Raw genomic sequence first — 53,718 nt, 5'->3', positions numbered from 1 at the left:
CGGGCCGAGGCACGAAAGCCAGCCCCTCCGGCGTTTGAGGAGCGGGGGTTCGGGGGCCGGCCCCCGACCGTGGCCCGCACCGTGCGGGACCTTGTGGCACAGGGTCCGTCCTCGAACTCCCCCGGAGGCGGCTGGGACCGGCCCGGGCCCCCGTCCGCGCACGGGGCCGTCCTCGGCCCCCAAGAGGCTCCGGAAGCATCCCCACTGCCCTCGGCGCCCCAGGGCGCCGGCCCCGGCCGCGAGGGCCCGGAACACCCCCTCAGCGCCCGACCGTGACCAGGGCCGCCATGGGCGGGCCCGCCCGGGAGCGAACCTCCGGGGCGTAGGGGCCGAACCGGACCCGAGCGGTCACCTCGGCGATCTCCCCCACCAGCACACACCTCACCACCTCCGCCCCCTGAGCCCGCGCCACCTCCCCCGCCTTCGCGCAAGCGACATCCCGGCCCGGCAGAGCATGATCAGCCGCGGCCAGCGCCGCGAGGTCCGCCGACGCCCCCGCCCGGTGACGGGTCGCCACCGCCTGGCCGAGGGCCAGCACCACGGCGAACACCGCGCAGAGCGCCGCCACCCCCACCACCACCCACACGGTCGCCGAGCCCTCATCGGACCCGGGGGCTCGCCCGGTCACCACGCGTCCTCCGCGAACGCCGCCGCCTCGGCGCTCAGGGTCAGGGAGAGCGCCCCCGGCCCGGGAGCCGGTGCCGCCACCCGGACCCGCCAGAGGTCACCCGCGCGCCGCAGCGCCACCTCGGCACCGGGCGGCGCGGCCGAGCGGGCGGCGGCGACGACCACGTCACGGGATTCGGATCTGGCCGCCGCCCGGGCCCCGGCCCGGGCCGCGTCCACGCACTGGATCTGGGCCGCGGCCGCCATCAGCGCCCACACCAGCGCCAGTGTGAACACCACCAGCGCGGGCAGCGCCACCGCCGCCTCCGCGGTGACCGAACCCCGGTCACTCCGACGGCCCCGAACGGCCAGAACGGCCCGCACGGGCGCCCGGTCGTCAGAACTGCGCATCGAGCGCCCTTCCGACCAGCGACTCCAGCGCGCCCGCGACCGCCCCACTGGTCACGATCTTGTACAGCACCGCCGCGAAGGCGCACGCGGCCAGCGTCGCCATCGCGTACTCGGACGTCGCCATGCCCGCGTCCCCGCCCCGCCGCACCCGCGACAGCCGCGCCCGCACCCACGCCCGCACCGGATTCCCCATGTCAGCCTCCTGAGAGTTCTTGTCAGTCACCGTTCAACCACCGTTCAACAGCCCTCGCGCGAGACCGATCAGCACCGGCGCCACCCCGACCGCCAGGAACGCGGGCAGAAAGCACAGCCCCACCGGCGCGGTGATCAGCACCTGTGCCCTGCGCCCCCGGGCCGTGGCCGCACGGGCCCGGTCCGCACGCAGCCGCTCCGCCAGCCGGGCCACCGGCCTCGCGGCCGGGGCGCCCGTGGAGTCGGCCCGCTCCAGGGCGCGGGCCAGCTCCGCCGCACCGGGGAGCAGACCGAAGGAGCCCCAGGCCCGCGCCGGTTCACCGCCGAGCCGCAGCTCGGCCGCCACCTGGGTCAGCCGCTCCCCCGCCGGGCCGCCCAGGGCCTCACCGACCGCCTCGGCCGCCTCGCGCGGCGCCGCCCCGGCCGAGACACAGGCCGCCAGCAGATCGGCCGCCAGCGGCAGACCGGGCTCCACCGCCGGGCCGGACTCACCGGCCCCCGCCGACCGGGCCCGCCGACGGCGCCATGTCCCCCAGCCCGCGGCGAGCCCCACCGCCAGGCCGGGCACCCCCTCGACCAGGACCCAGCAGACGATCACCACACCCAGCGGCGCACCCCACCCCCGGGCCCACACCCCGGCCGCCGGCCACCGGCGCCGACGGCCCGCCCGCACCGGCCCGAGCAGCGCCTCGCCCCGCCCGCGCGCCCTGCGCCCGCCCCGGTAAGCGGCTGCCACGAGCACCAGGCAGACCAGCGCGGCGAGCAGCGCGACCACCACCGCCGGCCCTCGGACCGCCTCCCCCGTCACCGTTCCTCCCCGCCGCGCACGATCCGCGCGGCCCAGCACAGCCCCGCCGCCTCCAGCACGGCTCCGGCCAGCAGGCACACCAGGCCCTCGGGGGTGTGGAACAGCACCCTCAGCGGGTCGGCCCCCAGGGCCCACCCGATCGCCAGCGCGGCCACGGGGAGCAGGGCCAGCAGCCCGACGGTGGACCGCGCGCCCGCCAACTGGGCTCTCAGCTCATCCCGCTGGTCCCGCTCCGCCCGCAGCGCGGCCTCCAGCCGGTCGAGCCCCGCCGCCAGACCCGCGCCGCTCTCCACGGCCACCCGCCAGCAGGCCGCCACCCCCGCCAGCCCGGCGGCGCCCGGTTCCCCGGCCGCCTCCCGCAGCGCCCGCGGCACATCGCCGCCGAACCGGGCCGCCGCCGTCACCGCCGTGCGCGCCCCGCCCAGGCCACCGGTGGCCCCGGCGGCGGACACCAGCGCCGGCCCCGGCTGGAGCCCCGCCCTCAGCTCACCGGCGACCGCGCCGCACAGCGCGATGACCGCGTGGGCCCGCCGCTCGCGCTCCCGCCGCCGCTCCCCGGCCCGGAGCCGGCGCCGCACCAGCGGCACCGCCCCGGCCCCGGCGATCAGTGGCAGCACCGACTCCGCGAGACCCGCGAGGACCAGCGCCACCGGCAGGCACAGCCACTCCCGCCGCAGCCGCGCGGCCGGCCGCAGCCTCTCCGGGGCCCACCAGGGGGCCTGCCGCACCGTGCCGCCGCCCGCCAGCAGCAGCCGCGCCCGCGCCGCGCCCCGGTCCCGGCCGGCCACCAGCAGGGCCGCGGCTCCCGCGCACACCACCGCCATGTGCGGCGAATCCGCCGCGATCACAGCGCACCTCCCGCCAGCCGCCGCAGCCGCTCCCAGCCCCGCTCACGGATGAACGCCTCCGCGCCCCACCGCAGCGCCGGCACCGTGCGCACCAGCCCCGCCGCGTCCCGCTCCAGGACGTGCACCTCGGCGAGCCGCCGCCGGCCGTCCCGGTCCCGCGCGAGATGGATCACGACCGAGAGGGCCGCCGCCAGCTGGCTGTGGAGCGCGGCCCGGTCCAGACCCGCGGCCGTCCCGAGCGCCTCCAGCCGCGCCGGGACATCCGCCGCCGCGTTGGCGTGGACCGTGCCCGAGCCCCCTTCGTGGCCGGTGTTGAGAGCCGCCAGCAACTCGGTGACCTCCGCGCCCCGGACCTCCCCGACGACCAGCCGGTCCGGCCGCATCCGCAGCGCCTGGCGCACCAGGTCCCGCAGGGTGACCCGGCCCGCGCCCTCCTGGTTCGCCGGCCGCGACTCCAGCCGCACCACATGGGGATGCCCGGGGCGCAGCTCCGCCGAGTCCTCCGCGAGCACGATCCGCTCCCGCTCGCCGACGAGCCCGAGCAGCGCCGCGAGCAGGGTGGTCTTCCCGCTTCCCGTGCCACCGCTGATCAGATACGACAGCCGGGCGTCCACCAGGGCCCGCAGCACCCGGTCCCCTCCCGGCGGCACCGTGCCCGCCGCCACCAGCTCCGCCATCGAGAACGCCCGGGGGCGCACCACCCGCAGCGACAGACAGGTGGAGCCGACGGCCACCGGAGGGACGACGGCGTGCATCCGGGTCCCGTCGGGCAGCCGGGCGTCCACCCAGGGCCGGGCGTCGTCGAGCCGCCGTCCGGCCACGGCGGCGAGCCGCTGGGCCAGCCTGCGCACCGCCGCCGCGTCCGCGAAGCGCACCCCTGTGGGCTCCAGGCCGTGCCCCCGGTCCACCCACACCCGGTCGGGCGCGGAGACCAGCACATCCGTGACCTCCGGGTCGGCGAGCAGCGGCTCCAGCGGCCCGGTCCCCACCAGTTCGCACCGGAGCCGTTCGGTGCCGCCGAGGACCTCGGCGTCGCCCAGCAGCCGGCCCTGCGCGCGGAGGGCCGCGGCGACCCGCGCCGGAGTGGGCTCGGCGCCGCTCTCCGCGAGCCGCTGCCGCACGGCGTCCAGCAGACCGGCGCTCACGACCCGGCTCCCTCGGCCAGGGCCCGGTCCCAGAAGGCGGTGCAGAACCTCGCCAGCGGGCCCGCGCCCGCGCCGGGCGGGCGCCCCTCCCCGAGGGCGGCGGTCAACTGGGGCTCCCAGGGCAGTTCGCCGACGAGCGGCAGGCCGAGCGAGGCGGCGACCCAGCCGTCGTCGAGACCCGAGGTGTACGGGCCGCGCGCCACCACCCGCAGATCCCGCAGCACCGGGCTCGCCGCCGCGGCCACCCGGCCGGCCGCGGCGACCGCCCTCAGCTCGCCCGGCACCACCAGCAGCCCGAGGTCGGTCTGGGCCAGCGCCTCCGCCACCGCGTCGTCCACCCGGCGCGGCAGATCGACCACGACCACCCCGCCCCGCCTGCGGGCCGCCGCCAGCACCGAGCGCATCGCCTCGGGCGGTACCACCACCGCGTCGCCCCGGTCCCAGCTCAGCACCCGCAACTGATGCAGTTCGGGCAGCGACTCCTCCAGGGCGCCGCCCGCCACCCGCCCCTTGGAAGCGGCGAAATCCGGCCATCTCCTGCCCTCGGCGTGCTCCCCGCCGAGCAGGACGTCGATGCCTCCGCCGAGCGGATCGGCGTCGACCAGCATGGTGCGCCGGCCGCCGCGCGCGGCCGTCACCGCGAGCGCGCAGGCCAGGGTGGAGGCCCCGGCCCCGCCCCTGCCCCCGATCACCGCGACCGTGAGCGCGCTCTCTCCCGCGCCCTCCGCCGCGTCGGCGATCCGGTCGACCAGCCAGGGCTCCGCCTCGGGCAGCCGCAGCACGGTGTCGGCCCCGATTTCCACGGCGAGCCGCCAGACATCCGGGTCGTCCCGGTCCCGGCCGACGAGCAGCACACCGCTTCGGCGGGCGGCTCCCCGGCAGCGGGCGGCGGCATCGTCCCCGACGAGCACCAGCGGGGCGGCCTCCCAGCTCCCCCGGGACTCCGGCACCGCGTGGTGGACTTCCGGCTCGACCCCGGCGGCGGCGCACAGCCGCAGCAGATCGTCCAGCAGATCCAGATCCTCGGTGACGATCAGAGGCCCCGCCCGCCGCTCCTCCGCGGGCGGCGCCCCCTTCGATGTGATGGTTCCAGCCACGATCTCCACCCCCTGCTTACCGCGATCCCGCCGCGAAACGAGATCCCTGATTCCCGGGCCCCGCGAACTGCGCGGCCGGAATCACGGTGCGATGCACTCGAAAATGGTGTGGATCTTGCCGAAAAACTGTGGACAACCGGCCGCCTGTGAATATCCCGGTAGCCCATACCGGTGACTCCCAGCCGCACCTCTTCCGCTACGCACAGTGACGATGCAGGGTGAGGGAAGAGCGGTGCCGACCAGGGCGCCAGAAGCGGGGAGGGGCCGAAGTGGATCTCGTACGGAGCAGTGAAACGCATCCGGACATGCGACGACCCCCGCCGGGGGGGAGAGCGGGGGTCGTCTCTCCGGCCGGCTCGGGGGGGGGAGGAGCCGGACCGGGTTAGCACGGTCGCGAACGATCCGTGACTTCCATGGTGTACCCGAGAGCCTTCTCAGGCAAACCCACACGCCCGGAGGCTACGCCGAATGGCGGGCACCTATGCTCTGCTCGTGGAAAACCACTCCTTGCCTCGCGCAGCCGCGTTCTTTGACCTGGACAAGACGGTCATTGCGAAGTCATCGACGCTGACCTTCAGCAAGTCCTTCTACCAAGGCGGCCTGATCAACCGGCGGGCCGTACTGCGCACCGCCTATGTGCAGTTCGTTTTTCTCGCGGGCGGTGCCGACCACGACCAGATGGAGCGGATGCGGGAGTACCTCTCCGCCCTCTGCAAGGGCTGGAACGTCCAGCAGGTGAAGGAGCTCGTCGCCGAGACCCTGCACGATCTGATCGACCCGATCATTTACGACGAGGCCGCCTCGCTCATCGAGGAGCACCACACCGCGGGCCGCGATGTGGTCATTGTCTCCACCTCGGGAGCCGAGGTCGTCGAGCCCATCGGCGAGCTGCTCGGCGCCGACCGGGTGGTCGCCACCCGCATGGTGGTGGGTGATGACGGCTGCTTCACCGGCGAAGTGGAGTACTACGCGTACGGACCGACCAAAGCGGAGGCCATCAGGGAACTGGCCGAGTCCGAGGGATACGACCTCTCCCGCTGTTATGCCTACAGCGACTCCGCCACCGATGTGCCGATGCTGGAATCCGTGGGCCATCCGTACGCGGTGAATCCGGACCGGGCGCTGCGCCGCGAGGCGAGCGCCCGGGAGTGGCCGATTCTCGTCTTCAACCGCCCGGTGCGGCTGAAGCAGCGGCTGCCCGCCTTCGCCATGCCTCCCCGGCCGGCCCTGGTGGCAGCCGCGGCCGTGGGCGCGGCTGCGGCCACCGCCGGGCTGGTCTGGTACGCCAGCCGCCGGCGCGGCGCGGCGGCCCGGACGGCCGCCTCGGCCCTGGATGATCTCGCCAACCGATTCGCCCGTATTTGAACCTGAAAGTAAAGAAGTGCGGTAAAGGGTTCCGCTTCTCCGGGCGCTGGAGTACAAAGGAGTCAACGGCCCGCGAGACCAAGGACATCCGAGAGGATCACCTATCACGCAGTAAGGCCCCACGGACCGATGCATGGAAGCCGGGCACCCACGCGACGTCGACCCGTCGAATACGGGCCAGCCGCACCAGGTATACGGACAGAAGTTTCCGGCCTGATGGGCGCAGCACATCGAGGACGCTTGGTAACCCGGCCCACATGCCAGCGGCGGTACCGCGATCGGTACCGCCGCAACCCTGTCCGGAGGGCTCCCGGGCCGGCCCGGGAGCACGGCCACGATCCCTCCCGGAGCCCCCGTCCGGCTCCGGCGGCCGGGGTCCGGACCGGTTCACCTCAGGCCGCGCCGCGCTGAAGCGCCTCGCAGACCGCCGTCGACTCCCGGGCACCCAGCTGCACCGCGCGCCCGCAGTGCGCGATCCAGCCCGCCACGCCCTCCGGCGTCCCGGTCAGATATCCGTCGAGAGCCGCCGCATACGCCGCCCGCCCCTGCTCCGCGTGGCCGACCTCGGCCGGGCAGATCGACTTCGGGTCGAGTCCGCTGCCGATCAGGACCACCCGTTCGGCGGCCCGCGCCACCAGTCCGTTGTGCGAGCCGAAGGGGCGCAGGGCCAGCAGTTCGCCGTGGACCACGGCGGCCAGCACCAGCGCCGGGGCGGAGCTGCCCGCGAGGATCAGCCCGGCCAGGCCGTCCAGCCGGCCGCTCACCTCCGCCGCGCCGGGGAGCGGGGCCTCGATCAGCGGCTCGTCGACCGGCTCACCCGCCAGCCGAGGCCGGCCCGCGCTCTCGTCGTCGCCGGACCCGCCCGCCGCGAGCAGATGCAGTCTGGCCAGCACCCGCAGCGGTGACTGCCGCCAGACGGAGAGCAGTTGACCGGACTCGGCGGTCAGCCGCAGCGCCGCCCCGACCGTCCGGGACTCGGGCTCGCCGCTGAAGTCGGTCCTTCTGCGGACCTCCTCCAGCGCCCAGTCCGCGCCGGACAGCGCGGCGGACCCCCGGGCCCCGCGCAGGGCCGCTTCCGCGGTGATCTCGTTGCTCCGCCGACGCATCACCCGGTGCCCGTAGACCCGGTCGACCGCCGTGCGCACCGCGTCGACGGAGCCGGCCACTCCCGGCAGCGAGCCGAGAACGGCCAGCGGGTCGGACGACGGAACCGATGAGGAGGACGACGTATTCGCGCTCATGGTCAGCGAGGCTACGCGCCGCCCCCGCGCGCCCCACCCCGGAGGTCTTTCTTCCGCCTATTCGCCCACACCGGGCGATCGAACCACTACCCTAGGTGAACATGAAGATCGCTTTCGTAGGGAAGGGCGGCAGCGGCAAGACCACGCTGTCCTCGCTCTTCATCCGTCATCTGGCCGCCAACGAGGCATCGGTTGTCGCGGTCGACGCAGACATCAACCAGCACCTGGGGACCGCGCTCGGTCTCGACGAGGAGCAGGCCGCCGCGCTGCCCGCGATGGGCTCCCAGCTTCCGCTGATCAAGGAGTATCTGCGGGGTTCCAACCCCCGGATCGCGTCCGCCGAGACCATGATCAAGACAACGCCCCCGGGTACGGGCTCCCGGCTGCTGCGGGTGCGCGAGGAGAACCCGGTCTACGACGCCTGCGCGCGCACGGTCCACCTCGACGACGGGGACATCCGGCTGATGGCGACCGGCCCCTTCACCGAGTCGGATCTCGGCGTGGCCTGCTACCACTCCAAGGTCGGCGCGGTGGAGCTGTGCCTCAACCACCTGGTCGACGGGGACGACGAGTACGTGGTGGTCGACATGACCGCCGGGTCGGACTCCTTCGCGTCCGGGATGTTCACCCGCTTCGACATGACCTTCCTGGTGGCCGAGCCGACCCTCAAGGGAGTCTCCGTCTACCGCCAGTACAAGGAGTACGCGCGGGACTTCGGCATCGCGCTGAAGGTCGTCGGGAACAAGGTGCAGGGCCGGGACGATGTGGAGTTCCTGCGCACGGAGGTCGGTGAGGACCTGCTGGTCACGATCGGGCACTCCAACTGGGTGCGGGCGATGGAGAAGGGCCGGCCCCAGCACTTCGAGCTGCTGGAGGCGGAGAACCGCATGTCGCTCCAGACCCTCCAGAACGCGGCCGAGGACTCCTACGGGCAGCGCGACTGGGAGCGCTACACCCGCCAGATGGTGCACTTCCATCTGAAGAACGCGGAGAGCTGGGGAAACGCGAGGACAGGGGCCGACCTGGCGGCGCAGGTCGACCCCTCCTTCGTCCTCCGTGAGGAGATCGCCGGCGTCAATGACCCGCTGCCGGCCTGACCACCGGTGAGGCGGCCGTGACCCGCTTGGCGGGCTTCCCCGGCTGACCGGCCGGGGCCGGGGGCTGGGCGGCGAGGAAGGCCGCCCAGCCGTCCTTGGGCGCCTGGCCGACCTCCAGTGTGCGCAGCTTCGCCAGCACCCGCGGGTCCTGGGCGTCGAGCCAGTCGGCGAGCTGCTTGAAGGAGACGCAGCGCACGTCCTTCCGCACGCACACCGAGGCGATCGACTCCTCGATGGCGCGCATATAGGTGCCGCCGTTCCAGGACTCGAAGTGGTTGCCGATGATCAGCGGCGCCCGGTTGCCGTCGTACGCCCGCTCGAAGGCCTGGATGAGACCGTCCCGCATCTGGTCGCCCCAGTACTCGTGCGACGCGGGGTCGCCCTGGGACGTGCCCGACTGGTTGACCATGAAGTTGTAGTCCATCGAGAGCGTCTCGAAGTCGCGGCCGGGGAACGGGACCAACTGGAGCGAGAGGTCCCACAGACCCTCGTCCTTCTCCGGCCAGATCTGGTCGTTGACGCCGCTGGTGTCGTAGCGGAAGCCCAGTTCGCCCGCCGCGCGGACGAAGTTGGCGCGCCCCTCCAGGCAGGGGGTGCGCGCCCCGACGAGTTCCTTGTCGTAGTCGAAGGGCAGGGGCTCCTCCTTCGTCAGGCCGGAGTTCGACTTCCAGTTCTTCACAAAGGACTTGGCCTGGCTGATCTCGCTCTTCCACTCGTCGACCGACCAGGTGCCCACTCCGCCCTCCGGACCGCAGAAGTGGCCATTGAAGTGGGTTCCCACCTCATTGCCCTCCTGCCAGGCCCCGCGCAGTTCGCGGACGGTGTTCCGGATGCCCTCGGAATCATTGAATCCGATATCGGATCGCCCGGCGGAGTGCTGCGGCGGCAGATACAGGGACGACTTCTCCTCGGGGAGGAGATAGACGCCGCTGAGGAAGTAGGTCATGGTGGCGCCGTACTTGGTGCCCACCTTGCGGAAGTGGGAGAAGAGCCGCTGGCTGTCCTCCCCCGCGCCGTCCCAGGAGTAGACGACGAACTGCGGCGGCCGCTCGCCGGGCTTCAGCCGCTCGGGCCGCAGCTGCCGGGGCTGGGCCCCGGTGAAAGCGGTGGAGCCGTCGCCGATCAGCCTCGGCGCCGCCTTGGGGGCGGGGGCGGCCTTCTTCGCTCCCGGCGCGCCCCCTTCCCGGGCATCCCCGCCGGAGTCGGCGCATCCCCCGAGTCCTGCGATCACGGCCGTGGCTGCCACACCCACGGCGACCCTCTTCGCGGCGGCCTTCATCCGCCCACCCACTTTCATATGACTTTGTGCTTTTCGGACTGGCGTCGCCGGAGCCAAAGTCACATCGGGTGGTCAAAGGGGGTGTTCGACGAGCCGCATTAAGCGCACTAATCACTGAATCGAGTGAAACACTGCCCCATTTGCCCGGAAAATCTAGCCAAGGTCTTTACTCTGCATTACGATCAATTTACTGAAAACTGAAAGTTGAGTATCCCGCCGCTGCAAGCCGTGCCCCACGGCCGCGCCCCACTTTCCGCGACCGCGCCGCCCCGGAGGAGACGGGAAACCATGTCCGCCTGCGTCCCCACCCGCACCGACGATCCCTCGGACCAGCCCCGGAAGCCCGGCCCGGCCGGCGCCGACGGCGCTCCCCCGTCCGGCGGAGCCCCCCACCGATTCCGTATCGCGGGCTCCGATCTGTCCGCGTCCATCTCCGTTTTCCTGATCGCGCTGCCGCTCTCCCTGGGCATCGCACTCGCCACCGGCGCCCCGCTTCAGGCGGGGCTGGTGGCGGCGGCCGTCGGCGGCATCGTCGTCGGCCGGTTCGGCGGGGCTCCGCTCCAGGTCAGCGGCCCCGCTGCCGGGCTGACCGTCGTCACCGCCGATCTGATCCAGCAGTACGGCTGGCGCGTCACCTGCGCCATCACCGTGCTCGCCGGCTTCGCCCAACTGGGCCTCGCCGCCCTGCGGGTGGCCCGCTCGGCGCTCGCCGTCAGCCCGGCGATCGTCCACGGCATGCTCGCCGGCATCGGCGTCACCATCGCGCTGGCACAGCTCCACATCGTGCTCGGCGGCACCCCGCAGAGCTCGGCCGTCGAGAATGTCCGGGCGCTGCCCGCCCAGTTGGCCGCCCTGCACCCCGCCGCCATCTCGGTCAGCGCGCTGACCATCGCCGTCCTGCTGGCCTGGCCCCGGATTCCGGGGCGCACGGGCCGGCTGATGCGGAAGATGCCGGCCGCGCTCGCCGCCGTGGCGGGAGCCACCACGGCCGCCGCGCTCGCCTCGCTCCATCTGCCCCGGGTCGACCTGCCCTCCTGGAGCAGCCACGCCCTGCCCGCGATGCCCGACGGGCCCGTGCTCGGACTGATCGCCGCCGTGCTGACCATCACCCTCGTCGGCAGTGTGGAGTCCCTGCTGTCGGCGGTGGCCGTGGACAAACTGGCGGCGGCCCGCAAGACACCCTCCGTCCGGGTGCCGCGCGCCGACCTCGACCGGGAGCTGGCCGGGCAGGGAGCGGCCAATGTGGTCTCCGGCGCCCTCGGCGGGCTGCCCATCACCGGAGTGGCCGTGCGCAGCTCGGCGAATGTCGCGGCCGGAGCAGTGAGCCGCAACTCCACGATGCTCCACGGCCTGTGGGTGGTGCTCGCCGCGCTGCTGCTGGTTCCCGTCCTCGACCTGATCCCGCTGGCCGCGCTGGCCGCGCTGGTGATGGTCGTCGGCGTCCAGATGGTCAACATCACCCATCTGCGCAGCGTCCGGCGGAACCGCGAAATGCTGGTGTACGCGGTGACCCTGGCCTCCGTGGTCGCCACCGGGGTGCTGGAGGGGGTGGTGATCGGGATCGCGGTGGCGGTCGCGGTCGCGCTCCACCGGCTGACCCGCACCCGGATCACCGAGGAGGAGCAGGACGGGCGCCGCCGGGTGCGGGTCCGCGGCCAGCTGACCTTCCTCGCGGTGCCCCGGCTGAGCCGGGCGCTGAACCAGGTGCCCACGGGCAGCGACTGCGTGGTCGAGCTGGACGGCTCCTTCATGGACCACGCGGCGCACGAGGCGCTGCACGACTGGCAGACCGCCCATGTGGCCCAGGGCGGGACGGTGGAGTTCACCGGCCGCTCCGGCTCGCGGATCAGCGAACCCGCGTCGGAGACCCACGGCTGCTGCCGCCCCTGGACCCCCTGGCGCAACCACCACTGCGACGGCCGGCCCGACCGGGCCACCGCGCACCCGCTGGCCGACGGCGTCAGCTCCTTCCAGCGCGACACGGCCCCGCTGGTCCGCGACGAACTGGCCCGGCTGGAGCGGGAGGGCCAGCGCCCCTCCCAGCTCTTCCTCACCTGCGCCGACTCCCGGGTGGTCACCAGCATGATCACGGCCAGCGGTCCCGGGGATCTCTTCACCGTGCGCAATATGGGCAATCTGGTGCCCCTGCCCGGCGCGGAGAGCGGCGACGACTCGGTGGCGGCGGCGATCGAGTACGCCGTGGAGGTGCTCCAGGTCGGCTCGATCACCGTCTGCGGACACTCCGGCTGCGGTGCGATGCAGGCGCTGCTCTCCGCTCCCCCGATCGGTGCCCACACCCCGCTGCGGCGCTGGCTGCGGCACGGGCGGCCCAGCCTGGAGCGCATGCGGAGCCGGAACCGCTCCTGGGTCCGGATCTCCGGCCGGCTGCCGATCGACGCCGTGGAGCAGTTGTCCCTGACCAATGTGGTGCAGCAGATGGAGCATCTGCGGGCCCATGAAGCGGTGGCACGGCGGCTCGCCGAGGGCACGCTGAAGCTGTACGGAATGTACTTCCACGTCGGCGAGGCCCAGGCCTATCTGCTCGCGAGCGGCGACGAACACCCCTATGACGTCGTCTTCGACCGGGTCGCCCCCGCCTCCTCATCCCTGGCGAAGACCCGCACCTGACCCCGCACCTGCCCCCCCGTACCCACACCGGCCCGTATCCCGCCCGGCCCGTATCCGATCCGTGGCCACGGCCCCGCCCGCCCCCGGCCGTTCATCCGTCCAGGGGAGATCTGAACCGGCCGGCCGCCCCCGCCGTGGGTAGGGGTGGGCCCCTCCTTCTCGCCGCCCGGGAAGGAGGGGCCCATCCACATGGCACCATCGGCACCGTCCGCCCCGATGCGCCCTCCGGGGTCCGGCCATCCCTTCGACGACCTCAATAGGTCTAAACCAATTATCGGAAGGCTCTTGTCACCCGGCCCTCCGGCTGGTGAGCTATGGCCTCGGACACATACGCACAGAGGACGCCCTGGGAAAGGGAGATGTCGTGAGCAACGAAAGCCTGGCCAACCTGCTCAAGGAAGAGCGCCGCTTCGCGCCGCCGACCGAGCTGGCCGCGAACGCCAATGTGACGGCGGACGCGTACGAGCAGGCCAAGGCGGACAGGCTTGGCTTCTGGGCCGAGCAGGCGCGGAGGCTCACCTGGGCCACCGAGCCCACCGAGACCCTCGACTGGAGCAACCCGCCCTTCGCGAAGTGGTTCGCGGACGGCAAGCTGAATGTCGCGTACAACTGTGTGGACCGCCATGTCGAGGCCGGAAACGGCGACCGGGTGGCGATCCACTTCGAGGGCGAGCCCGGGGACAGCCGGGCCGTGACCTACGCCCAGCTCAAGGACGAGGTCTCGCGCGCCGCGAACGCCCTGACCGAGCTGGGGGTCCGCAAGGGCGACCGGGTCGCCGTCTATCTGCCGATGATCCCCGAGGCCGCCGTGGCGATGCTGGCCTGTGCCCGTATCGGCGCCGCGCACTCGGTGGTCTTCGGCGGCTTCTCGGCCGACGCCGTCGCCTCCCGTATCCAGGACGCGGACGCCAAGCTCGTCATCACCGCCGACGGCGGCTACCGCCGCGGCAAGCCGAGCGCGCTCAAGCCCGCGATCGACGAGGCCGTCGCCAAGTGCCCGCAGATCGAGCATGTGCTGGTGGTCCGGCGCACCGGCGAGGACACCGCCTTCACCGAGGGCCGTGACGTGTGGTGGCACGACATCGTGGACCGCCAGTCCACCGAGCACACCCCGGAGGCCTTCGAGGCGGAGCACCCGCTCTTCATCCTCTACACCTCGGGAACCACCGGGAAGCCCAAGGGCATCCTGCACACCTCCGGCGGCTACCTCACCCAGGCGGCCTACACCCACCACGCCGTCTTCGACCTCAAGCCCGAGTCGGACGTCTACTGGTGTACGGCGGACATCGGCTGGGTGACCGGCCACTCCTACATCGTGTACGGGCCGCTGGCCAACGGCGCCACCCAGGTGATGTACGAGGGCACGCCCGACACCCCGCACCAGGGCCGGTTCTGGGAGATCGTCCAGAAGTACGGGGTCACCATCCTGTACACGGCGCCCACCGCGATCCGCACGTTCATGAAGTGGGGCGACGACATCCCCGCCAAGTTCGACCTGTCGAGCCTGCGAGTGCTCGGCTCGGTCGGCGAGCCGATCAACCCCGAGGCCTGGATCTGGTACCGCGAGCACATCGGCGCGGGGAAGACCCCGATCGTGGACACCTGGTGGCAGACCGAGACCGGCGCGATGATGATCTCGCCGCTGCCCGGCGTCACCGAGACCAAGCCCGGATCGGCGCAGCGGGCACTGCCCGGTATCGCGGCGACCGTCGTGGACGACGAGGCCAACGAGGTGCCCAACGGCGGGGGCGGCTATCTCGTCCTCACCGAGCCGTGGCCGTCGATGCTGCGCACCATCTGGGGTGACGATCAGCGGTTCATCGACACCTACTGGTCCCGCTTCGAGGGCAAGTACTTCGCGGGCGACGGCGCCAAGAAGGACGAGGACGGCGACATCTGGCTGCTGGGCCGGGTCGACGACGTGATGCTGGTCTCCGGCCACAACATCTCGACGACCGAGGTCGAGTCGGCGCTCGTCTCGCACCCCAAGGTCGCCGAGGCGGCGGTCGTCGGCGCGGCCGACGAGACGACCGGCCAGGCGATCGTCGCCTTTGTCATCCTGCGCGGCACGGCCACCGAGGACGAGGGCCTGGTGGCCGAGCTGCGCAACCACGTCGGGGCCACGCTGGGCCCGATCGCCAAGCCCAAGCGGGTACTGCCGGTGGCGGAGCTGCCGAAGACCCGTTCCGGCAAGATCATGCGCCGGCTGCTGCGCGATGTCGCGGAGAACCGGCAGCTGGGTGATGTCACCACGCTGACCGACTCCTCCGTGATGGATCTGATCCAGACGCGGCTGCCGAGCGCCGCCTCCGAGGACTGATCCCCCGAGCGCCCCCCGGGACCGCGAGGGCGCTCCCTACCGGCGCGGGGACCGGCACACGGACAACAGCGGAGACGACGGGCCCCCGGCGGACCACGCCGGGGGCCCGTCGTGCTGCCCACCGCCCCACCACCCCATCGCCCGTCTGTCCCACCGCCCCACCGCTCCTCTGCCTCTCTGCCTCTCTGCCTCTCTGTCCCAGCGCTCCTCTGTCCCACCGTTCCTCTGCCTCACCGCCCCCGGCCTGGGGCTTCGGGTTGAGGTGCCGGGCCCCGGGCACTTGGGTATGGTGAGGACTGCGTCAAAATCGCGACAAGAAGATCTGGGTGCGCCGGGAAGTCTGGTCGGCATGTGATTCGTGCTGCCCGACCAACCGAAGGAACTCCATGGCCGCCTCCCCCAGTCCGCGCAAATTCCTCGGCCGGCTCTCCCTGCCCGAGCGCACCTTCGTCACCGACGCCCTGCGCACCGAGACCGTGGGCGGCGTCCTCCTTCTGCTGGCCGCCATCGCCGCGCTGGTCTGGGCGAACACCCCGCTCAGCGACAGCTACGACTCACTGCGCTCGTTCCACATAGGCCCGTCGGCGCTCGGCCTGGACCTCTCCATCCAGCACTGGGCGGCCGACGGACTCCTCGCGATCTTCTTCTTCGTGGCCGGGATCGAGCTGAAGCGGGAACTGGTCGCCGGTGAACTGCGCGACCCCAAGGCCGCGGCCCTCCCCGTCATCGCCGCGCTCTGCGGCATGGCGGCCCCCGCGCTCGTCTATGTCCTGGTCAACACCCTCGGCGGCGGCTCCGCCGACGGCTGGGCCGTCCCCACCGCCACCGATATCGCCTTCGCGCTCGCCGTGCTCGCGGTCATCGGCACCTCGCTGCCGTCCGCGCTCCGGGCGTTCCTGCTGACCCTCGCCGTGGTGGACGACCTCTTCGCGATACTGATCATCGCGGTCTTCTTCACCAGCGAACTGAACTTCGCCGCGCTCGGCGGCGCGGTCGTCGGCCTCGCCGTCTTCTGGCTGCTGCTGCGCAAGGGCGTGCGCGGCTGGTACGTGTACGTCCCGCTGGCCCTGGTCGTCTGGGGGCTGATGTACAACAGCGGTGTCCACGCCACCATCGCCGGTGTCGCCATGGGTCTGATGCTGCGCTGCACCCGCCGGGACGGCGAGGAGCACTCCCCCGGCGAGCACATCGAGCATCTGGTGCGCCCCCTCTCGGCGGGGCTGGCGGTCCCGCTCTTCGCGCTGTTCTCGGCGGGCGTCGCCGTCTCCGGCGGCGCCATCGGCCGGGTCTTCACCCAGCCGGAGACGCTGGGTGTCGTCCTCGGCCTCGTCGTCGGCAAGGCGCTGGGCATCTTCGGCGGCACCTGGCTGGCCGCCCGCTTCACCCGCGCGGAGCTGAACGAGGAACTGGCCTGGCCGGATGTCTTCGCGGTCGCGACCCTCGCCGGAATCGGCTTCACCGTCTCGCTCCTGATCGGCGAGCTGGCCTTCGCCGACGACCCCGCGCTCGCCGACGAGGTCAAGGCCGCCGTACTGGTCGGATCGCTGATCGCCGCCGTGCTCGCCGCGATTCTGCTGAAGCTGCGGGTGAAGAAGTACCGGGCCCTCTTCGACGAGGAGGAGCGGGACGAGGACCAGGACGGCATCCCCGACATCTACGAGCAGGACGACCCGGAGTACCACGCCCGCATGGCGGAGCTCTACGAGAAGAAGGCCGCCGAGCACCGGCGGCTGGCCCAAGTTGCGGGGGCGTCGCGCGGCGACGGCGACAGTCCGGCATGATCTGATGTCGGACCCGGGAAGTTTTCCGGGCGCCGAAGAGGAAATGTAGATCTCGGACCCAGGAGAGAGGGAGCAGCGATGAGCGACCCCGGCACCAGTGCCGAGCGCAGTCTCGGCCAGCTGGTCGCTTCGGCGACCGCCGAGATGTCCGCACTTGTGCACGATGAGATCGCACTGGCCAAGGCGGAGCTGCGGCAGGACGTCAGGCGCGGCGCGATCGGCTCGGTGGCCATAGGCATCGCGGGGGTGTTCGCGCTCTTCTCGCTGCCGGTGTTCAGTTTCGCCGCGGCGTACGGAATCCATAATCTGGGCCTCGGCCTCGCCTGGTCGTTCCTGATCGTGGGCGGGGCGTTCGTGGTGCTCGCGGTGCTGCTGGCGCTGCTGGCGATCTCCAAGTTCAAGAAGGTCAAGCCGCCGGAGCGGTCCATCGCCTCGGCCAAGGAGACGGCCGCCGTCCTCCAGACCGTCAAGCCCCACCCGCGCTCGCCGAGGTCCCAGCCCGAGCTGATCCCCGGCTCCGTGCCGCGGGAGCGGATCTCGGCCTGACCCCGGGAGGGCCGGCCGGCCGGCTGACCGCCCGCGGCGCGGCCCGGCGGACACGGCCGGGCCGGGCAGGGCGCTCAGGCGGGCCGGGCAGGACGCTCGGTCGGGGCCCGGCATGTCGGACCGGGTCCGGGTGCGCGCTCCGTGTGCCGGGGGGCGGGGACGGCCCCGCTCCCCCGGCCGGACGGCCATGGCGCACACGGGCTGCGCGGTTGTGGCACGCTCATCAGCATGACGGCCCCTGAAACCGGTAGTGGAAGCCCCATTCGCATGGAGGGTCCGTGGACCCATCGCGATGTGGCGGCCAATGGAGCGCGCTTCCACATCGCCGAGATGGGCGACGGGCCGCTGGTCCTCCTCCTCCACGGGTTCCCGCAGTTCTGGTGGACCTGGCGGCATCAGCTCCCGGCGCTCGCCGACGCGGGGTACCGCGCGGTGGCGATGGATCTGCGGGGAGTGGGCGGCAGCGACCGTACGCCGAGGGGGTACGACCCCGCCAACCTCGCGCTCGACATCACCGGGGTGATCCGCTCCCTGGGCGAGCCGGACGCCGCGCTCGTCGGTCATGACCTGGGCGGATATCTGGCGTGGACGGCCGCCGTGATGCGTCCGAAGCTGGTGCGCCGGCTCGCGGTCTCCTCGATGCCGCATCCTCGCCGCTGGCGCTCGGCGATGGTCTCGGACTTCTCGCAGAGCCGCGCCGGGTCGTACATCTGGGGGTTCCAGCGGCCGTGGCTGCCCGAGCGCCGGCTGGTCGCGGACGGCGGGGCCCTGGTGGGCGAGCTGATCCGGGAGTGGTCGGGGCCCAAGCCGCCGGAGGAGTCGGCGCTGGACGTCTATCAGCGGGCCATGCGCATTCCCTCGACGGCGCACTGCTCGATCGAGCCGTACCGCTGGATGGTGCGGTCGCTGGCCCGGCCGGACGGCATCCAGTTCAACCGCCGGATGAAGCGCCCGGTGCGGGTCCCGACCCTGCATCTGCACGGGTCCCTCGACCCGGCGATGCGCACCCGGAGCGCGGCGGGCTCGGGCGAGTACGTGGAAGCGCCGTACCGCTGGCGGCTGTTCGACGGTCTGGGGCACTTCCCGCACGAGGAGGACCCGGTGGCGTTCTCGGCGGAGCTGATCAACTGGCTGAAGGACCCGGAACCCGACCGTCCGTAGCCGCCGGAGAGGGCTTCGGGACCCGGCGGAGAACGCCTGTCCGACGAACAGCCAATTGCCTGGCGCATACGCCAATTGGGCGCCCCTGACACGGTTACCGACCTTGGGGCACGGGCACACGTCCCGGTATGGGCTTGACGTACGACTACGGTGACGCGGCACGCAACCGTCGCTCGGCCAGCGCGCCGAGCACCCACAAGAGCGAGGGCCCGCAAGGCCGAGGCCATGATCATCCCGGACAGGGGATCGGTATCCCGCGCATTCTCCGGCGCCGAGCGCGCTGGGTCTCCGCGCGACTGCGCCACACCCGCCACTGACCGCCCCGGGCTCCCGGCACCCGACCGCTGCCGGGCTTCCGGTGTCCCCCGGCCGTCGGCCCGGGGCCGGGCCGGCGGCCGGGGGACACCGGGCCCGCCTCCGGAGCGCTACAGCGCGCACCCCTGGCTGTCCACCTGCTGGTTGGCGGAGAGACCCGCGGAGATGTCCTCGGCGATCTCGTCCACCGTGAGCGCGTAGCCGGTCTGCGGGTCGTCCAGCGAGCGGGCGAAGATGACTCCGTACACCTCGCCCTCGGGGGTGAGGAGGGGGCCGCCGGAGTTGCCCTGGCGGACGGTGGTGAAGAGCGAGTAGACATCGCGGCCCACGGTGCCGCGGTGGTAGATGTCGGGGCCGTTGGCGTTGATCCGGCCGCGGACGCGGGCGGAGCGGACGTCGTACGCGCCGTTCTCGGGGAAGCCGGCCACGATGGCGCTGTCGCCGGTGCGCGCGTCGGGCTCGGCGAACTCCAGCGGCTCGGCCCGCAGATCGGGGACGTCCAGCACGGCGATGTCCCGCTGCCAGTCGTAGAGCACGACCTTCGCGTCGTACAGCCGGCCCTCGCCGCCGATCTGCACGGTCGGCTCGTCGACCCCGCCCACCACGTGCGCGTTGGTCATGACCCGCCGCTCGCCGAAGACGAATCCGGTGCCTTCGAGGACCTTGTTGCAGCTCTGCGCGGTGCCGACGACCTTGACGATGGACTTCTTGGCGCGGGCGGCGACCGGGCTGCCCACCAGCGCCGGGTCCGGGGCCTTGACCTCGGTGATGGGCTCGTTGGCGAAGGGGCTGAAGACCTGGGGGAGGCCGTTCTGCGCGAGGACGGAGGAGAAGTCCGTGAACCAGGTGGAGGCCTGCTCCGGCATCACCTGGGAGACGCCCAGCAGCACTTTGGAGCTGCGCACCTCCTTGCCGATGGTGGGCAGCGCCGTCCCGGCGAGGGCGGAGCCGATCAGCCAGGCCACCAGCAGCATGGCGACCACATTGACCAGCGCGCCGCCGGTGGCGTCCAGGGCGCGGGCGGGTGACCAGGTGATGTACCGGCGGAGCTTGTTGCCGAGATGGGTGGTGAAGGCCTGGCCGACCGAGGCGCAGAGGATCACGATGACGACGGCGACGACCGCGGCGGTGGTGGACACCTGGGAGTCGTTCGTCAGTTCGTCCCAGATCACGGGGAGCAGATAGACCGCGATCAGTCCGCCGCCGAGGAATCCGATCACGGACAGGATGCCGACCACAAAGCCCTGGCGATAACCGACGATCGCGAACCACACGGCGGCGACCAGCAGCAGGATGTCCAGCACATTCACCGTCATTAGCCTCGCAGTCATCGCCTTCGTCACCGGACGGGGTGTCCGGCCCGCACCGGTGGTCCCGGCCCGGTGTGCCGCCCGGCACCCGGTCGGTCCGGCCGTGGTTTCGGGGAATCAGACTGTCATGAGCGCCAGTCCAGCGGGACCTGCTTCTCCCGGTCCCAGGGCCGCTCCCAGCCCGCGAAGTGCAGCAGCCGGTCGATCAGACCGGCCGTGAAACCCCAGACCAGAGCCCCTTCGACGGTGAACGCGGGGCCGAGGTGGCCGCTGGGGTGGACGGCGGTGGCACGGTTCGCGGGGTCCGTGAGATCCGCCACGGGGACGGTGAAGACCCGTGCCGTCTCGGCGAGGTCGACCGCCCCGACGGGGCTGGGGACGCGCCACCAGCCCACCACCGGGGTCACGACGAAGCCGCTCACCGGGATGTAGAGCTTCGGCAGCACGCCGAAGAGCTGGACGCCCGCGGGGTCGAGCCCGGTCTCCTCCTCGGCCTCGCGCAGGGCGGCCCGGAGCGGCCCCGCGCCCGCCGGATCGCCGTCCTCCGGGTCCAGCGAGCCGCCGGGGAAGGCGGGCTGGCCCGCGTGGGTCCGCAGACTGCCGGCGCGCTCCATCAGCAGCAGCTCGGGGCCCGTGGCCCCCTCGCCGAAGAGGATGAGCACGGCGGACTGGCGGCCCCGGCCGCTCTTGGGCGGCAGAAAGGCGCTGAGCTGGCCGGGCTCGACGGTGTCGACCGCGCGGGCGACGGGGCCGAGCCACGGGGGCAGGCCGTCGGTGGTGACCGGAACCCCCGGGTCGTACGGGCCGCCATGGCCCGCCCGCTCGGCGCCGGGCGCCGGCTCCGGGCCCCGGCGGCTCTGTCCGGGTGTCCCGCCGCGCGCGGACGCGGCGGGTCCGGATGTCTCTTCTCCTGTGCGCATGGGCACCCCCTCGTTCACAACGCCCCGGGGCGCACGGATCGTTCCGTCATCCGGCCTCCCCGGCGGCCGGAGTCTCCGCCGGGGAGGCCGGCGGGGCCGGTTCGCCCGGATAGCCGGGCGGCGGGCTGAGCCGCTGGCCCGGCCGGCCCCCCATCTCGTACTTCAGGAGCTTTCCGGCCTTCTCCGGGTCCGTCTCGCCCTCGCCGTAGGACGGGCAGAGGGCGGCGATCGGGCAGGCGCCGCACGCGGGCCTGCGGGAGTGGCAGATACGGCGGCCGTGGAAGATCACCCGGTGGGAGAGCATCGTCCACTCGGACTTCGGGAAGATCTCCGCGATCTCCGCCTCGACCTTCTCCGGGTCCGTCTGCTCGGTCCACTTCCAGCGGCGCACCAGCCGGCCGAAGTGGGTGTCCACGGTGATGCCGGGGACCCCGAAGGCATTGCCGAGGACCACGAAGGCCGTCTTGCGGCCCACCCCGGGCAGCGTCACCAGGTCGTCGAGACGGCCGGGGACATTGCCGCCGAAATTGTCCCGCAGGGCCTGGGAGAGCCCGAGCAGGGATCTGGCCTTGGCCCGGAAGAAGCCGGTGGGCCGGATGATCGCCTCCAGCTCCTCGGGGACGGCCGCGGCCAGCTCCTCGGGGGTGGGGTACTTCGCGAAGAGCGCGGGCGTCGTCTGGTTCACCCGCAGGTCGGTGGTCTGGGCCGACAGCACGGTGGCGACGAGCAGCTCGAAGGGGTTGCGGAAGTCCAGCTCGGGGTGGGCGTACGGATAGACCTCGGCGAGCTCGCGGTTGATCCGGCGGGCGCGGCGGACCATGGCGAGCCGCGACTCCGGCGCACGGCTCCCGCGCGGCCGGGGCGTGTCCCGCGAGGTGGCACGGGGTGCCGCCCCGGAGGCCGCCCGCGATGAAGATTGGGCACCATTTGCGGCTTTTTGGGCTCCGACTTCCGACTGTTCGCCCACAGCGGAATCCTGCTTGGCGGACACTCTCCCAGCCCCCTTGGCCTGCGCTCTCACCGGTGAGTTGGACACCCGGCCAGCCTACGGTCCACCACTGACATCCGCCCCGGTCACCGCCAATCCGGACCCAATCGGGCCCCTGCCGCACGAACAGACTCTCCCGTGCGTCAGACTTGTTGTGATTGATCGCACGAATATTTACTTGCCAAGGGTCCGCGGCGGACAGACTGTCCTACGCGGTGTCCCCCGGACCGGCACCGTGCGGTCCGGCATCATGGGGGCCACGGTCCCTGAGCAGGTCGACAAGGAGAGAATTCGTGGACGACGTTCTGCGGCGCGCCCCGCTCTTCGCGGCGCTCGATGATGAGCAGGCATCGGAGCTCCGCGGCTCGATGGGTGAGGTGACGCTCGCCCGCGGCGATGCGCTCTTCCACGAGGGCGACCCCGGTGACCGGCTCTATGTGGTCACCGAGGGCAAGGTCAAGCTCCACCGCACCTCCCCGGACGGCCGCGAGAACATGCTCGCCGTCCTCGGACCGGGCGAGCTGATCGGCGAGCTGTCCCTCTTCGACCCGGGACCGCGCACCGCCACCGCCACCGCGCTCACCGAGGTCAAGCTCCTCGGCCTGGGCCACGGCGACCTCCAGCCCTGGCTGAACGCCCGCCCCGAGGTGGCCACCGCACTGCTGCGCGCGGTCGCGCGGCGGCTGCGCAAGACCAATGACCAGATGTCCGACCTGGTCTTCTCCGATGTCCCGGGCCGGGTCGCCCGGGCGCTCCTCGATCTGTCGCGCCGCTTCGGCGTGCAGTCCGAGGAGGGCATCCACGTGGTGCACGACCTGACCCAGGAAGAGCTGGCCCAGCTCGTCGGCGCCTCCCGCGAGACCGTGAACAAGGCCCTGGCCGACTTCGCGCAGCGCGGCTGGCTGCGACTGGAGGCGCGGGCCGTGATCCTGCTGGACGTGGAGCGCCTCGCCAAGCGTTCCCGCTGACCACGGGTGCCCCGGCGACGGGGCCCCAAGCGGAAGGGCCGCCCGGATGGTTCCGGGCGGCCCTTCCGCTGTCCCGGCACGGGACCGGGGGGCTCAGTTCTTGCGCCCGCTGCCGTCCACGATCAGCGCGTTGTCACCGCCGCCGCCGCACGGCACCGCGTACACCGGGTTCTTGGCCGCCGCCTCCTTGAAGGCGTCGATGCACTGGTTCATCAGGACCTTCTCGCTGAGCGAGTCGCTGAGGATGCGGTTCGCCTTGGCGATGCCCTCGGCCTCGATCCTGCGGCGCTCGGCCTCCGCCTCCGCCGTGCGCGCCGCCTCGGTGGCCCGCTCGGTGGACTGCTGCTGCTGGATCTTGCGGTCGATCTGGCCCTGGAGCTGGTCGGAGGGCTTCACATTGCGCAGATTGACGGTGGTCACGGCGATGCCCCGGGGGGCGAGACGCTCCTTGATGAGATCACCGATCTCGGTGTTGATCTTCTCGCGCGCGGAGGAGTAGCCCTGCTCGCTGGTGTGGCGGGCGAAGACATTGCGGATGATCTCCCGGCTGTCCGGGAAGACCAGCCGCTGCTGGATGGCGTCCTCACTCCCGGCGAGCCGGTACAGCTCGACGGCCTTGGCGGGGGTCACCGCCCACTTCACGGTCACCTCCACGTACATCACACCGCCCTGCTTGGAGCGGACCTCGACCACGTCCTTGTCGGAGAGGTTCAGGTCCACCGGCCGGGTGGAGAAGGTGGTGACGTTGGTGAACGGGGAGGTGACATTCATGCCCGAGGTCATGGGCGAGCCGACCTTCCCGAAGGTGACCGGGACTCCCACCTCGTAGGCGCTGATCACATGCACACAGCTGGCGACGCCGGAGAAGAGACCCGCTATCAGCGCCCCCAGGGCGCCGAACTTGAGCGCCGGGCGCTCAAGGCTGCGCCCGACGAAGAACAGCACCACTGCGGCGATGACCAGCAGAACAAACAAGACGAACACGCGGAACCTCCCAGGAAACGCCCGAAGTAAGCGGAGCGTAAGCCACACCCCAAAGCTTCGGACGCGCGGGGGTCCGCGCCGGTTCTCCGGAGCCGCGCCCGCGCCGTGGCCTGTTGCCCGCGCCCTGGCCTGCGCCTGCGCCCTGGCCTGTTGCCCGTGCCCGCGCCTGCGCCTGCGCCTGCGCCTGCGCCTGCCGTACGACGCCCTCGCGCCCGCCGGGCCTCCAGGGCGCCCCGGGCCCTGGCCCCCTCACCGCGGACGGGACACTCCTCAGACGAGCCCGTGCTCCCGCAGATACTCCAGCTGCGCCCGCACCGACAGCTCCGCCGCCGGCCAGAGCGAGCGGTCGACGTCCGCGTACACCCGTGCCACGACCGCCTCGGCCGTGCGGTGGCCGTTCTCGACCGCTGTCTCCACCTGGGCGAGCCGGTGAGCGCGGTGGGCGAGATAGAACTCGACGGCGCCCTGGGCGTCCTCCAGCACGGGCCCATGGCCCGGGAGGACCGTGTGCACCCCGTCGTCCGCCGTCAGGGAGCGCAGCCGCCGCAGCGAGTCCAGATAGTCGCCGAGCCGCCCGTCCGGATGGGCGACGACGGTGGTGCCCCGGCCCAGGACGGTGTCCCCGGTCAGTACCGCGCGGTCGGCCGGCAGATGGAAGCTGAGCGAGTCCGAGGTGTGGCCGGGGGTGGCGACGACCCGCAGCTCCAGCCCGCCGACGGATATCTCCTCGCCCGCCGCGAGCCCCTCGTCGCCGAGGCGCAGCGCCGGGTCGAGCGCCCGCACCGGGGTCCGGGTCAGCTCGGCGAAGCGCCCGGCGCCCTCGGCGTGGTCGGGGTGGCCATGGGTGAGCAGGGTCAGGGCTATGCGCTTGCCCGCCTGCTCGGCGGTGGTGACGACCCGGCGCAGATGGGTCTCGTCCAGGGGGCCCGGATCGATGACCACCGCCAGGTCCGAGTCCGGTTCGGAGACGATCCAGGTGTTGGTGCCGTCGAGCGTCATGGCCGACGGGTTGGGCGCGAGGACATTGACCGCCCGCGCGGTGGCGGGCCCGGTGACCACCCGGCCCCGGGGCTGTCCCGGCAGTGCCGCCGCCTCGGTCATCGCGCGCCTCCCGCCGGGATGTGCTTGGTGAACTCCTCGTGTCCGGGCCAGCTGAGCACCAGCTCGTCACCGTCCATTCTGGCCCTGGCCAGGACCGGGGTCAGATCCTGGCCGCCGGCCGCCGCGAGGGCCTCGGCCGCCGTGGCGTACGGGAGGAGGGTCCGCAGTGTGGCGACCGTGGGCGGCATCATCAGCAGCTCGCCCCGGTCGTATCCCCCCGTCGCCTCGGCGGGACCGATCCACACCGTGCGGTCGGCCTCCGTGGAGGCGTTCCGGGTGCGCTGCCCCTCCGGAAGGGCGGCGACGAAGAACCAGGTGTCGTAGCGGCGAGGCTCGAACTCGGGCGTGATCCAGCGCGCCCACGCGCCCAGCAGATCCGAGCGCAGCACCAGCCCGCGCCGGTCGAGGAAGTCGGCGAAGGCCAGTTCCCGGTCGACGAGGGCCTGCCGGTCGGCCTCCCAGCCGTCGTCGGTGGTCGCGCCGATCACCGTGTCGGGGGTGAGGCCGGCGAGCAGCACCCCGGCCTCCTCGAAGGTCTCCCGGACCGCGGCGCACACGATGGCCCGCGCGGATGGCTCGTCGACCCCGAGCCTGGCCGCCCAGACCTCGGGTGCGGGGCCGGACCAGCGGACCGGGCGGGCGTCCCGGTCGTCCACTCCCCCGCCCGGGTAGGCGTAGGCGCCGGCCGCGAAGGCCATCGAGGTGCGGCGGCGCAGCATGTGCACCACGGGGCCGCCGTCCGCCGTATCGCGCAGCAGCATCACGGTGGCGGCCCGCCGGGGCGGAGCCGGGGTGAGTTCGCCGCGCGTGAGAGCGCGAATCCGGTCCGGCCACTCCGGTGGGTACCACTGACCATGGGGCATGGCCGGATGCTAAACGCTCACGCGCGGATGTTCGAGGGCACAGCCGGCGGGCGGGGCTCCGGGGGCGGGCTCCCGGCCCGTTGGCGAGGTTTCACGTGGAACATGCCCGGCACGGGCCGAGGGGCGGCCGGAGGGAGCATTCCGGCCGCCCCTCGGGTCCTGGGGGCGCGCCCGGGCGGGCCCGGGCCCGGTGACGCTCGTCGCCCGGGCCCGGGCCCGGGTGGACGGGACGGCCCGGGCGCACGGGGCCGGACCTGCCGGCCCCGTGCGGTACGGCGTCGTGCGGTACGGCCCCGGGTGGCGCCGGTCTCCGGCGCGCCCGGGCGGGGCCGGCTACGCCGCCGCGCTGGAGTTGCCGCGCAGCTTCACACTCGCCGTGGCGGCGCTCTTGATCGCTGTTTCGATCTGGGCCATGGAGGAACCCGACCCGAGCCCCTGCACGGTCGCCGTGTTCAGCGCGTACAGGGTGAAGGTGTAGGGATGGCTGGAGCCGCCCGGACAGGGCCCGAAGTACTTCTGGGCGTTCGCCCCGCTGCCCATGGCCTTCTGTTTCGCCCCGTCCTGGCCCGGGACCGTGTAACCGGAGCCCAGCCCCTCGGGCAGCGAGAGCCGGGCGGCGGGGATGTCCCAGATGGCCCAGTGGAGCTTGGTGCCGCTGTTGGCGACGTCGGCGAGGACGATGGCCCAGCCGCTCGCCCCGGTGGTTCCGGCGCCCCAGGACAGCGGCGGTGACGCGTCCTGGCCCGCCGCCCCGTCCCCGGCGCAGGTGAACCGGGCCGGGATGGTGGCGTTGTCGCCGAAGGCGCCGCTGGTCAGCTTGAACTCGGCGGCCCCGCCGGAGTAGGCGATATCGATCAGGAGCACCCGGTCGTTGCCGTTGGTGCCGTCCTTGTCGGTGGAGGTGGTGAGCCAGATGTCGCCGTCGTGGTCGACCTCGACGGTGCGCAGCCGGCTGTAGGTGCCCTGGAAGTAGGTCTTCTGGTCCACCAGGGCGGAGTTCGCGTCGATCTTCATCCGGTAGACCCGCTCACCCCGGGTGGTGGCGACGAAGACATGGTCGTTGACGATGGTCAGACCGCTGGGCGAGCCCACCGAGGTCGACCAGGTCTTCTTGGGGGCGATATAGCCGGAGCAGCTGCCGCTGGTGCCCTCGCAGTTGGGCCAGCCGTAGTTGCCGCCCTTCTGGATCAGATTGACCTCGTCCATGACGCTGTTGCCGAACTCGGCCTGCCACAGCCGGCCCTTGGAGTCGAAGTCGATGCCCTGCGGGTTGCGGTGGCCCATGGACCAGACGGCGTTCCCGTAGGGGTTGTCCGAGGGGATGCTGCCGTCCTGGTTGATACGGAGGATCTTGCCGTTGAGCGAGTTGCGGTCCTGGGCCTTGCTGCTGCTCTGGGCGTCGCCCATGGAGGCGTACAGCTTGCCGTCGGGGCCGAAGCGCAGCCGCCCGCCGTTGTGGAAGCGGCTCTTCTCCATCCCGTCCAGCAGGACGGTGTAGCCGCTGAGCGCGTTGTTCTCCAGTTTCATCCGGGCGATGCGGTTGCCGTCGGACGAGGTGTGGAGGAAGTACAGATAGTGGTCCGACGCGAAACTCGGACTGACCTCGACCCCCATCAGACCGCCCTCACCGCCCGTGGTCTGGGAGTTGGGGACCTTGCCGAGCGAGGTCTTCTGGCCCGACTTCGTGAGCCGGTACACATTGAAGGTGTTCCGCTCGGTGTAGATGCCCGCGCCGTCCGGCAGGAAGGCCAGGCCCCAGGCGACGTCGACCCCGCCGGCGAGGGTGGAGACGGAGCCCGGGTCGGGTGTGCCGCCGGGCTGGGTGCCGCTGGTGCTGACGGTGATCTCCGGGGAGAAGGCGGACTTGTTGCCCTTGAGGTCGTACGCCCTGACCTTGAAGGTGTACGCGGTGCTCGCGGCCAGCCCCGCGACGGTGGAGGCGGTGCCGTCCGCGGTGCCCGAGAGGGTGCCGTTGCGGAAGACCTCGTAGCCGGTGACCTTCACATTGTCCGTCGAGGCGTTCCAGGCCAGGTCGACGCTGGTGGCGGTCCTGCCGGTGGAGCGCGGGTTCGCGGGGGCGGTCGGCGGCTCGCTGTCCGCGGGGGCGGGCAGGGTGGAGATGGTGACCGCGTTGCTCGCGACGGAGACATTGGCCGCGGCGTCCCGGGCGAAGACGGTCCAGTCGTACGCCGTCTCGGGTTCGAGGCCGGTGACGGTGGCGGCGAGGGTGTCGCCGCCGACCTGCCTCATCAGCTGGCCGTGCTGGTAGATGTCGTATCCGGTGACCCCCACGTTGTCGGACGCCGCGTCCCAGGCGAGGGAGACGGTGGAGGCCGTGGGCTCCTGGTCCTTGCGGAGACTGCCGGGGGCGGTCGGCTTCTCGGTGTCGGCCGGGCCGGTGGGGGTGACGGTGAGCTTGTCCAGGTTGGGCCCGTCACCGGAGGAGGTGGTGGCGCGGATCTTGTTGGAGCCCGCCCGGAGCGTGCCCTCGGCGCCGATGGCCTTCCAGGTGGTCCAGGCGCCGGTACCGGGGAAGGAGAGATCGTCGGCGACCGCGGTGCCGTTCACGGTGATGTCCATGGCCCGGGCGTCGGCGGCCCCCAGGGCGTAGCGGAGGTCGAGCTTCGCCGCCGTCGCCCGCGCCGATTCGACGGTGAACTCGACATAGGCGCCGGTCACCACCTGGAAGTTGACGAAACCGGTGCCGGAGTGGCCGGCGTGATTGGACTCCACGGCCCCCTGCGAGACGGTGCCCGCCTCGGCCTCGTAGTCGGTGCCCGTTCCGCCGTCGGAGGCGGTGACATCGAGGTAGTCGAGGTTGGGGCCGCCCTCGGCGGCGGTGGCGGTGGCCCGCACCGTGTTGGCGCCCGCCCGGAGCTGGACGGTCGTGTTCACGGCGGACCAGGTGGTCCAGGCGCCGGTGGGCTGGAAGTCCGCGCTGGTGGCGGCTCCGCCGTTGACGCTGATGTTCAGGGGCCGGTTGCCGGTGGTGCCGTTGGCGAAGCCGAGGGCCAGGGTGGCGGGCCCGGCTGCCGGGGCGTTGACGGTGAACTCGACATAGCTGCCGGCGACATTGGTGTAGTTGACGAAACCGGTACCGGAGAAGCCGGTGTGGTTGGACTCGGTCGCGCCCTGCGAGACGGTCGCGGACTCGGCCTCGTACCGCACGGGTGCGGCCCGGTCCCGGTCCCGGTCGCCGGGCGATCCCGGCTGGGCGTGGCCGAGGGGCGGCAGGGCCACGGTCAAGACCGCGGTGGCCAGGGCCACGAGGACGCCGGTCGCTCTGCGCGATCGACGGGGGCGGCGGCGGGGGGTTGATGCCACGGATCGATCCCTCCACGTTCGTGGGACGACTGGGGGGCTCCCGCCACTCCGTGTGTGCCGGCTTCTGTCGCGGCCTGTCGACAGGGCGGCGCCGTCGGAGCGGCACCGGCCGGAGGACGGCCGGGGGCACGGGCGACGGACCGGCGATCGGGCGGGTCGGCGGGAGGTACGCGCTGTTCACCAGAGGGGCGGTCGGGCGCCGGGGCGCGCCCGGCGCCGTTCATATGGATAGGAAACGTTCCTAACCATGGACAGAGGACACCCGTCGGCGCGTCCGCGTCAAGAGAGATGCAAGCGTTCGCTGAAGACGGCGGCGGCCCCGCGCCCACCGGGAATCCGGCGGGTGCGGGGCCGTCGCGGGGCAGTGGCGGAGCCGTCACCGGGGCTGACCGGCCGTTCAGCACCCGGCCGGGCCCGGCCGGTGCGGACGCGTACCGGCCGGCAGGGGCGCCCGGGCGGGGCCGGACCCGTACCGCCCGGCGGTCGCGATCCGGCCGGGGCCCCGGGTCCGTACCACCCGCGAGGGCGCCCGGGCCCGGGGGCCGGTCCGGTCCTCAGTCCTGGCGGAGCTCCACCTGGATCTCGACCTCGACCGGGGCGTCCAGCGGCAGCACCGCGACACCCACCGCGCTGCGCGCGTGCACACCCCGCTCGCCGAGCACCTCCCCCAGCAGTTCACTGGCGCCGTTCAGCACCGCGGGCTGCCCGGTGAAGTCGGCGGCGGATGCCACAAAGCCGACAACCTTCACAACACGCGCGATACGGTCCAGATCGCCGACGACCGACTTCACCGCCGCCAGCGCGTTCAGCGCGCAGGTGCGGGCCAGCTCCTTGGCCTCCTCGGCGGTGACCTCGGCCCCCACCTTCCCGGTGACCGGAAGCTTGCCCTCCACCATCGGGAGCTGCCCCGCCGTGTAGACATAGGGGCCCGAGACGACGGCCGGCTGGTACGCGGCCAGCGGCGGCACCACGTCCGGCAGCGTCAGCCCCAGCTCCGCGAGGCGGGCCTCGACGGCGCCGGGGGCGGCGGGCGCAGGGGTCACGAGGACTTCTCCCGCTTCAGATACGCGACGAGCTGCTCGGGGTTGTTCGGCCCGGGAACGACCTGGACCAGCTCCCAGCCGTCCTCGCCCCAGGTGTCCAGGATCTGCTTGGTCGCGTGCACGAGGAGGGGCACGGTCGCGTACTCGAATTTAGTGGTCATGACGCCGACTGTAGCCGCACGGATGAGCGGCCCGGCGCCCAGTGGGCGGGGTGCCGGTGCCCCGGCCCGCCCCCGGCGTGACGCAGCACGCACACGCCTCGTGCGTAGCGCGGGCCCCGACTGGTTAGGCTCGAATGTGTGAGCAGGCTCCAGGTCGTCAGCGGCAAGGGTGGCACCGGTAAGACGACGGTCGCCGCCGCCCTCGCGCTCGCCCTCGCGACCGAGGGAAAGCGGACTCTCCTCGTCGAGGTCGAGGGGAGGCAAGGCATCGCCCAGCTCTTCGAGACGGAGGCACTTCCGTACGAGGAGCGGAAGATCGCCGTCGCCTCGGGAGGGGGCGAGGTCTTCGCGCTGGCCATAGACGCCGAGCGGGCGCTGCTGGACTACCTCCAGATGTTCTACAAGCTCGGCAGCGCGGGCCGCGCCCTCAAGAAGCTCGGCGCGATCGACTTCGCCACCACCATCGCCCCCGGGGTGCGGGACGTCCTGCTGACCGGCAAGGCCTGCGAGGCCGTGCGCCGCCGGACGAAGCAGGGCGCGTACGCGTACGACTATGTCGTCATGGACGCCCCGCCCACCGGGCGCATCACCCGCTTCCTGCATGTGAACGACGAGGTCGCGGGGCTGGCCAAGTTCGGCCCGATACACAACCAGGCGCAGGCCGTGATGCGGGTGCTCAAATCCCCCCAGACGGCGGTGCACCTGGTGACCCTGCTGGAGGAGATGCCGGTCCAGGAGACCGCCGACGGCGTCGCCGAGCTGCGGGCGGCGGGGCTCCCGGTCGGCCAGGTGATCGTCAATATGGTGCGCCCGCACATCCTCGACGAGGAGGCGGTGCGCAGCGCGGCGGGCGACCGGCGCGGGGAGATCGCGAAGACGCTGGCCTCGGCCGGGGTGAGCGACGCGGCGAGCCTGGTCACCCCCCTGCTCGAACAGGCGGCCGACCATGCCCAGCGGGTGGAGCTGGAGCGCGAGCAGCGCGCCGCGCTGAACCGGCTGGAGCTGCCGTCGTACGAACTGCCGCTGCTGAGCGAGGGCGTCGACCTGGCCGGGCTCTATCAGCTGGCGAGGGAACTGCGGAAGCAAGGGACCGGTTCATGACCCTGGACGCGTCGGCGACACCTCTCGAAGTCGACCCGCTCATCGACGACCCGGAGACCCGGATCATCGTGTGCTGCGGCTCTGGCGGCGTCGGGAAGACGACGACCGCGGCGGCGCTCGGGGTGCGCGCGGCCGAGCGCGGCCGGCGGGTGGTCGTGCTGACCATCGACCCGGCGCGCCGGCTCGCCCAGTCGCTGGGGATCGACTCGCTCGACAACACGCCGCGGCGGGTGAAGGGGATAGCGGGCGGTTCCGGGTCCGGGCCGGGTTCCGGTTCCGGGTCCGGGTCGGGTTCCGGTTCCGGCGCGGAGTCCGGCGCGGGGTCCGGCGCGGGCACCGGCGGCGGAACCGGCGGGGAACTGCACGCCATGATGCTCGACATGAAGCGGACCTTCGACGAGATCGTGGAGACCCACACGGACGCCGAGCGCGCCCGCGCGATCCTGGAGAACCCCTTCTACCAGTCCCTGTCAGCCGGTTTCGCCGGCACCCAGGAGTACATGGCGATGGAGAAGCTGGGCCAGCTCCGGGCCCAGGACGAGTGGGACCTGATCGTGGTCGACACTCCTCCGTCGCGCAGTGCGCTGGATTTCCTGGACGCACCCAAGCGGCTGGGATCGTTCCTGGACGGAAAGCTCATCAAGCTGCTGGTGGCCCCGGCGCGGATGGGCGGCCGGGCGGGGATGAAGTTCCTCAACGTCGGTATGTCGATGATGACCGGGACGCTCGGCAAGCTGCTGGGAAGTCAGCTCCTGCGGGACGTACAGACCTTCGTGGCCGCGATGGACACGATGTTCGGCGGGTTCCGCACCCGGGCGGACGCCACCTACCGGCTGCTCCAGGCCCCCGGGACCGCGTTCCTGGTGGTGGCGGCTCCGGAGCGGGACGCGCTGCGGGAGGCGGCGTACTTCGTGGAGCGGCTGGCGGAGGAGGGGATGCCGCTGGCCGGACTGGTCCTCAACCGGGTGCACGGCAGCGGCGCCGACCGGCTCTCGGCCGAGCGCGCCCTGACGGCGGCGGAGATCCTCACCTCGGAAATCCTTGCCTCGGAAATTACATCAGAAAATCTTGACGGCCCCGGCATTGTCGATCAGGGGGGAGGGAAGACTGGTGTTCGTGAGGCCACGGACGCCTCTCCCGAAACCCTGTCCGTGGACCACGCCCCCACGGACCCACCGGCGCACCCCCCCGAGCACGACGCCCCCGAGCCCGCACCACAGCCCACCGACCCGGTCGCGCACTCCCCCGCGCGCCCCGGTCCACGCACCCCCGCGGCAGCGGACCACCCCACCACCGGGCAGCTGACGGCCGGTCTGCTGCGCCTGCACGCCGAACGGATGCAGGTGCTCTCGCGCGAGCAGCGCACGCGCGACCGCTTCACCGCGCTCCACCCCGAGGTACCGGTGGCCCAGGTGGCCGCCCTGCCCGGTGACGTACACGACCTGGCAGGACTCCGCGCCATCGGCGACCGGCTCGCGTCGGGTGGCGTATCCGGCGGCGCGCCGGAGGGCCCGGAGGGCAGCGACGCGCCGCGCTGACGGGACAAGGGGTCGGCGACACGGCACGGCAGGCAGGACACGCACGGGACGGCACCAGCGCTGACGGTGCCGCTGACACGGCGCCGGCCCGGCCTCCTGGCCTGGGCTGTGCGCCTGAGCGGCACGGACGTGCACCCATGCCAGCAGGACAGCCGCCGGGGCGTACGGTCCGTACCGGTGCGAGAAGGCCGCGGAAGTCCCGCGACCGCTACCCCACCGCCGCGTACGTCTCGTATGTCTCGTCCTCGTCAAGGCCCACGGGCAGGATGCCCGCGCTGCGCTCGTACTCCGTACGCGCTGTCTCCAGGAGCCTGCGCCAGGAGGTGACCGTGGGGCGTCTGCGCAGCAGAGCACGCCGCTCCCGTTCGGTCATTCCGCCCCACACGCCGAACTCCACTCGGTTGTCGAGGGCATCGGCCAGGCATTCGGTACGCACCGGACAACCGGTGCACACCGCCTTGGCCCTGTTCTGCGCTGCCCCTTGTACGAACAGTTCATCCGGATCGGTAGTGCGGCAGGCTGCCTGCGCACTCCAGTCGGTTACCCAGCCCATCCCGGCGCCGTCCTCTCCCGAATCGAGGCTCCCCCACGGCGGCAGAGGCATATTCACCGCTGCCAGTTGAGGACGTTACGGAAGGCGGACACACCGCAACACCCCCTTCGGGCCCAATCTTGAATGGCCCGAACGGACTATGCGTATGCGGCAGATCACCCAGGGGAGTGACCTGAAGGCATAAAGGATGAACTCCTCAAACCGGGGCATATATCCCCAGGTGGAGTGGGCGCGGGACGGCACATAAGACGGATTCCACTGGAATACGGACACGGAGTGCCATATTCCGCTTCCCTGGTCACCGCCACCGCAGTGACTACGAGCGCTGGGGCCGGACCCCGGAAGCGTTGCTACGAAATTGCTACAAACGCGCTGCGACCTGCGGTGGATTCCAGTAATACCTTGATACGGAACCACACTGCTGTGACAGTTGAGAGCAGCTTAGGCCAAGGCCTATACGTGTGTCCGGCGAATGAGAACGTAGGCTGCCTCCATGCCAAAGAAGCGCTCGGGCGGCGGTCTGACCGGGACCCAACAAGCCGCCAAGTTCCTCGGTGTCAGCGTGCTCGCCGGAGCGGTGCTCGCGGGCATCGCCCTGCCCGCCGCCGGGGTGCTGGGGCTCGCGGCCAAGGGGACGGTCAAGGGATTCGACGAGATCCCCGCCAACCTCAAGCGTCCGCCGCTCAGCCAGCGCACCACCATCCTGGACTCCGAGGGCGGACAGATCGCCACGGTCTACTCCCGGGACCGCACGGTGGTGCCGCTGGAGGACATCTCGCCGTACATGCAGAAGGCGATCATCGCGATCGAGGACTCGCGCTTCTACGAGCACGGTGCGATCGACCTCAAGGGCGTGCTCCGCGCGCTCAACAAGAACGCGACGAGCGGCGGTGTGGCCGAGGGCGCCTCGACCCTGACCCAGCAGTATGTGAAGAACGTCTTCGTGGAGGAGGCCGGCGACGACCCCGACAAGGTCGCCCAGGCCACCCAGCAGACCCTCGGCCGCAAGATCCAGGAGCTGAAGTACGCGATCCAGGTCGAGGAGGAGCTGGGCAAGAAGAAGATCCTGGAGAACTACCTCAACATCACCTTCTTCGGGCAGCAGGCGTACGGCGTCGAGGCGGCCTCCCAGCGCTACTTCTCCAAGGCCGCCAAGGACCTGAAGCTGGAGGAGGCCGCGATGCTCGCCGGTCTCGTCCAGTCGCCCAGCCGCTACGACCCGGTCAACGACACGGAGGAGGCGGCCAAGCGCCGCAACATCGTCCTCCAGCGGATGGCCACCGTCGGTGACATCTCCCAGGCGGAGGCGGACCGCGCCAAGGCGACCGGGATCAAGCTCAAGGTCAGCAAGCCCAAGAACGGCTGCATCACCGCGGTCAACGGCGCCGGCTTCTTCTGCGACTACGTCCGCGAGGTCTTCCTCTCCGACCGGGTCTTCGGCAAGACCAAGGAGGACCGGGCGAAGGTCTGGAACCGCGGCGGTCTCACGATCAGGACGACGCTGGACCCGAAGGCCCAGGAGTCGGCGCAGCAGTCGATAAAGGATCACGTCAACCAGTCGGACCGGGTCGCCACCGCGGTGACCATGGTCCAGCCCGGGACGGGCAAGGTCGTCGCGATGGGCCAGTCCCGTCCGTACGGCTTCGGCAAGAACGAGACGACGATCAACTACTCGGTCGACAAGAAGGACGGCGGCTCCAACTACGGCTTCCCGGTCGGATCGACCTTCAAGCCGTTCGTGGCCGCGGCGGCCATAGAGCAGGGCCGGCCGCCGACCCAGTCGTACTCGTCCCCGTACACCATGCCGTACCCGTCCTCGATCACGACGTGCAGCGGCAGCCCGTGGGTCAACGACTCGGCCGCCAAGCTGGAGAACGAGAACACCGCGGAGGTCGGTCCGTACGCCTTGAAGGAGGCGATGGAGAAGTCGGTCAACACCTACTTCGTCCAGATGATCCAGGACATAGGGCTCTGCCCGGTCGTGGAGATGGCCGACAAGCTCGGCGTCGTGCAGGGCAACGGGACCAAGCTGCCGGTGGCGCCCGCGCCGCTGACGCTCGGCTCGACGGGTATCTCCCCGCTGGTCATGGCCAGCGCGTACGCGACCTTCGCCAACCGGGGCACCCACTGCACCCCGACCGTCATCGAGTCCATCCGCACGGCGGACGGCAAGAGCCTGGCGGTGCCGAAGAGCACCTGCTCGAAGGCGATGACGGAGCGGACCGCGGACACGATCAACACCCTGCTCGGTGGCGTGGTCGACTCCGGTACGGGCCAGAAGGCCGGCCTCCAGAGCCGTCCCAACGCCGGCAAGACCGGAACGACGGACGGCCGGAAGAACGCCTGGTTCGTCGGCTACACCCCGAACCTCTCCGGAGCGGTGTGGGTGGGCAGCCCGAGCCAGCAGGTGGACATGGTGAACATCACCATCGGCGGCCAGTGGCACGAGAAGGTCTTCGGCGGTGAGGTCCCCGGACCGATCTGGCGGGACGCGATGACGGGCGCGCTGGAGGGCGAGGAAGCGCCGGCCTTCAACAACATCACCATTCCGGACGCGCCGAAGCCCGATGAGCGGCCGGGCAGCGGTGACGGCGACAGCGACGGCGACTCCGATGGGGACGGCGACGGCGACGGGCAGCAGGACGGCAAGCCCGGCGACGGCGAGCCCGGCGACCCCGGTGAGCAGGTTCCGGGCATCCCCGGCATCTCCATGCAGCCCGGCGGGATCGGTGGCGGCGACAGCCAGGGCCGGACCGGCGGCGGCGACGTCGCGGGCCGGACCGGTGGCGGCGACGGTGATGGCGAGGGCGAGGGCGGCTGGAACGGCGACGGGAACAGTGACGGGAACGGCGACTGGAGCTGATCCCGGCGCGGCCCCGGCGCCCGGGGCGCAGCGAGCGGCGGAAGGGCCCGGATCTCCAGGAGATCCGGGCCCTTCCGGCGTATCCCCGGCCGCCGGGCCCTTCCGGCGCCGCCGCCTCCGCCTCCGGCCCGGGCTCCTCAGGTGTGGTCCGCTGGGAGCGGGCTTCTGGGGGCGCTGCCGGGCGGGGCCGGCTGGGGGCAGGTGTTCGCGAGGGGGGCAGCTCCCGGAGAGCCGGGCGGGGTCAGGTCCCCGCCGGCCGGACGAGGTCAGCTCGCGGCGAGGAGGCCCTTCACCGCGGCGGCGACCCGGCCTCCCTCGGCGCGCCCGGCCACCTTCGGGTTCACGATCTTCATCACGGCGCCCATGGCCCTGGGCCCCTCGGCGCCGCCGGCCTTCGCCTCCGCGACGGCCGCCGCCACGATCCGCTGGAGCTCGTCGTCCGTCAGCTGCTGCGGAAGGTACTCGTCGAGGATGACGCCCTCGGCCTTCTCCCGCTCCGCCTGCTCGGGCCGGCCACCCTTCGCGAACGCGTCGGCGGCCTCGCGGCGCTTCTTCGCCTCCTTGGCGATCACCTTCTGCACCTCGTCGTCGGAGAGCTCGCGGGAGGTCTTGCCGGAGACCTCCTCGGTGGAGACGGCGGCGAGGGTGAGCCTGAGGGTGGAGGAGCGCAGTTCGTCGCGCGCCCTGATCGCTGCGGTGAGGTCTTCCCGGAGCCTGGACTTGAGCGTGGTCATACGAAGAAGTGTGTCAGGTGGGGACTGGGGGCGCCGCGCCATTTCCCCCGGGGGCTCCGGGAGGCGTCCGGGGAGTTCCCGGTGAGCCCGCGCGCCGTCCATCCGAAGATCGTTAAAGCCGCCCACCCCGCCGGTCCGGTAACCGGGTCTGCGACGATGGACGTATGCGCGCACGCTATGGAGTACCCCTGGCCATCACGGCAGTCGGCGCAGCCGGCATCGCCTACGCAGCAGGTATCGAGGCCCGCTCCTTCCGTCTGAGGCGGCTGACGGTCCCGGTGCTTCCGCAGGGCATGCGCCCGCTGCGGGTCCTCCAGGTCTCCGACATCCATATGGTCAGCGGCCAGCGCAAGAAGCGGGCATGGCTCCAGTCGCTCGCGGGCCTGCGCCCCGACTTCGTGGTCAACACCGGCGACAACCTCTCCGACCCGGAGGGCGTCCCGGAGGTCCTGGACGCGCTGGGCCCCCTGATGGAGTTCCCGGGGGTGTACGTCTTCGGCTCCAACGACTACTACGGCCCCACGCTCCGCAACCCGGTCCGCTATCTCTTCGAGAAGTCCCAGGGCCGCCACGGGCTCAACGGCAACGCCCCGGCGACAGGGGTGATCCACAACCCCTGGGAGGAGCTGCGGGACGCCTTCGACGAGGCGGGCTGGGTGAACCTGACCAACACCCGCGGCCGGCTGAAGCTGGACTCCGGCGAGGTGGCCTTCACCGGCCTGGACGACCCCCACATCCGGCGCGACCGGTACGAGGAGGTCACCGGCGGCCCCGAGAAGGACGCGGACCTGTCCCTGGCGGTCGTCCACGCCCCGTATCTCCGCGCCCTGGACGCCTTCACCGAGGACGGCTACCCCCTGATCCTCGCGGGCCACACCCACGGCGGCCAGCTGTGCATCCCCTTCTACGGCGCCCTGGTGACCAACTGCGACCTGGACACGGACCGGGTGAAGGGCCTCTCGACCCACGAGGCCGCCGGCAACGTCTCCCACCTCCACGTCTCCGCGGGCTGCGGCACCAGCCGCTACACCCCGGTCCGCTTCGCCTGCCCCCCGGAGGCCACCCTCCTGACCCTGGTCCCCCGCGCCTGACCCGCCCCCAGGCCGGGGACGGCGCCCGGGAAACCGGATTTCGCCTGGGAGCGCCCGTGGGCTAAAGTAATCGATGTCGCCGCCACGGTGGTGACATCGGGGTGTAGCGCAGCTTGGCAGCGCGCTTCGTTCGGGACGAAGAGGTCGTGGGTTCAAATCCCGCCACCCCGACAGCTAAGTAGCAGATCAGAGGCAGTGACTCACGTGAGTCACTGCCTCTGATTCGTTGTGCGTGACTAACTGCGTGACTACCGCTTCGGGGGCGGTGGTGTGCCGAAGATCCCGTCCATGGCGACGGCCCCGCTCTGGATCACCGGGCGGATCTGCTTCCGGTAGACCTGCTCCGTGACGGCCGTGCTGGAGTGGCCGACGAGCCGGGAGATCTCTTCGAGCGGGATGCCCCGGTCGGACAAGATCGACACGAAGGATGTACGGGTCTCCCGCGTCGTCCACTCGTACGGCGTGATCTCGATTCCAGGCATCCGGGCAACCCGCACGAGGATCTTCCGAAGCTCGCGCCGAACGTTCGCCGCGTCCAGCTCCGTACCCACCGCCGAGGTGAAGACGAGACCGGTCTCCTGCCACTGATCACCGGCCGCGACCCGCTGCCAGCCCTGCCGCTCCCGCTGGACCTTCAGTGCATCGATCGCCCTGCCGGGCAGAGCCAGGGTCCGACGGGATTTCCGGGTCTTGGTGTCCCCCGTGCTCCGGACCGAGCGCCACACGGCGATGTGCGGCGGAATCTCGGGAACGGCCTCCGGATGGCCCTCAAGATCGACGTGGTCCCAGCGGAGAGGGCGCATCTCCTCCGTGCGTCCACCGGTGAGCAGCGACACCACGAAGTACGCATAGAGCGGGGAGTCCTCGGCTGCGACGAGCACGGCCTCAGCTTGCTTGAGGGTGAGGGATTTCGATGGCCGGCCAATGCGGCCGATGGGCACAGAGCACAGCTCTACGACGTTCCGCTTCACCTTGTCCCGGGCCATGGCGCGCCTGACCGCCCGGTTCAAGCACGAGCGGATCGCCTCCAGGGAGCGAGTGCTGAGCACCTTGGCCTTGTTCGCAAGCCATCTGTCCACGTCGTCGGCGCTGAGGTCGCGGAGCTTGCGGGCACCCAGGGCCGGGATGACGTGGGTGTTGCACAGGATGGTGTTCGTCTTGACCGTGGCGGGGTCCCGGCCGGCGAGTCCGTACGTAAGCCAATCGGTCACGGCGTCCTTGACCGTGTAGCCGGTCGGCGCGATGGCGAGGCCGTCTTCGTAGTCTCGAAGGATCTCCTTCAGCTTGTTCTTGGCCGCCGTCTTGGTGACTCCACTCGCCCGCTTCACGATCCGCTTGCCGCTCGGGTCGAACCCGAGGCTGGCCGTGGCGATCCAGCGTTGGCGCTTGTCGTCCCAGTGCAGACCGCCGTCGCCCCGGCTCCGTCGGGTGGCCATCAGGCGGCCTCCCTCAGCTCGCCAGCGATGAAGTCGCGGACGGACTGCACAGGAATGCGACGGGCGCGGCCGACACGGATGGAGACGAGTCGGTGGGTACGGATCAGGTCGTAGACGGTGGTCCGGCTGAGCCGGAGCCGGGACACGACCTCAGCCACCGTCAGCAGCTCGTCGTCACGCATGAGTGGGTTCCCCTTTCGTGCCAGGGACGGGGGCGATGGAGGCGGCGAGCCATTTCTCTGTGGCGGTGAGGCCGATACCGGCGAAGACCCAGTGGGCGAGGACGTGTGTGGTCCCGGTCGGGTGCTCCGAGGCGGTTTGTGCGAGGCGCCAGTCGGCGCGGGCGGTGCGAAGGGCTCCGAGGGTGGTGGAGTAGGTGCGGGATTTGGTGGAGAAGTGGCCGCGGAAGCCGAGCATGTGGGCCCAGGCGCGGAGGCGGAGGTGGTCCAGGTCCTTGCGGGCGCCGAGGGTCCAGGCCGTGCGGATGAGGCGGCGGGCGTGGTCGGAGATATCGAGCTGGGCGAGTTCGGCGGCGAACTTCAGGGGGCGGTCGAGGGCGCCCGTCGCGGTTTCGGCGCCCTTGGTGGCGTACTTGGCGATGTACGCGGCCACGGCCCGGTCCGTCAGTGCCTGATCACCCGGGAAGTCAGCGCCCCGGATCGTCCGGACATCGAGTTGCCGCCCGAAGGCGAAACAGTGGGCCCGGCCATCCATCGACGGGCCGTTGACCCGGGCCTTGGCGGCAGCCGCACGGATCGCGTCGGTGAGGAGTTCGGCGGTAGCCCAGGCCGGGGGTGGGGTGTGGTCGCCGGGGCCGTCGAGGCGGATCACGGAGTGGAAGTGGACCGCTCCGCGCCGCTGGTATTCGGCGACCTTGGCGAAGGCCACCCGGGCGTACTGCCGGAGGGCACGTTGCGAGAGCCCGGCACGCTTGGCGACCTCCCGGCGCAAGTAGATGGTGAACCGCCGCCACAGAAGGCCGGTGTGGGCGTTCCAGAGGACGGCCGCTTCGTAGTCGTACCGGCCGGGGTCCAGCGGGGTGCCGAGGACGGCGTCCTCCTGGTCGTGGTGGGCTCCGCAGCGGCAGCGTTTGTCCGTACGGTTGTGGACCGGGCCGAAGCCGGGGGCGGTGAAGGTGGCGAAGACCCGGGGGTGGGTGGTGACGGTGTCCGGGGTGCCCTTGCCGCCGCGCAGGCCGGTGGCGATGAGCTGGAAGGTGTCGCGGCGGTAGAGCTCCGCGCAGGCGGGGCAGCGGGTCGTACGCCGGTTGTTGCAGCGGACGAGCAGATGGCCGGCCGGGAGGGCGGACGCGTCGAGGTGGTGGAGGGCGGGGCCGATCTCGCCGGTGCTGGTGTCGACGGCGTACTCCGTGCGGTGGCCGTCGAGCCGGATGGGGTGGAGGCAGCCGCCGAGCCCGGAGAGCTGGCGGAGGATGCCCGGCAGGGTGCCGGTGTTGGCCAGATCGAGGAGTTCGGGGAGCGGGGGCGGTGTGGTGCGGGTGAAGATGGCGTTCTCCTTCTGACTGTCTGGTCGGGAGGGAGGGCCCGGGGCGGTGGATTCTTGGCGGGATCAAGCCGCCCCGGGGCTCAAGATGTCTACTCGTCTAGTCATGTGTGCGGTTGATGACGGACACGCCGGTGCCTGTGCCGGATTTGATGGCAGGGGCGAGGACGGTGTCCGAGAGCCAGAAGCCGAAGAGGGCGATCAGGACGACGACCCAGGTGCGGACGCCGAGGAATTTGACCGCGCCCCAGGCGAAGAGGCCGAGGACGACGACGAGGGGGAGGTTGATGTTCACAGGCGGGCCCTCTCAGCGGATGGGGCAGCGGTGGGTCCGGGCCGCCAGTTCTGCGGCGGCGCGGCTGTCGTAGTCGGCGGAGAAGCCGCAGCGCGGGGCGGTGCAGGCGGCGGTGTGCTGTTCGCGTCCCCGGTGGTCGTACGAGGTGCCGATCTGGACGGGACCGTGCCGGGTGACGTCACGGAAGCGACGAGGGGGCATGGCGGATCTCCTCAGAGCTGGGTGGCGATCGCTTCGGCCATGGGCGCGGGAACGCCGAGCCGGGCGCGGAGTGTCGCGGTGTCGATGGGGCGGCCGGTGCGGGTGCGGTGGTCGGCAGCGATCTTGCGGGCGTGTTCGATCAGGCCGGGCGGGATCGGTACGGCAGGCGTTTCGGGTCGCTCCTCCAGGGCCACGGAGTCCTCTTCGTCCGGCTGCGGTGCGGAGTGGACGAGGAGGGTTCCGCCGAGGAAGGCGACGGCCGGCCAGCCCGCGACGAGGATGCGGAGCCAGGCGGGTACGTCGTCCAGGTCGAGGAGTCCGGCGGTGGCGATGTTCGCGCCGAGCGATGCGGTGAGCGCGATGGCGAACCAGCACCAGCCCGTGGCCTCGGACGGCCCGGTCCGCAGTCGGCGCCAGGCCGCGACGAGCAGCAGATCGACGCTGATCGGGTAGGCCCACGCTTTCCATCCGTCCTGTCCGGCCGCGAGGGCGACATCGTGGATGTGGGCGAAGGAGAGCGCGGCGGCGATGACGGCTTGGACGAGTACCGCGTCGACCCGGGCGAGATGAGCGCGCATGGTGCGGCTCCTTCCGTGATCAGACGGCGGGGCGGAACGGTTTCAGGGCGGGCAGGTCCGGCACCAGGTGCGCGTACTCCCGGCAGGTCCGGGCAGCGTCGCCCAGGGAGAGATACGGGGTACGGATGCGGGACCAGCCGCCGGAGGTGTCACCGGCCACGGCGAGGCCGGGCCGTTCGGGGGCGATGGCGCAGGCGGCCATGACCGCGTCGGGCGCGATGTCGCCGACCGCCATCTTGGCGGAGCCCTCGTCGTTCACCCGGTGGCAGATCCGGCCGGTGAGCTGGGCCCGGAGCATGGTCGCGCCCTTGCCGAGTTCGGCGCCGAAGCGCTGTCCGCAGACTTCCAGATGGATGCCGGCGGCGCGGCCGAGCTGGGCGAGCCGGATGAGCTGGGTGACCATCTCGTCCCGCCGTTCCTCGTCCTTCCGGGTGGCGACGAGGAAAAGCTCCGCCACCTCATCCACGAAGAGCACGATCGGTACGGGGCGTTCGGGTTCGGGCAGTCCCCAGATGTCGGAGGTGATCTCCTCGTCCGGGGTGTCCGGTGCAATGCCCTGGCGGGTCTTGATCAGGTCGTATCGGTCCTCCATTTCCTGGACGAGTACGGGCAGGAGCGCGGCGGCCTGGTCAGGGTCGGTCGCCAGCGCGGAGAGCCGGGGCGCGAAGGGCGCCAGTTCCACGCCGCGCTTGCAGTCGATCCCGACCAGGGCGACGGGCTGTCGGGCGAGTCCGCTGATGAGGTGGCGCAGGAACATGGACTTGCCGGAGAGGGTCGCGCCGAGGGTGAGTCCGTGCGGGACGGTGCGGTAGTCGCGTACGTACGGGGTGGCGTCCTCGCGCAGCGCCACCGGGACCTTGAGAAGCCCGGTCCCGGACTTGCGGGGCATCCGGACCCGGCGCAGTACGTCGTAGCCCACGAGCCGCAGTTCGACCACGCCCGGCTTGACGGTCGAGACGTAGACGGCGTGGACTCCCCAGGCGTGTCTCAGTCGTTCCGCCGAGGCGGTGACGTCGGCGGGTTCCTGGCCGGGGGCGAGGCGGAGCCGGAGCCGTAACCCGGTCGCGGTGGGCCGCAGGAACCCCCGGCGGGGCGGCACCGGCCGTATCTCCCGGCGGCTGGTGGCCCGGGTCACCAGGGCCCGCATCCGGGACGGCGGCACGGTCAGGCCGCACGCCTCCATGGCCGAGCCGTACGAGCCGAGCACCCGGCCGGCGGCGAGCAGCAGCCCGAACGCCGCCCAGTGGACGGCGGGATGCCGGGCCCGGGTGTAGGCGGCCCCACCCACCAGCGCGGCGAGGGGGCCACCCACTTCCAGAAGGATCATCGGGTCCGTCATCAGGACATGTCCCCGAGGGCGGAGGCGAACCCGGCCGGAGTGACGGCGGCGGCGCGGTAGGCGATGCCGTGCCGCTGCTGCCCGTTGAAGACGCTCTCCCAGGGCCGGGCCAGCAGCCCCGGCAGCGAGACGGGCGACCCGAGCGCCAGCCCCTCCGCCACACCGCTCTCCGGGACGGTCACCTTGAGCAGCGCCGATTCCCCCTCCTCGATGTAGACGACGCCGAGGGACATCAACGACTCACCAGTGACGGCGTCCTTGGCGATCTCCCCCGTCTGCCGGTCCTTGACCTTGGGCTCAGGCGCTTCGGTCAGCAGGATGGTGGCGGCGGAGGTCTCCACGCGGATGGTGCGCACAGCATCTTCCTATCTACTCGTCTAGACAAGATGAGGCCCACGGGAGCGATCTCCCGAGGTCGTGGCGATCACCCTGCCACATAACTCAGCCACTCGTCTATACGAGTATCCCTGTTGGGATGTACGAGTAGGGCGAGTTGGCCCCGCGCACCGGGACATCCCCCGCGATCAGGTCGCCGGAAGCTGGTAGTTGAGGACGTACGCGTCGGCCGCCATCACGGTGTCGCAGACCTCCACGGCCCGGCCATCGGTGTCGAACGCGGTACGGATCAGATGGATCACCGGCACGCCGGACGCCAGCCGGAGCGTCTTCACCTCGGTCGGCGAGGGCATCCGGGCGCGGATCTCCTCCTCGAAGTGGTCCAGGCGGTGGCCCAGTTCCTCCAGGCGGGCATAGATGCCGCCGGGGCCGGGGTTGGGTTCGGCGATCCGGGTGCCGCGTGCGATGTCGAGCGGGAGATAGGAGGTGGCGAACTCAACGGGCCGGCCGTCGAGCAGATACCGCCGCCGACGTGCGAGGACACGCCGCACCGAGCCGAGCCGGGTGGAGATGTCCTGACTGGCCTTCTCCTCTTTCACCTCCAGGCCGTCGACCTGGGGATGGCTGCCGGCCGCGTCGGCTTCCACGATGAAGGCGGATTTCCCCTGCTCCCGGTGACGCCGGGCGAACCGGTCCGAGGCGAGCCGTCGCACGGGCGGCCGGGGCCGTACGAACACGCCTTTGCCGTGTTCGGCGTGGACCAGGCCCTCACCCTGGAGGATGGAGAAGGAGTTCCGGACGGTCATCCGGGACACCCCGTAATGCTCGACCAGCTCCGCTTCTGAGGGAAGCTTCTCCCCTTCCTTGAACCGTCCGCGATCAATGGCCTCACGGAGCTGATCGGCGATCTGTCGGAAGACCGCACGATCGCTCGTGGGGTCGAGGTCTCCGAGGAGACCTGAGGAGAGAGACGGCACGCGTACTCCTTTAGGTGTCTAGACGAGTGGGTGACCTTTGTTGCTACGGTGGAGAGCCTAGCCAGCCGAAGGGTCCCGGGAACCGTGAGCACTGAACGCCCGCATTCCGTGAGCGTCGCCGGAGTGATCGTCGACGACCACGGCCGAGCGCTCTTGATCCAGCGCCGCGACAACGGGCACTGGGAACCTCCGGGTGGCGTTCTCGAACCCGAGGAAACCATCCCCGAGGCCCTTCAGCGCGAGGTTCTCGAAGAGACCGGCATCAAGATCGCGCCATCCGCGACCCTCACCGGCATCTACAAGAACATGAACGGCCTGATCGTCTCCATGGTCTTCCGCTGCGAGGCCGCCGACGGCACGCCCACCACCGGAAGTGAGACCTTCGCGCTGCGCTGGGCCACCCGCGAAGAAGTGATCGAACTCGCCGACGAGGCGTACGCGATCCGCGTCACTGACGCACTCGACGCGGCGAACCCGCCAGCCATCCGCGCCCACGATGGCGTGAAACTCGTCTAGCCCGAACCCGCTGCACATGGCGGCCTACCTGCATAAAGGAACTTGTATGCACGAGTATACGAGCACCGCGAAGGTTTGGGGACTCACTTGCCCAGGATTCCCGGAAGAGGTGAGCCGGGCCCGCCGCTGGGCGCAGGACATCCTGCGGAATTCCCCGTTCGCGGACGACGCGGCGGTGATCGTCGCCGAGCTGGGCACGAACGCGATCCTGCACACCGCCAGCGGCCGGGAATCCGGCAGCTTCCATCTGGCACTCGCGGTATCGCCCCAGGTGGTCGCTCTGTCCGTCACGGACGAGGGCGGCAGCGCCGGCACGCCCAGACTCGCACCCCTGAGCGACGACGCCGAGAACGGCCGAGGACTGGGGATGGTCAGCGAACTCGCCCACCGCATGGTCATCCAAGCCACCCAGGGCGGTCACACCGTCACCGCGGAACTCCTCACCGAGCCGAATCTCAGCGCCCGGCAGTGAACTCCCGCCCGCGACACGGCTACTGGTGCGAATGCCACGCCCAGTACCTCGCCGCCCCGGAGGAACCACCGGCACTCATGGGCGCCTTCGACGCCTACACCGCCGCCCAGGCCACCAACTGGATCACCGTCAGCCTCCATACCATCGCGCCGGCCCTGGACCCACACGCATCCCGGGCCGCTTCAGCGTGGCTCCAGGAGGGGCACATCGACACCCTCCAGGCCCTCTTGCGGGGCGAGCCCTGCACCATCGCCCTCACCCAGGCCACGACCCACATCACCTGGACCATCCGCCCGGTCCTCTACCTCCCCCTGGCCCACTCCCGGCAGGACAACTTCCATCCCCACACCCCGAACTGAGTTACAACTTTCTCTACTGGTTCAAGGCGCCTCGCTCCGCTCGCCGCGCACGGCCCGGCTCCCCGCCGGGCCCGCCGCTCCTGTCTCCGCCCCGCTCCGGTCCCGGCGCCGCCGGCCGCGCAGGGCGACAGCACGCGAGAACAGGGAGAAACCCTCTGTGGCCGGGGCGGTCGGCTCCACGGCTTTAGGCAGCCACCATGGGGCGAGCCTCCAAGATCGGGGCCCACATCGTGCCATTGCGGGCAGGTCCACAGACCGCCCGATTCGCTGGAAGCTTACGGGCCCCGATCTCTCGCCCCATGGCAGCTCCCGCCCAAAGCCGCTCCGCCGGCCTCTTTCGCCAAACCTCAAACGATCATTGATGCATCGCTGTAACCTTCCGCACCATGACTAACGAGCAACCCGTCGGGTTCTGGAGTTATACGCATCGCGACAATGATCTCGACAGAGGTCGCATCGTACGCCTGTCCGGTCAAATTGCCAGTTCGTTCGAGATCATCACTGGCGAGCCTCTCGAAATCTTCCTCGACAAGAATTCACTCGACTGGGGCGAAGCTTGGCGGATGCGACTGGACTCCGCATTGACCAGCACTACGTTCCTGATTCCGATCGTGACACCTAAGTTCCTCATGAGCCAGGAATGCAGGCGCGAGGTGATTACATTCGCTGGACACGCCGCCAGTCTCGGCCTAGATGAGCTTTTGCTTCCCATTCACTATGTGAATGTTCCTCAGCTCACACAGAGAGCAGAGGAGTGCCCCGCCGACGAGGTTGTAGAGCTCATCGCAAAGCGACAGTGGGTAGATTGGCGCGACCTGCGCCTAGAGGATGAAGATTCACCGGCGTATCGCAAAGCAGTCCATAAACTCGCTCAATGGCTTGCCAAAATCCTCGACGCGACGCCTCCTGCTACTCCTGTCGCGATCCCTCCAACAAACCAGGACAACGAAGAGCCGCCCGGATTTCTTGAGATCATGACTGAGATGGAGGCAGCTCTCCCAGCATGGTTCGAAACGGTCCAGCAGTTCGCGGAGACTATCTCTCGCATCGGGGAAGAATCGACTTGGGCCTCAGATGAGATTGCGACCTCCGATAAAAGAGGCGGGGGATTCACTGGCCGAATGCACGTGACCGAGGAGCTGGCGTCGCGACTCACTGAACCAGTGGAGAAAGTCGATACTCTTGGAGCCAAATATTGGGCTGAACTAGCCGCGATCGACCCCGGCGTGATTGGGATAATTCGACAGGCATCCGAAGGCAACCTATCCACCGAAGACAGGAAAGTAACTCGCGCATTCTTCAAGGAAGTCAAGGGCCTGGCGGACACAACGGCCGTGACAACGTCTCAACTCCAAATCTTTTCAGACAGCATGGCGGGCGCTGCACAAGGAAGCCGTCGACTCAGGCCGCAATTTAAGATCATTCAGGCAGCGGTACAGAAGGTCATCGACAGCCAGACGATCATCAGCGAGTGGAGTCGCATGATCAATGACGTCGATCTCGGCGACGATGACCAACAGTAGCCAGCCATGGGTAGGCGTATCGCCCGTGTAAATGAGTTGAAGCGCGCCACTCCCGTGCACCGAAACCGGCCGGCCGGTGAGTGTCTAACTGCGTGACAACGCCTACGCACACCGGCGAACAGGCATGGACGCCTGCGGACTATCAGCACGGGTGAGAGCCACACCAGCCCAAGGCAGCGCCCACACCCGGGTTGCTTCGGGACGAAGAGGTCGTGGGTTCAAATCCCGCCACCCCGACAGCTGAAACACCAGGTCAGGGGCCTGATCCGCGAGAGCGGGTCGGGCCTCTGATTCGTTTCCCGGGTCTCTTGGGAGCCGTTTGGGAGCCGACCTCCCGAGGCGGCTCCCAGGAAGGCAGGCCCGAGACGGACACCCCGCCAAGAAACCCGCGCCCGCTGTCAGTGGTGTCGTCTAGCGTTGAACCACACTGTCCCTAGGAGATCAGGTTGGCCGGGTTCATCGACAAACGGGCGATCGAGAAGATGCAGAAGGAGATCGCCAAAGAGTTCAAACGGGCGAACCGCAAGCATCCTGTACGCATACCTGTCGAGATCGAGCCACCGGCCGTGGGGGCGCTCACCCTCTCCAGCGCAAGCGGCATCGAAAGCGATCCACACCTTTCCCGCCTGGTGCTCTGGCTACAGGAGTCCGCCCAACAACATCCTGGCCATTATCTGGATGTGTCCGCCTTCGTCGAGCGGGAAGGACTCCCGGTCGAAGAGAGCGACAACATGGCGCTGCAGTTGGAGAACCTTGGGCTCGTAACGATCGCACGGAGCCTCGCCGGTGGGCTCTCCGAAGTCCATCCGACTGAGGACGGCCTCCTGGAGGCACGCCGTCTGACTGCCTTGCGCGCCGATATGGTCGAGCGCTTCGGACATGCCTGTGACGTGCTGTTGCGATGGGTTCTGCGAGTAGGCGGAAGGCAGACCGCCGTGCCAGTTCCGGGGTTCCTGGAGGACCCACTGTGCAGCTTCGCCGGAGACCCCCTGTCGGAGGATGAGGTCCTCGGCGCGCTCGACTACCTGGCCGAACACGACCTCGCGATACGCACAGTCGCGGACGCCGGGGTCATGGCCGCGATCACTTCTCAGGGCACCCGCTGCGTACTCTCCGGAGGCACCGTGAACGACCATCTCAACCGGCAGTCGACCAGCGGCAACACGTACAACATCAGCAATGCCCATGGCTTTGTCGCTGGTGCCCAGCAGCACGTCGTCCAGAACAACAGCTTCGGGTTGGACGCGTCCAAGCTCGCAGAGTTCGCGCAGCAGGTCCGACAGTTCACACCAAGCCTTGGCCTCTCCGAGGAGGAACAGGGGCAGCTGATCTTGGATGCGGAGGTGCTGGAGGAAGCAACTTCCACCGAGGCGCCCGAACCGGGTCGCGTACGCGCAGCGTTCGACAGGCTGAACACGACCCTCACCGCAATAGGGACGGTATCCCCCGGCCTGACCATGCTCGTTGGCGCAGGGCAGAGCGCATTCCAAGCAGTGTTCGGCGCCTGACCCTCCGGGAGCCGGTGGCGAGACCAGCTCCCGGAGTTCGTTCAGCCGCGAACAGCTAGCCGGGCGCGCAGGAGGTCGTTGAGCACGCGCACCGGCGACGTCGGGCACATCGCGAGCCGGGCGTCGAGCGCGGCTTCCCACCGCTCGGTCAGGCTCAGCACGAGGCGCCGGCGCATGCCCGGGGTGACGTGGGGGAAGTAGCCCACCTTCGTGGAGACCGTGAGCCTCGGCAGGAGATCACCGGCTGTCCGCGCCAGGACGGTGTGCGAGTGGAAGCCGCAGCGGCTGACCTCTTTGCGTGACTATCCGCGCGGCCAGGGCTCCGGACCGGCCTTGAAGGTGCCGTCCCAGACCGGCCCCCGGTCAGTGACGGCCCACCCGGAATGCCCGGCCAGGTGTCCGGTCCCGTCGATCGGGGCCCCTTCGGCCGGGAGCGGCGACTCGAAGCCGTGTCCCGGGCCGCGCGGGGCGTCGGGGCGGGTTTCGGGGTGGGATGGGATCGTGCGGTCATGGGCGAACTGGTTGAGCATGTCGATGAGCACGACCGCGTGCTGGGGGTCATCGAGCGGGACGAGGCGGTGCGGGAGAACCGGCTGCATCGCATCGCGGCGACGATCTGTCGTGATCGCGAGGGCCGCGTCCTGGTGCTGCGGCGGAGCGGGGCGCTGGCGCGGTTTCCGGGGTACTACGACGCGATGGTCGGTGGGGCCGTGGACGTGGGCGAGTCGTATGAGGAGGCGGCGGTACGGGAGTTGGGGGAGGAGCTGGGTGTCCGGGCGCCGGTGCGGTTTCTGTTCAAGCTGCTTTTCCGGGAGGGGATCAGCCCCATATGGCTCGGGGTGCATGAGGCCGCCGTGACGGAGGCCGTGGTTCCGGACTCGGGTGAGATCGACTGGTACGACTGGCTGACGCTGGACGAACTGCGCGCGGTCCTCGATGCGTGGTGCTTCGTTCCGGGAGGGCGGGAGGCTCTGCGCCGGTATGTGAGGTCCTGACCGCGGAGCGGGGCGGGGCACTACGGCACAGGGAGTCATGGCGCGGGTGGGCCACGCGCTGGATCTCGCGGAGGGGGCGATGTGGTGGGTGATGCGGGGGAGCACTTCCGGAGCGGGCCGCGCGCCGTCCACACCCCCGGATGAGGCCGGGGCCCGCTCAGGGCGCCGGGACCGCGTGGGCGGTCACGGTGCGGAAGACCGCTTCGAGGGCGTCGAGTTCGGGGTCGTCGAAGTGGGTGTCGATCCGGCCCTTGGTGTTGAAGAGCTGGTTCCGGAAGAGGTCGCGCAGCTCGATGGAGCCGTTGGCCTCCAGGTAGCGGACCATCAGGGCGACGAGGTCGCGCTGGCGGGCGCTGAGGTCGCGGCCTTCGTGGAAGGCGGCGAGGGCGGACCGGGCGGCCTGGCGGTCCAGGCCGCCGATGCGGCGGAGGCAGAGGCCGAGGCCGCCGGGGGCGCTCCGGGTCCGGGCGAGGTCGTCGGGGGAGGCGACGGCCTCGGCGAGGAGGAGCGCCTCCAGACCGGTGAGGTCCTGGGCGGTGATCTGGACGTTGTGGTGGAGCCGGTGGAGCACCGGGTGGTCCCGGTGGCGCTGGAGGAAGGTGCGGGCGCGGCGGTGGAAGCGTTCCTCGTCGGTGCCGATGGGAAGGCCGCTGACCTCGACCTCGGTGAGATGGCCGTGGTTCTCGGCTATGTCGGTGTAGACAATGCGGCGCGCGGCGGGGCCGTCGACCAGCCGGATCAGGCCGCGCAGCCGGCGGCGCACCAGTTCGAGGGCCGGGGCGGTGACACCGTGCCACCAGGTGTCGTCGGTGAGCGACTCCAGCAGGCCGGCGCGGTCCCGGACCGCCGGGATGCTTCCGGCCTTGCCGAGGAGGTCGCGGGCGATGTCCTGGACGCGGTCGCGCAGCCGGGTGTACTCGGCGCCGCCTTCGAGGGCGGCGAGCTGGAGGGTGTGGAGGGTGAGGTCGAAGCGCTTGGCCTCCTCGCCCCGGTCCTCGCCGGCCGGCCAGTGGTCGGAGGGCAGGCCGAGGAGGGTCTCGCCGAGGACGGCCGCCGACGCGTCGTCGACACGGTGCCAGGCGGTGAAGTCGCCGCCCCAGGTCTCGACCTCGCGGCGGTGGGGGCGTACGAGGAAGTTGTCGGCGTTCATGCCGCGCACGGTGGCGTGCAGCCGGTGGGCGAGGGACCAGCGCAGGGCGGCCTCGCTGTCGATGGCGTCCGGACCCGCGTCGTCGGCCGGGTCGGGGGCCCGGCGGCGGTCGAGGGCGCGGATCAGCTCCAGCTCGCGCGCGAGGATGCGTTCGGTGAGCGCGGGTGACCTGCGGGCGGTGGCGCGGTCCAGTTCCTGGTTGAAGAAATCGGCGTTCCCGCAGAGGTCGAGGACATGGAAGCCGTCCTTGTGGCGGCCGGGGCCGTGGACGTCCTCGCAGAGGCGGGTGCCCCGGCCGAGCATCTGCCAGAACTTGGTACGGGAGTAGACCGGCTTGAACAGGACGAGGTTGAGCACCTCGGGCACATCGATGCCGGTGTCGAGCATGTCGACGGAGATGGCGATGTCGGGGGCCTTCGCCGGGTCCGAGAAGTCGTCGATGAGCTGCTGGGCGTACTTCTCGCGGTACGTGATGACACGGGCGTCCCGGCCCGCGCCCCGCGGGTAGTGGAGGTTGAGGCGCTCCTCGATGAAGTGGGCGTGGTCGTTGTTCTTGGCGAAGACGATCGTCTTGCCGATGCGGTCGCCGCCCTCGACCCGCAGACCGTGGGTCATCAGGACCTCAAGGGCCTTGTCGACGGTGGGTGCGTTGAAGAGGAAGCGGTTGACCTGGTCGGCGGTGACCTCGTCGGGAATCCGGCCGTCCTCGGTCCACTCCAGGCTGTCCCAGGCCTCCTTCTGCTCCTCGGTGAGGTCGGCGTACCGGAAGCCGCGCTTCAGCGAGTCGAAGGGGACGTCCACGACGGTGGGGCGCACCAGGAAGCCGTCGTTGGCGGCGTCCTCCAGGCCGTAGGAGTCGGTGGGGACGCCGTCCTCCAGCTGGAAGAGCTGGTAGGTGTTGCGGTCGACATCGTCCTTGGGGGTGGCGGTGAGGCCGAGGAGGAGCGCGTCGAAGTACGTGAAGAGGCGGCCGTAGGTGTCGTACACGGAGCGGTGGGCCTCGTCGATGACGACGAGGTCGAAGAAGCCGGGGCCGAAGCGGCGCCGGCCGTCCTCGGTCACCTCGTCGACCAGGTTCATCATCGTCGGGTAGGTGGAGACGAAGACCCGGCCGTCGGTCCGCTTCTCGGTGAGCAGATTGACCGTCGGGGTGTGCTCCAGATGCTCGTTGAAGGCGCGGACGGCCTGGTTGACGAGGGCCTGGCGGTCGGCGAGGAAGAGGATGCGGCGGGCCCAGCCGGCCTTCTGGAGCAGATCGGCCAGGGCGACGGTGGTACGGGTCTTGCCGGTGCCGGTGGCCATCACCAGCAGGGCCCTGCGCCGGTTCTCCTGCTCGAAGGTCTCGCCGACGCGCTGGATGGCGTGCAGTTGGTAGGGGCGGCCCGCGATCTCCCGGTCGGCGTTGGCCGCCTTGAGCGCGCGGCGCCCGGCCCGCTGGCGGATCAGCCAGTGCAGCTCGTCCTTGGTGCGGAAGCCCTGGACCCGGCGGGGCGGGTAGCCGTTGCCGTCGTCCCAGAGCCAGGTCTCGTAGCCGTTGGTGCAGTGGATGACCGGGCGCTGGTGGTACACCGCCTCCAGGGCGTCCGCGTACAGCTCGGCCTGGCGCCGGCCGCTTCTGGCGTCGGTACGGGTGCGTTTGGCCTCGACGATGCCGAGGGGCTTCCCGTCGTCGCCCCAGAGGACGTAGTCGACACGGCCCCTGCCGGAGGGGCTGATCCCGCCGGGCTCGCCGGTGACGGGGAACTCTCGGTCCCGGTCGTCGCCGAGGTCCCAGCCCGCTTCCTTGAGGAGGAGGTCGACGAAGAGGTCGCGGGTGGCGGACTCGTCGTAGTCGTGGGTGTCGGGGCGGGTCTCGTTGGCGGTGCGGAGCGCGGCGGTACGGGTGCGCAGCTCGGCCAGCTCCGCTTCGAGCCGCTTGCTCCGCGCGCGGGCCTCGGCCAGTTCCCGGGCCTCCCGTTCCCGGCGGGCGCGGTCCCGCTCCCCTTCCCGCTCCAGCTCGGCCCGGCGGCTGGCCGGTGCGCCGGCCGGGTGGGGGCGGGGGATGAGCCCGCTGTCGAACCGGCCGCCCGGCGCGGGGGCCCGGTCCGGGTCGGCGGTGTAGGCGCGGGCGAACCAGTACAGGATGTGGAACAGCTCGCCGGCGGTCCG

Annotated in this window: 49 protein-coding genes, 1 tRNA gene and 1 pseudogene (1 of these 51 cut by a window edge); 20 read left to right on the top strand and 31 right to left on the bottom strand. The window is 71.1% G+C overall.

All coding sequences use genetic code 11. The features are described 5' to 3' along the window. Window positions 1-259: 259 nt before the first annotated feature. Genes ABT122_RS10090 through ssd form a run of 7 tightly spaced genes read right to left on the bottom strand, consistent with a single transcriptional unit; the run spans window position 260 to window position 5,107 of the window. The gene (locus ABT122_RS10090; RefSeq protein WP_351548163.1) at window positions 260-628 is read right to left on the bottom strand and encodes an Rv3654c family TadE-like protein; all 369 of its coding nucleotides are present in this window, start codon (window positions 626-628) and stop codon (window positions 260-262) included. Continuing rightward, window positions 625-1,017 (bottom strand): TadE family type IV pilus minor pilin, encoded by a 393-nt coding sequence (locus ABT122_RS10085; RefSeq protein ID WP_351548156.1) that lies wholly within the window; start codon window positions 1,015-1,017, stop codon window positions 625-627. The genes ABT122_RS10090 and ABT122_RS10085 overlap by 4 nt, the downstream gene beginning before the upstream one ends. Next, the gene (locus ABT122_RS10080) at window positions 1,004-1,210 is read right to left on the bottom strand and encodes a DUF4244 domain-containing protein (RefSeq protein ID WP_351548153.1); all 207 of its coding nucleotides are present in this window, start codon (window positions 1,208-1,210) and stop codon (window positions 1,004-1,006) included. Before ABT122_RS10080 ends, ABT122_RS10085 begins: the two co-directional genes overlap by 14 nt. A gap of 33 nt (window positions 1,211-1,243) precedes the next feature. Beyond that, on the bottom strand, window positions 1,244-2,017 hold the full coding sequence (locus ABT122_RS10075; protein ID WP_351548150.1) for a type II secretion system F family protein: 774 nt from the start codon (window positions 2,015-2,017) through the stop codon (window positions 1,244-1,246). Next, window positions 2,014-2,841 carry a type II secretion system F family protein gene (locus tag ABT122_RS10070; protein ID WP_351548185.1) on the bottom strand — a complete coding sequence of 276 codons (828 nt, stop codon included), beginning with the start codon at window positions 2,839-2,841 and terminating at the stop codon, window positions 2,014-2,016. The genes ABT122_RS10075 and ABT122_RS10070 overlap by 4 nt, the downstream gene beginning before the upstream one ends. A gap of 20 nt (window positions 2,842-2,861) precedes the next feature. After that, window positions 2,862-4,010, bottom strand: coding sequence for a TadA family conjugal transfer-associated ATPase (locus tag ABT122_RS10065; RefSeq protein ID WP_351548147.1), 1,149 nt, complete (start codon window positions 4,008-4,010; stop codon window positions 2,862-2,864). Continuing rightward, window positions 4,007-5,107, bottom strand: a complete 1,101-nt coding sequence (gene ssd / locus ABT122_RS10060; protein WP_351548144.1) for a septum site-determining protein Ssd — start codon at window positions 5,105-5,107, stop codon at window positions 4,007-4,009. Before ssd ends, ABT122_RS10065 begins: the two co-directional genes overlap by 4 nt. Window positions 5,108-5,575: 468 nt before the next feature. Between ssd and ABT122_RS10055 the strand changes: the two genes are divergently transcribed. Next, window positions 5,576-6,472, top strand: a complete 897-nt coding sequence (locus tag ABT122_RS10055) for an HAD family hydrolase (RefSeq protein WP_351548141.1) — start codon at window positions 5,576-5,578, stop codon at window positions 6,470-6,472. A 392-nt stretch (window positions 6,473-6,864) separates the two neighbouring features. Here the strand turns inward: ABT122_RS10055 and ABT122_RS10050 are convergent, their stop codons facing one another. Further along, window positions 6,865-7,713: a Fic family protein gene (locus ABT122_RS10050; protein WP_351548139.1), complete on the bottom strand. Its 849-nt coding sequence runs from the start codon at window positions 7,711-7,713 to the stop codon at window positions 6,865-6,867. A 101-nt stretch (window positions 7,714-7,814) separates the two neighbouring features. Between ABT122_RS10050 and ABT122_RS10045 the strand changes: the two genes are divergently transcribed. After that, complete coding sequence (locus ABT122_RS10045) at window positions 7,815-8,810, top strand: ATP-binding protein (protein WP_351548137.1); 996 nt, start codon at window positions 7,815-7,817, stop codon at window positions 8,808-8,810. Here ABT122_RS10045 and ABT122_RS10040 read toward each other — a convergent pair. After that, window positions 8,788-10,089, bottom strand: coding sequence for a polysaccharide deacetylase family protein (locus ABT122_RS10040; RefSeq protein ID WP_351548134.1), 1,302 nt, complete (start codon window positions 10,087-10,089; stop codon window positions 8,788-8,790). The genes ABT122_RS10045 and ABT122_RS10040 overlap by 23 nt on opposite strands. A gap of 288 nt (window positions 10,090-10,377) precedes the next feature. On the opposite strand from ABT122_RS10040, the gene ABT122_RS10035 reads away from it, so the two are divergent. From ABT122_RS10035 to ABT122_RS10010, 6 genes are all read left to right on the top strand, one after another. Next, on the top strand, window positions 10,378-12,717 hold the full coding sequence (locus tag ABT122_RS10035) for a bifunctional SulP family inorganic anion transporter/carbonic anhydrase (protein WP_351548131.1): 2,340 nt from the start codon (window positions 10,378-10,380) through the stop codon (window positions 12,715-12,717). A 364-nt stretch (window positions 12,718-13,081) separates the two neighbouring features. After that, window positions 13,082-15,037 (top strand): acetate--CoA ligase, encoded by a 1,956-nt coding sequence (gene acs, locus ABT122_RS10030; protein WP_351548128.1) that lies wholly within the window; start codon window positions 13,082-13,084, stop codon window positions 15,035-15,037. A 386-nt stretch (window positions 15,038-15,423) separates the two neighbouring features. Beyond that, on the top strand, window positions 15,424-16,818 hold the full coding sequence (gene nhaA, locus ABT122_RS10025; protein ID WP_351548125.1) for a Na+/H+ antiporter NhaA: 1,395 nt from the start codon (window positions 15,424-15,426) through the stop codon (window positions 16,816-16,818). Window positions 16,819-16,896: 78 nt separating this feature from the next. Next, on the top strand, window positions 16,897-17,364 hold the full coding sequence (locus tag ABT122_RS10020) for a phage holin family protein (RefSeq protein ID WP_351548122.1): 468 nt from the start codon (window positions 16,897-16,899) through the stop codon (window positions 17,362-17,364). Between the two features lie 228 nt (window positions 17,365-17,592). Beyond that, a complete protein-coding gene (locus ABT122_RS10015) occupies window positions 17,593-18,525 on the top strand; it encodes an alpha/beta fold hydrolase (protein ID WP_351548120.1) in 933 nt (310 codons plus the stop codon). Between the two features lie 128 nt (window positions 18,526-18,653). After that, complete coding sequence (locus tag ABT122_RS10010; protein WP_351548117.1) at window positions 18,654-18,842, top strand: hypothetical protein; 189 nt, start codon at window positions 18,654-18,656, stop codon at window positions 18,840-18,842. Between the two features lie 108 nt (window positions 18,843-18,950). Here the strand turns inward: ABT122_RS10010 and ABT122_RS10005 are convergent, their stop codons facing one another. The 3 genes from ABT122_RS10005 to nth all read right to left on the bottom strand — a co-directional run bounded on the left by ABT122_RS10005 (window position 18,951) and on the right by nth (window position 22,037). Next, the gene (locus tag ABT122_RS10005) at window positions 18,951-20,150 is read right to left on the bottom strand and encodes a MarP family serine protease (RefSeq protein ID WP_351548182.1); all 1,200 of its coding nucleotides are present in this window, start codon (window positions 20,148-20,150) and stop codon (window positions 18,951-18,953) included. A gap of 125 nt (window positions 20,151-20,275) precedes the next feature. After that, complete coding sequence (locus ABT122_RS10000; RefSeq protein WP_351548116.1) at window positions 20,276-21,070, bottom strand: NUDIX hydrolase; 795 nt, start codon at window positions 21,068-21,070, stop codon at window positions 20,276-20,278. A 46-nt stretch (window positions 21,071-21,116) separates the two neighbouring features. Next, window positions 21,117-22,037, bottom strand: a complete 921-nt coding sequence (gene nth / locus ABT122_RS09995) for an endonuclease III (protein ID WP_451067969.1) — start codon at window positions 22,035-22,037, stop codon at window positions 21,117-21,119. A 314-nt stretch (window positions 22,038-22,351) separates the two neighbouring features. Here nth and ABT122_RS09990 point away from each other — a divergent pair, with 314 nt between their 5' ends. Continuing rightward, window positions 22,352-23,026, top strand: coding sequence for a Crp/Fnr family transcriptional regulator (locus tag ABT122_RS09990; protein WP_351548110.1), 675 nt, complete (start codon window positions 22,352-22,354; stop codon window positions 23,024-23,026). A gap of 93 nt (window positions 23,027-23,119) precedes the next feature. Here ABT122_RS09990 and ABT122_RS09985 read toward each other — a convergent pair whose 3' ends face one another. The 6 genes from ABT122_RS09985 to sp36 form a co-directional block, all read right to left on the bottom strand. Further along, complete coding sequence (locus tag ABT122_RS09985) at window positions 23,120-24,010, bottom strand: SPFH domain-containing protein (RefSeq protein WP_351548107.1); 891 nt, start codon at window positions 24,008-24,010, stop codon at window positions 23,120-23,122. Between the two features lie 270 nt (window positions 24,011-24,280). Further along, complete coding sequence (locus tag ABT122_RS09980; RefSeq protein WP_351548104.1) at window positions 24,281-25,111, bottom strand: MBL fold metallo-hydrolase; 831 nt, start codon at window positions 25,109-25,111, stop codon at window positions 24,281-24,283. Continuing rightward, entirely contained in the window at window positions 25,108-25,974 is an 867-nt protein-coding gene (locus ABT122_RS09975; protein WP_351548101.1) for an NUDIX hydrolase, read from the bottom strand. The genes ABT122_RS09980 and ABT122_RS09975 overlap by 4 nt, the downstream gene beginning before the upstream one ends. A gap of 333 nt (window positions 25,975-26,307) precedes the next feature. Continuing rightward, entirely contained in the window at window positions 26,308-29,298 is a 2,991-nt protein-coding gene (locus tag ABT122_RS09970) for a PQQ-dependent sugar dehydrogenase (protein WP_351548099.1), read from the bottom strand. Between the two features lie 554 nt (window positions 29,299-29,852). Then, window positions 29,853-30,341 (bottom strand): RidA family protein, encoded by a 489-nt coding sequence (locus ABT122_RS09965; RefSeq protein WP_351548097.1) that lies wholly within the window; start codon window positions 30,339-30,341, stop codon window positions 29,853-29,855. Continuing rightward, complete coding sequence (gene sp36, locus ABT122_RS09960) at window positions 30,338-30,502, bottom strand: Sp36 family protein (protein WP_190120869.1); 165 nt, start codon at window positions 30,500-30,502, stop codon at window positions 30,338-30,340. Before sp36 ends, ABT122_RS09965 begins: the two co-directional genes overlap by 4 nt. A 138-nt stretch (window positions 30,503-30,640) precedes the next feature. Here sp36 and bagA point away from each other — a divergent pair, with 138 nt between their 5' ends. Beyond that, window positions 30,641-31,603: an ATPase BagA gene (bagA, locus tag ABT122_RS09955; protein ID WP_351548093.1), complete on the top strand. Its 963-nt coding sequence runs from the start codon at window positions 30,641-30,643 to the stop codon at window positions 31,601-31,603. Continuing rightward, window positions 31,600-33,141 (top strand): ArsA family ATPase, encoded by a 1,542-nt coding sequence (locus ABT122_RS09950; protein WP_351548090.1) that lies wholly within the window; start codon window positions 31,600-31,602, stop codon window positions 33,139-33,141. The genes bagA and ABT122_RS09950 overlap by 4 nt, the downstream gene beginning before the upstream one ends. 208 nt (window positions 33,142-33,349) lie before the next feature. On the opposite strand, the gene ABT122_RS09945 is transcribed toward ABT122_RS09950, so the two are convergent. Further along, window positions 33,350-33,694, bottom strand: a complete 345-nt coding sequence (locus tag ABT122_RS09945; RefSeq protein ID WP_351548179.1) for a WhiB family transcriptional regulator — start codon at window positions 33,692-33,694, stop codon at window positions 33,350-33,352. 493 nt (window positions 33,695-34,187) lie between these two features. On the opposite strand from ABT122_RS09945, the gene ABT122_RS09940 reads away from it, so the two are divergent. Further along, entirely contained in the window at window positions 34,188-36,557 is a 2,370-nt protein-coding gene (locus tag ABT122_RS09940) for a transglycosylase domain-containing protein (RefSeq protein WP_351548087.1), read from the top strand. A 266-nt stretch (window positions 36,558-36,823) separates the two neighbouring features. On the opposite strand, the gene ABT122_RS09935 is transcribed toward ABT122_RS09940, so the two are convergent. Continuing rightward, window positions 36,824-37,291 carry a GatB/YqeY domain-containing protein gene (locus tag ABT122_RS09935; RefSeq protein WP_351548084.1) on the bottom strand — a complete coding sequence of 156 codons (468 nt, stop codon included), beginning with the start codon at window positions 37,289-37,291 and terminating at the stop codon, window positions 36,824-36,826. Between the two features lie 164 nt (window positions 37,292-37,455). Between ABT122_RS09935 and ABT122_RS09930 the strand changes: the two genes are divergently transcribed. Then, entirely contained in the window at window positions 37,456-38,382 is a 927-nt protein-coding gene (locus ABT122_RS09930) for a metallophosphoesterase (RefSeq protein ID WP_351548081.1), read from the top strand. A 97-nt stretch (window positions 38,383-38,479) separates the two neighbouring features. After that, window positions 38,480-38,553 (top strand) — tRNA-Pro (locus ABT122_RS09925). A 77-nt stretch (window positions 38,554-38,630) separates the two neighbouring features. On the opposite strand, the gene ABT122_RS09920 is transcribed toward ABT122_RS09925, so the two are convergent. The 9 genes from ABT122_RS09920 to ABT122_RS09880 all read right to left on the bottom strand — a co-directional run bounded on the left by ABT122_RS09920 (window position 38,631) and on the right by ABT122_RS09880 (window position 45,047). Next, the gene (locus ABT122_RS09920) at window positions 38,631-39,818 is read right to left on the bottom strand and encodes a site-specific integrase (RefSeq protein WP_351548078.1); all 1,188 of its coding nucleotides are present in this window, start codon (window positions 39,816-39,818) and stop codon (window positions 38,631-38,633) included. Further along, on the bottom strand, window positions 39,818-40,000 hold the full coding sequence (locus tag ABT122_RS09915) for a helix-turn-helix domain-containing protein (protein ID WP_351548075.1): 183 nt from the start codon (window positions 39,998-40,000) through the stop codon (window positions 39,818-39,820). Before ABT122_RS09915 ends, ABT122_RS09920 begins: the two co-directional genes overlap by 1 nt. After that, on the bottom strand, window positions 39,993-41,261 hold the full coding sequence (locus ABT122_RS09910) for a replication initiator (RefSeq protein ID WP_502976125.1): 1,269 nt from the start codon (window positions 41,259-41,261) through the stop codon (window positions 39,993-39,995). Before ABT122_RS09910 ends, ABT122_RS09915 begins: the two co-directional genes overlap by 8 nt. Before the next feature lie 160 nt (window positions 41,262-41,421). Beyond that, window positions 41,422-41,616, bottom strand: a complete 195-nt coding sequence (locus ABT122_RS09905; RefSeq protein WP_351548072.1) for a hypothetical protein — start codon at window positions 41,614-41,616, stop codon at window positions 41,422-41,424. A 12-nt stretch (window positions 41,617-41,628) separates the two neighbouring features. Further along, window positions 41,629-41,817 carry a mobile element transfer protein gene (locus tag ABT122_RS09900; RefSeq protein WP_351548069.1) on the bottom strand — a complete coding sequence of 63 codons (189 nt, stop codon included), beginning with the start codon at window positions 41,815-41,817 and terminating at the stop codon, window positions 41,629-41,631. An 11-nt stretch (window positions 41,818-41,828) separates the two neighbouring features. Beyond that, window positions 41,829-42,395 carry a DUF2637 domain-containing protein gene (locus ABT122_RS09895; protein ID WP_351548066.1) on the bottom strand — a complete coding sequence of 189 codons (567 nt, stop codon included), beginning with the start codon at window positions 42,393-42,395 and terminating at the stop codon, window positions 41,829-41,831. 19 nt (window positions 42,396-42,414) lie between these two features. Beyond that, the gene (locus tag ABT122_RS09890) at window positions 42,415-43,734 is read right to left on the bottom strand and encodes an FtsK/SpoIIIE domain-containing protein (RefSeq protein ID WP_351548064.1); all 1,320 of its coding nucleotides are present in this window, start codon (window positions 43,732-43,734) and stop codon (window positions 42,415-42,417) included. Then, window positions 43,734-44,090 (bottom strand): SCO3933 family regulatory protein, encoded by a 357-nt coding sequence (locus tag ABT122_RS09885; RefSeq protein WP_351548061.1) that lies wholly within the window; start codon window positions 44,088-44,090, stop codon window positions 43,734-43,736. Before ABT122_RS09885 ends, ABT122_RS09890 begins: the two co-directional genes overlap by 1 nt. A 168-nt stretch (window positions 44,091-44,258) precedes the next feature. Beyond that, a complete protein-coding gene (locus ABT122_RS09880; RefSeq protein WP_351548058.1) occupies window positions 44,259-45,047 on the bottom strand; it encodes a GntR family transcriptional regulator in 789 nt (262 codons plus the stop codon). A gap of 108 nt (window positions 45,048-45,155) precedes the next feature. Between ABT122_RS09880 and ABT122_RS09875 the strand changes: the two genes are divergently transcribed. From ABT122_RS09875 to ABT122_RS09855, 5 genes are all read left to right on the top strand, one after another. Further along, window positions 45,156-45,563: an NUDIX hydrolase gene (locus tag ABT122_RS09875; protein ID WP_351548173.1), complete on the top strand. Its 408-nt coding sequence runs from the start codon at window positions 45,156-45,158 to the stop codon at window positions 45,561-45,563. A gap of 46 nt (window positions 45,564-45,609) precedes the next feature. Next, a complete protein-coding gene (locus tag ABT122_RS09870) occupies window positions 45,610-46,035 on the top strand; it encodes an ATP-binding protein (protein ID WP_351548055.1) in 426 nt (141 codons plus the stop codon). Further along, window positions 46,032-46,394 (top strand): hypothetical protein, encoded by a 363-nt coding sequence (locus ABT122_RS09865; RefSeq protein ID WP_351548052.1) that lies wholly within the window; start codon window positions 46,032-46,034, stop codon window positions 46,392-46,394. The genes ABT122_RS09870 and ABT122_RS09865 overlap by 4 nt, the downstream gene beginning before the upstream one ends. Before the next feature lie 386 nt (window positions 46,395-46,780). Continuing rightward, window positions 46,781-47,917, top strand: a complete 1,137-nt coding sequence (locus ABT122_RS09860; protein WP_351548050.1) for a toll/interleukin-1 receptor domain-containing protein — start codon at window positions 46,781-46,783, stop codon at window positions 47,915-47,917. Window positions 47,918-48,363: 446 nt separating this feature from the next. Continuing rightward, entirely contained in the window at window positions 48,364-49,425 is a 1,062-nt protein-coding gene (locus ABT122_RS09855; RefSeq protein ID WP_351548047.1) for a hypothetical protein, read from the top strand. A 41-nt stretch (window positions 49,426-49,466) separates the two neighbouring features. On the opposite strand, the pseudogene ABT122_RS09850 reads toward ABT122_RS09855, so the two are convergent. Next, window positions 49,467-49,622: pseudogene (locus ABT122_RS09850) on the bottom strand (LacI family transcriptional regulator); the annotation flags it as partial. Between the two features lie 312 nt (window positions 49,623-49,934). Between ABT122_RS09850 and ABT122_RS09845 the strand changes: the two are divergent. Beyond that, the gene (locus ABT122_RS09845; RefSeq protein ID WP_351548044.1) at window positions 49,935-50,420 is read left to right on the top strand and encodes an NUDIX hydrolase; all 486 of its coding nucleotides are present in this window, start codon (window positions 49,935-49,937) and stop codon (window positions 50,418-50,420) included. A gap of 157 nt (window positions 50,421-50,577) precedes the next feature. Here ABT122_RS09845 and ABT122_RS09840 read toward each other — a convergent pair whose 3' ends face one another. Beyond that, window positions 50,578-53,718, bottom strand: the 3' portion of a protein-coding gene (locus tag ABT122_RS09840) for a DEAD/DEAH box helicase family protein (protein ID WP_351548041.1). It continues 453 nt past the right edge of the window; the window shows 3,141 of its 3,594 coding nt (coding positions 454-3,594); its start codon lies beyond the right edge, outside the window — the gene reads right to left on this strand; its stop codon occupies window positions 50,578-50,580.

Origin of the sequence: Streptomyces sp. NPDC001985, assembly GCF_040296845.1 — a bacterium.
Classification (GTDB): Bacteria; Actinomycetota; Actinomycetes; order Streptomycetales; family Streptomycetaceae; genus Streptomyces.
Note: the sequence above shows the minus strand (reverse complement) of the source record. Positions and strands in the feature narration are given on the sequence as shown.

What these genes read in the sequence shown, in the direction of transcription:
- ABT122_RS10010 (WP_351548117.1), top strand. Translation starts at nt 18,654, where the DNA reads ATGGGCTTGACGTACGACTACGGTGACGCGGCACGCAACCGTCGCTCG.
- ABT122_RS09935 (WP_351548084.1), bottom strand. Translation starts at nt 37,291, where the DNA reads ATGACCACGCTCAAGTCCAGGCTCCGGGAAGACCTCACCGCAGCGATC.
- ABT122_RS10055 (WP_351548141.1), top strand. Translation starts at nt 5,576, where the DNA reads ATGGCGGGCACCTATGCTCTGCTCGTGGAAAACCACTCCTTGCCTCGC.
- ABT122_RS09890 (WP_351548064.1), bottom strand. Translation starts at nt 43,734, where the DNA reads ATGACGGACCCGATGATCCTTCTGGAAGTGGGTGGCCCCCTCGCCGCG.
- ABT122_RS09975 (WP_351548101.1), bottom strand. Translation starts at nt 25,974, where the DNA reads ATGCCCCATGGTCAGTGGTACCCACCGGAGTGGCCGGACCGGATTCGC.
- ABT122_RS09940 (WP_351548087.1), top strand. Translation starts at nt 34,188, where the DNA reads ATGCCAAAGAAGCGCTCGGGCGGCGGTCTGACCGGGACCCAACAAGCC.
- ABT122_RS09845 (WP_351548044.1), top strand. Translation starts at nt 49,935, where the DNA reads ATGGGCGAACTGGTTGAGCATGTCGATGAGCACGACCGCGTGCTGGGG.
- ABT122_RS09900 (WP_351548069.1), bottom strand. Translation starts at nt 41,817, where the DNA reads ATGCCCCCTCGTCGCTTCCGTGACGTCACCCGGCACGGTCCCGTCCAG.
- ABT122_RS10000 (WP_351548116.1), bottom strand. Translation starts at nt 21,070, where the DNA reads ATGCGCACAGGAGAAGAGACATCCGGACCCGCCGCGTCCGCGCGCGGC.
- ABT122_RS10045 (WP_351548137.1), top strand. Translation starts at nt 7,815, where the DNA reads ATGAAGATCGCTTTCGTAGGGAAGGGCGGCAGCGGCAAGACCACGCTG.
- ABT122_RS09945 (WP_351548179.1), bottom strand. Translation starts at nt 33,694, where the DNA reads ATGGGCTGGGTAACCGACTGGAGTGCGCAGGCAGCCTGCCGCACTACC.
- ABT122_RS10020 (WP_351548122.1), top strand. Translation starts at nt 16,897, where the DNA reads ATGAGCGACCCCGGCACCAGTGCCGAGCGCAGTCTCGGCCAGCTGGTC.
- nhaA (WP_351548125.1), top strand. Translation starts at nt 15,424, where the DNA reads ATGGCCGCCTCCCCCAGTCCGCGCAAATTCCTCGGCCGGCTCTCCCTG.
- ABT122_RS10080 (WP_351548153.1), bottom strand. Translation starts at nt 1,210, where the DNA reads ATGGGGAATCCGGTGCGGGCGTGGGTGCGGGCGCGGCTGTCGCGGGTG.
- ABT122_RS09860 (WP_351548050.1), top strand. Translation starts at nt 46,781, where the DNA reads ATGACTAACGAGCAACCCGTCGGGTTCTGGAGTTATACGCATCGCGAC.
- ABT122_RS10070 (WP_351548185.1), bottom strand. Translation starts at nt 2,841, where the DNA reads ATGGCGGTGGTGTGCGCGGGAGCCGCGGCCCTGCTGGTGGCCGGCCGG.
- ABT122_RS10040 (WP_351548134.1), bottom strand. Translation starts at nt 10,089, where the DNA reads ATGAAGGCCGCCGCGAAGAGGGTCGCCGTGGGTGTGGCAGCCACGGCC.
- ABT122_RS10015 (WP_351548120.1), top strand. Translation starts at nt 17,593, where the DNA reads ATGACGGCCCCTGAAACCGGTAGTGGAAGCCCCATTCGCATGGAGGGT.
- ABT122_RS09895 (WP_351548066.1), bottom strand. Translation starts at nt 42,395, where the DNA reads ATGCGCGCTCATCTCGCCCGGGTCGACGCGGTACTCGTCCAAGCCGTC.
- ABT122_RS09980 (WP_351548104.1), bottom strand. Translation starts at nt 25,111, where the DNA reads ATGACCGAGGCGGCGGCACTGCCGGGACAGCCCCGGGGCCGGGTGGTC.
- ABT122_RS09920 (WP_351548078.1), bottom strand. Translation starts at nt 39,818, where the DNA reads ATGGCCACCCGACGGAGCCGGGGCGACGGCGGTCTGCACTGGGACGAC.
- ABT122_RS10050 (WP_351548139.1), bottom strand. Translation starts at nt 7,713, where the DNA reads ATGAGCGCGAATACGTCGTCCTCCTCATCGGTTCCGTCGTCCGACCCG.
- ABT122_RS10035 (WP_351548131.1), top strand. Translation starts at nt 10,378, where the DNA reads ATGTCCGCCTGCGTCCCCACCCGCACCGACGATCCCTCGGACCAGCCC.
- ABT122_RS09870 (WP_351548055.1), top strand. Translation starts at nt 45,610, where the DNA reads ATGCACGAGTATACGAGCACCGCGAAGGTTTGGGGACTCACTTGCCCA.
- ABT122_RS09950 (WP_351548090.1), top strand. Translation starts at nt 31,600, where the DNA reads ATGACCCTGGACGCGTCGGCGACACCTCTCGAAGTCGACCCGCTCATC.
- ABT122_RS09915 (WP_351548075.1), bottom strand. Translation starts at nt 40,000, where the DNA reads ATGCGTGACGACGAGCTGCTGACGGTGGCTGAGGTCGTGTCCCGGCTC.
- ABT122_RS10085 (WP_351548156.1), bottom strand. Translation starts at nt 1,017, where the DNA reads ATGCGCAGTTCTGACGACCGGGCGCCCGTGCGGGCCGTTCTGGCCGTT.
- ABT122_RS09930 (WP_351548081.1), top strand. Translation starts at nt 37,456, where the DNA reads ATGCGCGCACGCTATGGAGTACCCCTGGCCATCACGGCAGTCGGCGCA.
- sp36 (WP_190120869.1), bottom strand. Translation starts at nt 30,502, where the DNA reads ATGACCACTAAATTCGAGTACGCGACCGTGCCCCTCCTCGTGCACGCG.